Source organism: Corallococcus caeni (genome assembly GCF_036245865.1).
In the GTDB taxonomy this organism is placed as follows: Bacteria; Myxococcota; Myxococcia; order Myxococcales; family Myxococcaceae; genus Corallococcus; species Corallococcus caeni.
In genome coordinates, this window is record NZ_BTTW01000003.1 from 803,723 (window position 1) to 861,393 (window position 57,671).

Here is a 57,671-nt window from a genome sequence, read left to right on the forward strand (position 1 = left end):
CGCTGCCCCCAACGGCTTCCCTGTATGCCTTCGTCAACAAGTACGACCGCGTGGACGGAGCGCGCGACTGGGTGCGCACCTTCCCCGAGGAGACCACGCTCTTCAGCGGACTGTCCGTCTCGCGCGAGGGCGAGGTCGCCGTGACGGGCGGATTCCGCGGCCCGGTGGACTTCGGCACGGGGACCCTCCAGCCCACCACGCCGGACATCTTCGACCCGTTTCTCCTGAGCCTGTACCCGTGAGCCCTCGGAGGAGTTGCCGCCGGTGTCTTCGTTGGGATGAAGAGCAGGACGTCGCGCTCGCTACCGCGTAGAGTCTCCTCTCACCTTTCGACATGAGGACATCATGAAAGAGCAGATCATCTTCAACCTGGCGGTCAAGGACCTGGATAGATCCAAGGCCTTCTTTTCCGCTCTCGGCTTCAGCTTCAAGCCCCAATTCAGCAACGAGAGCGCGGCGTTCATGGACATCGTGGATGGCAGCATCCATGCCATGCTGACGACCGAAGCGTTCTTCAAGACGCTCACCAACAAGCCCGTCGCGCAGGCGAAGGACGCCAACGAGGTCGTCATCTGCCTGAACTGCGACAGCCGGGAGGAGGTGGACAGTCTGATCGCCAAGGCCGCCGCCGCTGGCGCTCGCATTCCGCATCCGCCCGAGGACAACGGCTTCATGTATGACCAGGGCTTCGAGGACCTCGACGGCCACCTGTGGAACCTGGTCTGGTCGGCGCCGCAGCCTTGATGCGGCCGGCCGGCCAGGCGGCGAGGAGGTGCGACGGACGACGCCAGAGGCCCGAGAAGGCCCCCCGTCGTCAGTCATAGGACGGCGCACCACCTGTCCGGCCCATGGGCGGCAATGCCTTCCATCCTGGATAGTCGCCCCAATCGCAAACAGGTGAGCCCTCTCGCGCGTCGCTCCAAGTCCTCTCATCCGCTGCGGTTGCTTCGCGAGCCTCACGCTCGCGGCGAGGGGGACGGACATGAAAAGAGCAGGCCTTCACCTGATGCTGGCGCTCGCGGTGGCGCTGTTCGCGGGCTGTGGGGACACGACAGGGGACACCGGGACGGCGCGCTTCGCCGTCTCGGTGCCGCAATCCCTCTCATCCGCCATCACCCGCGTCGCGGTCGCCTCGGGCGGGCCGGACATCCGCACCGTCTGGGTGGACCTGGCGCCCACGAATGGCGTGTGGGGCGGCACCATCGGCAACATCCCCGCCGGCACTGGCCGTGCCTTCGCCGCGCGGGCCTATGACGCCTCCGGCACCCTGCTCTTCGCGGGCTCCGCCTCCGGCGTCTCCATCCTCGCGGACCAGACGACCCTCGTCGCCATCACCCTCCAGCAGCTCAACCCACCACCGCCCTTCGACAACGAAGCGCCGCTCATCGACTACGTCGTTGCCAATCCCAGCACCGTGACGGCCGGAGGCACCGTCTCGCTGATCTCCTACGCGCATGACCCGAACCCGGAGGACACGCTCAGCTACGCCTGGAGCGCCACCGCGGGCACGTTCTCCTCGCCCTCCGAGCGCGACACCTCGTGGACGGCGCCCGCGACCACCGGCATTCAAACACTGACGCTCACCGTGACGGACTCGCGCGGCCTGGCCTCCAGCGCGCTCTTGCGCGTCAACGTCCTGCCCGCGGGCGAAGGTGAGGCCGAGCTGTCCATCTCCTTCAACAGCGCGCCGGTGGTCACCTCGCTCGATGCCGCGCCCACGCAACTCGTCGTCGGGCAGCCGACGTCGGTGTCCGTCACGGCGACGGATCCGGACGGAGACGCGCTCTCCTATTCCTGGAGCGCGTCGTGCGCGGGCACCTGGACCGATGCGTCCTCCAGCACCGCTGGATTCACGCCCTCGCTCGTGCCCGCGGAGGCCTGCAACAACTGCCGGCTGACGGTCTCCGTGTCCGACGGGCGCGGAGGGCACAACACGGGCACCGTCGCCCTGTGCGTCTCCAGCACGCCTCCCCTCAACCCCCTGCAGCCCGTCATCCTGCGCTCCTACCGCTCCTCGGACACGGCCCTCCCGGGAGAGGTGCTCACGTATGAGGTGGCCGCCAGCGACCCGCAGGGCTCCGCGCTCACCTTCTCCTGGGACTCCAGTACCGGCACGACAGGCGCTCCGGCGCAGGTCGGCAACCACAGCCGCATCACCTGGACGGCGCCCGTGTGCATCCGCCCGGGCACGACTCCGTCCATCACCGTCACCGTGACGAATGCCTTCGACCTCACGACCACCCGGAGCTTCACGGTGGCGGGGCTGCCGGAGTGCACCCTCGTAGGCCGGTGGGATCCCACCGGGCCCATGGCCGGCGGGCCCCGGTGGGGTCACACCGCGACGCTGTTGCCGGATGGCCGGGTGCTCATCGCGGGAGGAAGCGCTCAGAAATGGAGCTTCTTCCTCGACTCGACGGAGCTTTACGACCCGGTCACGAACACCTGGACCCCTGGCGCCCCCATGAACGTGCGCCGCCTCTACCACTCGGCGACGTTGCTGCGTGACGGCCGGGTCCTCGTCGCGGGAGGCGAGGGCTTCGAGTTCTATTCCGCTCGGGCGGAGCTCTACGACCCGGCCACGAACACCTGGACTCCGACGGGCTCCATGGCCCAGGGCCGCTCCAGGCAGCTGGCGGCGCTGCTTCCCGACGGCAAGGTGCTCGTGGCGGGAGGCGAGGACATGAGCGGCGGCCTCACTTCCGCGGAGGTATACGACCCGGACACGGGCACCTGGAGTCCGGCGGGCGCCATGGCGGCCCCCCACTTCTTCTCCGCGGCGGTGCTGCCCACGGGCAAGGTGCTCACCACGGGAGACGCCGATGCCGAGGTGTATGACCCGGCCACGAGGAGCTGGAGCCCAACCGCGCCTCCGCTCGCGCACCTCGGTGTCTGGCCGGTGGTGCTGCCCACGGGCAAGGTGCTCGACGTGAGAGGCAGGGCGGCGCAGTTGTATGACCCCGTCCTGAACACCTGGAGCCTGACGGCCATGCCGCTCGAGCCCATTGGCGGCCCGGCGGTGCGGCTGCGCGACGGCAGGGGGTTCGTCGTGAGCTGGGTGGCGGAGCTCTATGAACCGGGCTCGGGCACGTGGAGGATGGCTCCTGCGCCGGCCATCCTTCGTAGCGGGTACACGGTGACGGCGCTGCTCGACGGCAGGGCGCTCGTCGCCGGCACACCCCCCAACACCGAAACGGACGAGGAGTCGGCGGAGGTCTTCACGCCATGAGGCGCGCGCGGCGGCGCCGCACCCGGCTACTTCACCGTGTCGGTCGCCACCGCGCCGTTCGGAGCCGCGCTCCCGGCGGCCGAGGCCGAGGCCTTCGCTTCGGCCTCGGCGAGGTCCTTCAACGTGGCGAGCCCCGCCTCGAAGTCCGAGCCGACCATCTTGTCCACGTCCATGAACACGGAGAACGCCTTGCTCAGGAAGCCGTTCTGGCCAGACATCACCCACGTGACGCGGGTGTCATTGCCGGCCGGCTCGAACCGGAAGACCGTTTCGTTGGTGGCCTCGAACGGCTTGACGAAGTCGAGCTGGAGCTGGATCTGCTCGGGCGGCTTGAGCGACGCAATGGTCATCTTGCCCTCGCTGGAGTTGTCCGTGCTGGTCCAGGTGACCGAGTGGCCCACCGTGGCGGGAACGCCCGCGTAGGTGTCCTTCCGGACGGGGTCGGGCTTCATGAACGGCGACCAGGTCGCCACCTTGTTGAAGTCCGCCACGAGCCCGTACACCACGCTGGCCGGCGCGCGCACCGTGGTGGAGCGCTTGATCTCGAAGTTGGAAGGACGTGTCGCGACGAAGCCGAGGAACGCGACGAGGACGACGGCGGCACCGAGCAGGATCTTCTTGAGCATGCGGGACTCCTCATTCCGACGTGGATTTGCCCCTACGTCGAACGAGCCCCCGGGAAATCGACGCGCCCGGAATCTTTTCCGGGGCCGCGCCCAACCCCTCGGAACCACAGGGAGGACACCCAAGGGGGAACCCGCCTGGGAGCGCCCTTGAGGCGACGGTCCCGCTCCACGGCCCACGGCCATACCTTCATGACGGTGCGCGAAGGGAGGGAACCCATGGCGCCGGCACTCCTCACGGACCTCTATGAGCTCACGATGGTGGACGCCTACCTGGCCGAGGGGCTCAACGAGGAGGCAGCGTTCAGCCTCTTCGTCCGCCGGCTGCCCGCGCGCCGCAACTTCCTGCTGGCGTGCGGCCTGGAGCAGGCCCTCACCTACCTGGAGACGCTCCGCTTCTCCCCAGCCGACCTCTCCTGGCTGGAGTCGCTGGGGCGCTTCTCCCGGCAGCTGCTGGACTGGCTGGAGCACTTCCGCTTCACGGGGGACGTCCACGCCGTGCCCGAGGGCACCCCTGTCTTCGGCCAGGAGCCGCTGCTGGAGGTGGTGGGGCCCCTGCCCGAAGCGCAGCTCGTGGAGACGTATCTCATCAACCAGGTGCATCTCCAGACGCTGGCGGCCTCCAAGGCGGCGCGGGTGGTGGAGGCCGCGCGAGGCCGGCCCGTGGTGGACTTCGGCGTGCGGCGCATGCACGGCGAGGACGCGGGGCTCAAGGTGGTGCGCGCCGAGCATGTCGCCGGGGTGAGCGCCACGTCCAACCTCCAGGCCGCCCAGCGCTACGGCATCCCCGTGGCGGGCACCCTGGCGCACAGCTACATCCAGGCGCACGACGACGAGCTTGCCGCCTTCCGCGCGTACGTCCATCGGTTCCCGGAGACGACGCTGCTGGTGGACACGTACGACACGCTCGAGGGCGTGCGGAAGGTGGTGGCGCTCGCGAATGAGCTCGGGTCGGACTTCCACGTGCGCGCGGTGCGGCTGGATTCGGGAGACCTGTTGTCGCTCTCGCAGCAGACCCGCGCGCTGCTGGACGCCGCGGGCCTGGAGCGCGTGCGGATCCTCGCGAGCGGCGGGCTGGACGAGGACGAGGTGGCACAGCTGCTCGCGCATCAGGCGCCCATCGACGCCTTCGGCGTGGGCACGGCCATGGGCGTGTCCGACGACGCGCCCGCGCTGGACATGGCCTACAAGCTGGTGGAGTACGCGGGCCGGGGGCGGCTCAAGCTGTCATCGGGCAAGGTGCTGCTGCCCGGACGCAAGCAGGTGTTCCGCGAGGAGCAGGACGGCGTGGCGAGGCGGGACGTGCTCGCGTGCCATGACGAGGCGCTGCCCGGACATCCCCTGCTGCGGCGGGTGATGGACGACGGCCGGCGGCTGGAGGGCGCCTCTCCACCGCTCGCGGTACTCCAGGCGCATGCGCGAGAGGCGCTGGCGCGGCTGCCCCTGGAAGTGCGGCGGCTGGAGCCGGCACGGCCTCCCTATCCGGTGGAAGTGAGCGCCGCGCTGAGCGCCGCGAAGGAGCAGGTGGTCGCCGGGTTGCGCGAGCGGCTGGCCGTCTCTCGCGCTCACCCGTGAGCAGCCGCGCCATGCTTCCGGGCCGCTTGGCAGCCCGAGGACCGCACGCACCTTGGCGGGCACCATGCTCCTCTCCTCCCCCTCCCTCCGGACGGCCCGCGCGATCGGGTTGTCATTGTTCGTGATGGCTTTCGTGATGGCGCTCTCGTGCCAGGGCTCCGCGCCCTCCGCGCCCGAAGAGGCCCTGGAGGAGAAGTCGCGCCTCGTCCTGGAGCCCGGGCAGCTCGTCGTCTCCATCACCTTCGATGATGCGAGGGCCAGTCAGGTCAACGCGGCGCCCCTGCTGGAGGCGCGCGGCATGCGCGGGACCTTCTTCGTCAGCAGCGGGCGGCTCGGCATCCCAGGCTACCTGACGGTCGATCAGATCCGTCGGTTCCAGGCCGCCGGACATGAGGTGGGCGGCCACACGATGTCGCATGTCCAGCTCCCCACGCTGGACGTGGACTCGCAGCGGCGCCAGGTGTGTGACGACCGCGTCGCCCTGGTCAACGCGGGGCTGCGGGTGACGTCGTTCGCCTACCCGTCCGGAGCCCGGGACGCGACCACCGAGCAGGTCGTCATCGACTGCAACTACAACTCCGCGCGGGAGTCTGGCGGCCTGCGGACGCCGGACAGCTGCTCGGGTTGCCCGTACGCGGAGACCGTTCCGCCGCAGGACGCCTTCGCCATCCGCAACCACGGCTCCATCCAGAGAACCCAGACGCTGTCGGACCTGCAGGGGCTGGTGCTGCGCGCCGAGTCCGCCGGAGGTGGCTGGTTGCCCATCGCCTTCCACGAAATCTGCCCGGGGCCGTGCCCCACCTCCGAGACCTACGGCATCAACGTGTCCACCTTCACGGCCTTCCTGGACTGGCTCGCGGCGCGCGCCTCGCGAGGCACGTTCGTGCGCACGGTGGATCAGGTCATCGGAGGCGCGGTGAAGCCGCCCGTCAACGGGCCGCCGCTGCCCGACGCGGGCACGCCTCCTCCCACGCAGCTATTGAGGAATCCGTCCCTGGAGACGGACAGCAACGGAGACGGGACGCCGGACTGCTGGCAGCGCGGCGGCTACGGCGTCAACGCCTTCACGTGGGCGCGGACCTCGGACGCGCATTCGGGGAGCTGGGCCCAGCGCTTGAACCTCACCAGCTACTCCAGCGGAGACCGCAAGCTCATCTCGCTGGAGGACCTTGGAGCGTGCGCGCCGGCGCTCACCACGGGCCACCGCTACAGGGTGTCCGCCTGGTACAAGGCCACCGCCGCGCCCCTGTTCAAGGCGTACTACCGCAACGCCTCCGGCGGCTGGGTGTGGTGGGCCCAGAGCGCCCTGCTGCCCACGCGCGGCACCTACGGCTACGCCGAGTGGACGACGCCCGCCGCGCCCTCCGCGGGCCTGGGCTTGAGCGTGGGGCTGGCCCTGGAGCGCGTGGGCACGCTGACGATGGATGACTTCAGGCTCGAGGACCTGGGCCCGAGCCCCCTCGCCCCGCTCGAGCCCGAACCGCCGTCGGCTCAATGAAGAATGTAAACGTTACAAGCTGGCTTAAATAGGACACCATGTATAGCCGCCCGGACCCGACTTGTAATCGAACTCAGAATCCCTCAAATTCTGGTGTTATCCTGTTAAGTATTTTCTCCCTGTGTCCTCCCCTGGCGTGACCTGCCCCGTCCCACCTCCATGAGGGGACCGGGCGGCACCGTGCCGGGCGCGAGCGCACGCCGTGATCGCAGCCATGACCGAACCTCTTTATCGACTCGCGGACGCCACCCTCGTCGAGCCCCTCGTCCAGGACTTCCAGGCGTGGTGGATGACGGTGGCCCCCATGCCCGCGAGCCTGCACCTGCAGGCGTACCTGGTGCCACTGCTGAAGGCCTATCTGCAGACGCCGGACTTCCACGCGAAGGCGGCGAAGGACCCCATGCTCAGCGGCAGCTCGTTCGTCGGGGTGCCGGCGGAGCGCGCGGAGGAGGTGCGCGCGCTGCTGCAACGGATCACCGCCCGGCAGGAGGAGCGGCTGAAGCTGGCGGAGGCGTTCGACACGTTCCAGAACCAGCTGCTGGCGGAGGCCAAGGGGCAGTCGCTGGAGCCGCTGTATTCGACGCTGCCGGACGTGCTCAAGGGCAAGGTGGAGCTGGTCTACGACTACGTCAACCGCCCGTCGATGCGCGTGCACGAGGGCCTGCTGTACCGTGGGCCCCATCACCTGACGGACATCCAGTCCCTGCGGCTGCGCCGCCTCAAGGCGGACGCGGAGCGCGACTCGCTGCTCACCACGCCTCGCCTGCGCGGTCCCGGGCAGGTGGACTGGAAGGTGCCCTTCCACGACGAGCGGCTGGACCGCCTCTTCAGCCTGGACATCGAGCCCCGGCCGCTCGGGTGGATCCGCGACGTGCTGGGTGACGCGGTGGCGTCCGACGCGGAGCTGCTGCCGCTGTTGAGCGAGGCCCCCCAGTCCCTGCCGGAGACGTGGACCGGCGCCACCCCGCGCGTGCGCTACGTGGGGCACGCCTGCGTGCTGGTGGAGTGGAAGGGCAAGTCGGTCCTCATCGACGCGGTGGTGCCCGTGCGTCCGGAGGCGCAGGGCCCGCTGCCGCGCATCTCCTTCGCGGAGCTGCCCCGCCGCATCGACTACGTCCTCATCACCCACAGCCATCCGGACCACCTGGACATCGAGACGCTCCTGCGGCTGCGGCAGCGCATCGGCACGCTGGTGGTGCCGCGCTCCAGCGGGGCGCTGGCGGGGGACTACTCGCCCCGGCTGCTGGCGCGCTCGCTCGGGTTCCGCGACGTGCTGGAGCCCTACTTCTACGAATCCCTGCCCCTGCCGGACGGGGAGATCATCGCCGCGCCCTTCATGGGTGAGCACGGCGACGTGGCCCACGCGAAGACGGCCTGGATCGTCCGCACCGGTCCGGAGCGCCTGTTCTTCGCCGCCGACTCCATGTGCGTGGACGAGACGACCTACCGCGACCTGCGCGCCACGGTGGGCGACCTGCACACGGTCTTCATGAACACGGAGATCGAAGGCGCCCCGCACACCTGGATGCTGGAGGGCTTCTTCCCCAAGAAGCGCGACCGCAAGCTGGAGAAGAACCGCCGGTGCCGCGGCAGCAACTGCGCCGAGGGGCTGCGCCTGCTGGAGCTCGTGGGCGCGAAGCGCCTGTTCAACTACGCCATGGGCCTGGAGCCCTGGATGGAACACATCATCGGGCCCGCCGCGACCCCGGAGACGCCCCGGATGAAGGAATCCGAGCGGCTCCTCGCCGCCGCGCGCGAGCGTGGCCTCCAAGCGGAGCGGCTCCAGGGGGCGCAGGAAGTCCACCTGCGCGCCTGAGGTTGATCCAGGCCCCGTGCACCGGACGCCCCGCGCTCCGGTGGCACGGTGGGCCCCGCCATGCGTCCGGAGGCCGTGCGGGTCACGGCCTGGCGCACCTGCTGCTCCATCCTGCGCTTTCCCCCTGAGCTCACCCCCATGAAGACCGCGGCCTCCTCCTCTTCCACGCTCGTGGACCTGCTCGACGAACGCGCGGCGTCCCACGGTGGGCGCACGCTCTTCTTCTTCGAGGAGGACATGGAGGAAGAGTCCTCCGTCCTGAGCTACGCCGGCTTGCAGCAGCGGGCGCGCCGCATCGCCGCGATGCTCCAGGAGGTCTCCGCTCCCGGCGAGCGCGCGGTGCTGCTCTACCCACCGGGAAACGAGTACGTCAGCGGCTTCTTCGGCTGTCTGGCGGCGGGCGTCGTCACCGTGCCTGCCTATCCGCCGGATCCGTCCCGCCTGGAGCGCACCCTGCCGCGCCTGCGGGCCATCATCCAGGACGCCCAGGCCACGGTGGTCCTCACCAACTCCTTCATCCTGTCCATGGCCGACGCGCTCTTCGAGCTGGCCCCGGACCTCAAGCACCTGCGCTGGGTGGCCACCGACGCGCTGCCCGAAGGCGGTGAGAGCGCCTGGCGCCGGCCCGAGCTGCACGCGGGCTCGCGGGCCTTCCTCCAGTACACCTCCGGCTCCACCGGCATGCCCAAGGGCGTGGAGCTCACCCACGCGAACCTGCTGCACAACCTGCGCCTCATCCACGACGCGTTCGGCATGCACGCCGGGAGCGCCGGGGTCATCTGGCTGCCGCCCTACCACGACATGGGGCTCATCGGCGGCATCCTGGGCACCGTCTACGGCGGCTTCAGCACCACGCTGATGTCGCCGCTGAGCTTCCTGCGCAAGCCCCTGCGCTGGCTGGAGGCGCTGTCGCGCACGCGGGGGACCATCAGCGGCGGTCCCAACTTCGCGTTCGACCTGTGCGTGCGCAAGACGACCGAAGCCGAGCGCGCGGCGCTCGACCTGAGCGCGTGGGACGTGGCGTTCTGCGGCGCGGAGCCCATCCGCCCGGAGACGCTGGAGCGCTTCGTCCAGGCCTTCGCGCCCAGCGGCTTCCGCCGTGAGGCCCTCTACCCATGCTACGGCCTGGCGGAGGGCTCCCTCATCGTCTCTGGCGTGCAGCGGGGGACCGTTCCGCTGCTGCGCGAGGTGGCTTCGCGGGAGCTGCGGCTCGGGCGGGCCCAGGTCCCCGAGGCGGGGGCGCCTGCGCAGACGCTCGTGGGCTGCGGGCAGACGCTCCAGGAGCAGGAGGTGCTCATCGTCGAGCCCCGGACCCACGCGCCGCGCGCGCCGGGCGAGGTGGGTGAAATCTGGGTGAAGGGCGCCAGCGTGGCCCAGGGCTACTGGCGCCAGCCGGAGCTGAGCGAGCGGACGTTCAACGCCCGCACGCACGACGGCGCGGGGCCCTTCCTGCGCACGGGCGACCAGGGGTTCCTCCAGGACGGACAGCTCTTCGTCGTGGGCCGGCTCAAGGACCTCATCATCGTCCGCGGCCGCAACCACCACCCGCAGGACATCGAGGTGACCGCGGAGCACGCCAGCGCCGCGCTGCGCCCCGGCTGCGGCGCCGCCTTCTCCGTGGAGCGCGACGGCGAGGAGCGGCTGGTGCTGGTGTACGAGCTGGACACGCGGCGGGCGCAGGAGCCGGTGGAGGACGTGGCGCGCGACATCGCCGGGCAGGTGGCCCAGGCGCATGAGCTGCGACTGGATCACCTGGTCCTCATCGAGCCGGGCAGCCTGCCCAAGACCTCCAGCGGCAAGGTCCAGCGGCATGCGTGCCGCGAGGGGTGGCTGAACCAGGACCTACGGATCGTGGCGTCGTGGCAGGCGTCGCCGGACGGCGTGGCGCTAGCGCTGGCGGACGTTCCCGCGCCCGCCGGATCCGAAGCGGTCCCGCGGAGCGTCGCGGAGCTGGAGCAGTGGCTGCGACAGAACCTGGCGCGGCGCCTGGGCGTGGATCCCGGTTCGTTGGATGTCCGCGAACCGCTGACCCGGTATGGGCTGGATTCGCTGGGCGCCGTCGAGCTGGCCCACACCGTGGAGAAGGGCCTGGGCGTGACATTGCCCATGGAGCTGTTGCTGAGCGGCCCGTCCGTGGCGGAGCTGGCGCTGCGGCTCTCCGCGCCCGTGGCCGCGGCGGCTGGACTTCCCCTGGGCCGCGTCTCGCGCGAACAGCCGCTGCCGCTGTCCTTCGCGCAGCAGCGGCTGTGGTTCCTGGATCGGCTCGACCCGGCCAGCCCGGCCTACAACCTCTGCGCGGCGGTGCGCCTGGATGGCGTGCTGGACGTGGCCGCGCTGGAGCGCGCCTTCAGCGAGGTGGTGCGCCGCCATGAGCCCTTGCGCACGACGTTCCACGCGGACGCGGAGGGCCACGCCCGCCAGCACATCCATCCGCCGGCGCCCCTGCGCCTCGCGCGGGTGGACGTGTCGTCGCTTGCGCCGGAGGTCCGTGCCCCCGAGGTCCAGCGGTTGGCGCGAGAGCTCTCGCGTCGTCCCTTCGACCTGTCGACCGGGCCCCTGCTGCATGTCACCCTGGCGCGCCTTTCGGACACCCAGCACGTCCTGGTGCTGTGCATGCACCACATCGTCTCCGACGGCTGGTCCATGGGCGTCCTGGTGCGCGAGGTGGGCGCCCTGTACGAAGCGTTCCGCCAGGGCCAGCCGTCGCCGCTGCCGGAGCTGGCCGTGCAGTACGTCGACCACGCCGCGTGGCAGCGGGATCAGCTCCAGGGCGAGGCCATGGCCCGTCAGCTGGAGTGGTGGCGGGGGCAGCTCTCCGGAGCGCCCCCGCACCTGGACCTGCCCACGGACGCGCCTCGGCCCCTGGTCCAGCACTTCGACGGCGGCAGCCAGCCGGTCCACCTTCCCCTCGAGGTCTGGGAGCCGCTCAAGGTCTTGGCCCGGAGCGGGGACGCCACGCCGTTCATGGTGCTCCTGGCGGCCTTCCAGGTGCTGCTGCACCGCTACAGCGGTCAGGACGACCTCTGCGTCGGCTCGCCCATCTCCGGCCGCTCGAAGGGGGAGACGGAGGGGCTGATCGGCTTCTTCGTCAATCCGTTGGTGCTGCGCTCCCGGCGCTCCGAGGGACGCACCTTCCGGCAGCTGCTGGCCCGGGTCCGGGAGACGACGCTGGAGGCCTTTGCCCACCAGGACGTCCCCTTCGAGGCGCTGGTGGACGCGCTGCGTCCGGTGCGTGAACTGGGGCGCAGCCCGCTCTTCCAGGCCCAGCTCGTGATGCAGCCGGATCCGCTGCCGCGGCTGTCGTTGCCCGGGCTGACGCTGGAGCGCCTGCCGCTGGAGAACCCGGCGGCGAAGTTCGACCTCTCGCTGGCGCTCACCGAGACGGCGCACGGCCTGAGCGGCAGCCTGGAGTACGCGACCGCGCTGTTCACGCCCGCCACGGCGGCGCGCATGGTGGAGCACCTGCTCACGCTCCTCCAGGCGGCCGTCTCCGCGCCGGACACCCTCGTGGAAGCGCTTCCGCTTGGTGACGCCGCCGAGCGGCAGCGGCTGCTGAGGGACTGGGCCACCACTGCGTCGCCGTTCGCGCCGCGCGCGTCCGTGCTGTCCCTGTTCGAGGAGCAGGCCACCCTGCGCCCCCAGGCTCTCGCGGTGACCTGCGAGGAGGAGTCGCTGACGTACGCGCGGCTCGACGCGCGCGCCAACCAGCTCGCGTGGCACCTGCGGTCCCTGGGCGTGGGAGCCGACTCGTGCGTCGCCCTGTGCCTGGAGCGGTCCGTCGATCTGATCGTCGCGCTGCTCGGCGTCTGGAAGGCCGGCGCGGGCTACGTGCCGGTGGATCCGGAGCTGCCCGCCTCCCGGCGGGAGACGATGGTGCGCGCGGTGAACGCCGCCGCGATCATCACCCACGCGCTCCCGGACGGGACCGGTGCGCCCGCCATGGCCCCCATCGTGGCGCTGGACACCCAGGCCGCGCTGCTGGCGGGCCTGCCCACGACGCGGCCTGCCTCGGCGCTGGAGTCACAGCACCTCGCGTACGTGCTCTTCACCTCCGGCTCCACGGGGCATCCCAAGGGCGTCGCCGTCACCCAGGGGCACCTGCTCAACTACGTCCAGGCCGCCACGCAACGGCTGGAGCTGGAGGCGTGCGCCAGCTTCGCCCTGGTCTCCACGTTCTCCGCCGACCTGGGCAACACGGTGCTCTTCCCCGCCCTGTGCACGGGCGGGCTGCTGCACGTGATCACCCGCGAGCGCGCGAGCCAGCCCGCGGACTTCGCCGCATATCTCCAGCGACACCCCGTGGACTGCATGAAGATCGTGCCGTCGCACCTGGCCGCGCTGATGACCGCGCCGGAGCCCCGGTGGGTCCTGCCGCGCAAGCGGCTGGTGCTGGGAGGCGAAGGAGCGTCGTGGCAGCTGCTGGAGTCCGTGCATGCGCTGGCGCCGGACTGCGAGGTCTTCAACCACTACGGTCCCACGGAGACGACGGTGGGCGTGCTGGCCGGACGCGTGGGGCTCCCGCCCGAGCAGCCGCTGCCCGCCAGCGTCCCCCTGGGCCGACCGATGGCGAACACGCGGGTCTACGTGCTGGACGCGGCCCTGGGGCTCGCGCCGCAGGGAGTGCCTGGAGAGCTGTACGTGGGCGGCGAGCAGGTCACTCGCGGCTACGTCGGACAGCCGGGGCTCACGGCGGAGCGCTACCTTCCGGATCCCTTCAGCCCCGAAGCAGGCGCGCGGATGTACCGCACGGGCGACCGGGTGCGGTGGCTCGCGGACGGGCAGCTCGCGTTCCTGGGCCGCGTCGACTTCCAGGTGAAGCTGCGCGGCTTCCGCATCGAGCTGGGCGAAGTGGAGAAGGCGCTGGAGCAGTCCCCAGGAGTGCGGCAGGCGGTGGTGGTGCTGCGCGAGGACTCGCCAGGGGTGAAGCGGCTGGTGGCCTACGTCGTCCCGCAGGTGGAGGCCTCCGCGCTGCGCGCGCACCTTCAGGCGAAGCTGCCCGAGTACATGGTGCCCTCCGCCTTCGTCGTGCTGGAGGCCCTGCCCCTCAACGCCAACGGCAAGCTCGACCGCCACGCCCTGCCGCCGCCCGAGGCCTCCGCCCAGGCCTCCTTCGTCGCGCCGCGCACGCCCGTCGAGTCCCAGCTGGCCCAAATCTGGGCCCAGGTGCTGGGCCTGCCCCGCGTCAGCGTCCACGACAACTTCTTCGAGCTGGGTGGCGACTCCATCATCAGCCTCCAGGTCGTCGCTCGAGCCCGCCTCGTCGGCCTCTCGCTGGCCACCCGCGACCTCTTCCAGCACCAGACGCTGGAGGCCCTCGCCCTCGTCGCCCGCGCTTCTTCCGACGCCGTCTCTACCGAGCAGGGCCCCGTTACCGGCCCCACGGCGCTGACGCCCATCCAGCACCACCTGCTGCACCACGACGCCGCGCACGCCCACCACTTCAACCAGGCCCTGCTGCTCGCCAGCCGCCAGCCCTTGCAGCCCGCGCACCTGGAAGCCGCCCTGCGCCGGCTGCTCTCCCACCACGACGCCCTGCGCCTGCGCTTCTCGCGCGACGCCTCCGACGCCTGGGCCTCGCACAGCGTGCCTCCCGAGGAGGTCGACTTCTTCCTCACCCAGGTGGACCTCTCCTCACTGCCCGCCTCCGAGCAGCCCCGCGCCCTGGAGGCCGAGGCTTCACGCCTCCAGGCCTCCTTCGTCCTCTCCCAGCCTCCACTGCTGCGCGCCTGCCTCTTCCACCTGGGTGAGGGTGCTCAGCGCCTGCTGCTGGTGGCGCACCACCTCGTCGTCGACGCCGTCTCCTGGCGCGTCCTCGTCGAGGACTTGGAGGCCTGCTACGCGGCCCTGCTGGAGGGCCGCACCCCGGCGCTGCCGCCCAAGTCCTCCTCCTTCCAGACGTGGGCGCGTCGCCTGGAGGCCCACGCCGCTTCCGCCGCCTTCGCTCGCGAAGCCTCTATCTGGCACGAGGCCCTGGGCACCACTCCGGCCCCGCTGCCCACCGACGCCTCCGGCCCCAACACCCACGCCTCCGAGCGCCGCCACTCCCTGGCCTTCGACGCACAGGAGACGCGTCTACTGTTGCAGGAGGTCCCCACCGCCTGGCGTGCCTCCATCGACGAGGTGCTACTGACGGCGCTCTACCTCGCGCTGCGTGAGTGGACGGGCCAAACCCTCGCCCGCGTCCACCTGGAAGGCCACGGCCGCGAAGCCCTCTTCGCAGACGTGGACCTCTCTCGCACCGTGGGCTGGTTCACCTCGCTGGTGCCCCTGCAAGTCGAGCTGCCCGCCCAGGGCTCCACGGGGGACGCGCTCCGCACCGTGCGCGACGCGCGCCGCCGCCTGCCCCACCATGGCATCGGCTTCGGTCTGCTGCGCTGGCTGGCGCCGCACGCCACCGCCACGTCCCTGCGCGACATGCCCCTGCCCGAGGTGACCTTCAACTACCTGGGCCAGTTCGACGCGGACCTCGCGTCCAGCCGCTTCTTCTCGCTGACGTCCGAGCCGCTGGGGCCGGTGGCCTCGCCCTCCGGCACGCGGCTGCGCCAGCTGGAGATCATCGGCTCGGTGATGGGCGGCCGGTTGCAGCTGACCTTCGGATACAGCGCGCACCGTCACCACGAGTCCACCATCGCGACGCTGGCCTCGCGCTTCCAGCATCACGTGCGCGCCCTCGTCGCCGAGCGCCACTCCGACGACGCCCGCCGCTTCTCTCCCGGTGACTTCCCCCTCGCCCCGCTCTCCCAGCCGGCGCTGGACACGTTGCTGCGCCAGGCGCCGGGCCGCGTCGAGGACGTCTACCCGCTGTCGCCCACCCAGCAGGGCATGCTCTTCCATGCGCTGGTGTCTCCCGGGTCGGACGTCTACCTGCTGCAGAACTCCTGGGCGGTCCACTCCGCGCTCGATCTGGAAGCCCTGTCGCGCGCGTGGCACGCGACCCTCCAGCGGCACCCCGCGCTGCGCGCCTCCTTCCACTGGAAGCAGCTGGATGCCCCGATGCAGCTCGTCCACGCCCAGGTGCCCAACACCTTCGAGGCGTTGGACTGGCGCGCGGCCTCCCCGGCGGAACAGGAAGCACGCCTGGCGCAGGTCATCTCCGACGAGCGGCGCGCGGGCTTCGACTTCACGCGCGCTCCGCTCCTCCGCCTGCGGGCCTTCCGCCTCCAGGACGCCGTCTGGCGCCTGCTCTTCAGCCATCACCACCTGATGATGGACGGCTGGAGCCTGGGCCTGGTGCTGCGAGAGGTGTTCGCGCTCTACGACGTCTTCCGCTCGGGCCAGGCCCCCGCGCTGCCCACGCCGCCCCCCTTCCGCGACTACCTGGGCTGGCTGCGGCAGCGCGACACGTCCGGCGACGAGTCCTTCTGGCGCGGCTATCTGGCAGGCTTCCGCGTCCCCACGCCGCTGCCGGGTGACACTCACACCGGGCCCGCGCCAGGCGCGCACGCCAGCCACCCGCTCCTGGAGAAGCACCTCACGCCCGAAGCCAGCGCCACCCTCCAGGGCTTCGCGCGCCAGCACCAGCTCACCCTCAACACCGTGGCCCTGGCGACCTGGGCCCTGGTGCTCGCGAGCTACAGCGGCGAGGAGGACGTCGTCTTCGGCACCACCCTCTCCGGCCGCCCGCCAGAGCTGGCCGGCTCCGAGGCCATGGTGGGCATGTTCATCAACACGCTGCCCTTGCGCGTGCGCCTGCCCGCCCCGGGCGCGGCGCTGCTGCCCTGGCTGAAGGCCCTTCAGGAGCAGGTGGCGGAGGCGCGCCAGTACGAGTTCTCCCCCCTCGTCCAGGTCCAGGCCTGGAGCGACCTGCCGCGCGGCACCCCGCTCTTCGACTCGCTGCTCGTCGTGGAGAACTACCCCATCGACGAATCGCTGCGGCAGCGCTCCCTCAGCCTGGACGTGCGCGACCACCACTCCGTCGAGCGCTCCAACTACCCGCTGGGCCTGGGCATCATCCCAGGGGCCCAGGTGCGGCTGCTGCTGTTCCACGACGCGCCCCGCTTCCCGCACGAGGCCATGGTGCGGCTGCTCGAACACTGGCGAATCCTGCTGGAGGCGGTGGCGTCGCGGCCCCAGGGCCGCCTGGGCGACCTGTCGCTGCTGTCCGACGCCGAGCGCCGCCAGGTCCTGGTGGAATGGAACCCCGCTGCGCCCACGGACGGGGCCTCATCCCCGGTCCACCGCCTCTTCGAGGCCCGCGTGGCCCGCGCGCCGGACGCTCCCGCGCTGGAGCACGGTGAAGAGCGGCTGACGTACGCGGAGCTCAACGCCCGCGCCAACCAGCTCGCGCGCCACCTGCGCCGGCTGGGCGTGGGCCCGGAGCTGCGCGTCGCCCTGTTCCTGGAGCGCTCCGTCGACCTCGTCGTCGCCATGCTGGCCACCCTCAAGGCGGGCGGCGCGTGGCTCGCGCTGGATCCGGCGCTGCCCTCCGAACGCCTGACCTTCATCGCCGAGGACGCGAGCGCCCCGGTCCTCGTCACCCACTCGGCGCTGGAGCACCTCATCGACCGGCGCGGCTACGTGCTGCAGGTGGATGAGCATGCGGACCGCATCGAGCGCGAGGCCGAAGGCAACCTGGACGACGCGTGGGAGGACGCCTCCCGGCTGGCCTACGTCATCTACACGTCGGGCTCCACCGGCCGTCCCAAGGGCACGCTGCTGACCCACGGCGGCCTGTGCAACACCGCCGTCGGCGCGGGCCGGGCGCATGGCTACCGCGAGGACAGCCGGGTGTTGCAGTTCGCCAACGCCAGCTTCGATGCCTCCGTCTGCGAGGTCTTCGCCACGCTGCTGTCCGGGGCCTGTCTGGTGCTGGCGAACGCGGACGACCTGCTGCCCGTGGAGCCGCTGCGCACGCTGCTGGTGGACCGCGCCATCTCCGCGGTGACGCTCACGCCCACGGTGCTCGCGCAGTTGGAGCCCCGCGACCTGCCCGGGCTCCAGACCGTCATTTCCGCGGGCGAGGCGCTGTCTCCGGAGGTGGCGCGACGCTGGAGCGAAGGCCGCACGCTGCTCAACGCCTACGGCCCCACCGAGGCCACCATCTGCGCCACCATCAGCGGCCCCGTGCAGCCGGAGCGCCCGAGCATCGGCCGTCCCCTGCCGGGCGCGCAGGTGTACGTGCTGGACGCGCGCCTGGCGCCGGTGGCCCCCGGCATGGCGGGGGAGCTGTACGTGGGCGGCCTGGGCGTCGCCCGCGGCTACCTGGGCCGGCCGGACCTCACCGCCGAGCGCTTCGTCCCGAACCCCTTCGAGTCCCATGCCGGAGCGCGGCTGTACCGCACCGGCGACCGGGCGCGGTGGCGCGCGGACGGCGAGCTGGAGTACCTGGGCCGCGTCGACTTCCAGGTGAAGCTGCGCGGCTTCCGCATCGAGCTGGGCGAGGTGGAGTCCGCGCTGCGCGCCGCGCCGGGCGTGCGGGACGCGGTGGTGGTGCCGCGCGAGGACACGCCGGGGGACAAGCGGCTGGTGGCCTACGTCGTTGCCACGCCGGAGTCGCGCGTGGAGCCCCGCGCGTTGCGCGACCTGCTGGCGTCGCGGCTGCCGGACTACATGGTGCCCGCGGCCTACGTCGCGCTGGACGCCCTGCCCCTGTCCACCAGCGGCAAGGTGGACCGTGCGGCCCTGCCCGTACCGGACGGCACGGGGGCCGCGACGGCCGAGTACCTGGCGCCGCGCACCGCGATCCAGCAGGGCGTGGCCGCCATCTGGCGCGAGGTGCTGGGCGTGGAGCAGGTGGGGCTCCAGGACGAGTTCATGGCGCTGGGGGGCCACTCGCTGCTGGCCACCCAGGTCATCTCCCGCGTCCGCGCCGCGTTCGGCGTCGAGCTGCCGCTGCGCGCCCTCTTCGAGAGCGCCTCCCTGGAGGAGCTGTCCCAGCGCGTGGAAGCGGCCACGCGCGACGTGACCCTCTTGAAGCTGCCGCCCCTGCGACGCGCGCCGAGGGATCAGCCGCTGCCGCTGTCCTTCTCCCAGCAGCGGCTGTGGTTCCTGGAGCAGTTGGAGCCGGGGCTCGCCACGTACCACATGCCCGCGGCCATCCGCGTGACGGGGCCGCTGGACACGGACGCCTTCGAGCGAGGGCTCGCGGAGATCATCCGCCGCCACGACGTGCTGCGCACCACCCTGCACGCCGCGGGTGGCGAGGCCTTCCAGGTCGTCTCCGACCGGACGGACTGGCGCCTGCCGCGCGTGGACCTGTCCGGGCTCGCCGGGGAGCAGCGCGAGGCGGAGGTCCGACGCATGGCGCTGGCGGAGGCGACGAAGCCCTTCGACCTGACCCGGGGCCCGCTCTTGCGGCTGAGCCTGCTCAAGCTGGCGGAGGGGGAGCACCAGTTGGTCGTGGTGATGCACCACATCATCGCGGACGGCTGGTCCATCACCGTGCTCATCCAGGAGCTGAGCGCGCTGTACGCCACCTTCGTCCAGGGCCAGCCCTCGCCCCTGCCGGAGCTGGCGGTGCAGTACGCCGACTACGCGGTGTGGCAGCGCGAGTGGCTGCGCGAGGAGGAGCTGGAGCGCCAGCTGTCCTACTGGCGCCAGCAGCTCGCGGGCGCGCCGCCCGTGCTGGAGTTGGCCACCGACCGGCCGCGTCCCTCCGTGCAGACGTTCCGCGGCGCGGCGTTCCCCGTGCACATCCCCCGGGAGCTGACGGCGGCCCTGAAGGCCCTGGCCCAGCGCGAAGGCCTCACGCCGTTCATGCTGGTGCTCGCCACGTTCCAGGTGCTGCTGTCGCGGTACTCGGGCCAGCAGGACATCAGCGTCGGTTCGCCCACGGCCGGCCGCCGCCTGGCGGAGCTGGAGCCGCTGGTCGGCTTCTTCGTCAACAACCTGGTCCTGCGCACCCGGCTGGACGGGGATCCGTCCTTCCGTGAAGTGCTCCGCCGGGTCTGGGAGACGACGCTGGGGGCCTACGCCCACCAGGACATCCCCTTCGAGAAGCTGGTGGAGGAGCTGCAGCCCCGCCGCGACCTGCGCCACAGCCCGCTCTTCCAGGTGTGGTTCGTCCTGGACAAGCCCCGGCTGGCGGACTTCACCACCGGCGGCCTGACGCTGAGCACCGTGGAGACCGACGCCGGCGTGTCGCGCTTCGACCTGGCCCTCTTCCTCTCGGACGCGGAGGACGGGCTGACCGGAACGCTCGACTACAACACCGACCTGTTCGACGCCTCCACCATGGCTCGCATGGCGGAGCACCTGCGGGTGCTGATGGAGGGGATCGTCCGCGCGCCGGACACGCGGCTGTCCCAGCTCCCGCTGCTGCCGGAGCACGAGCGCCAGCGACTGTGGACGAACGCGCGTCCCGCCGCACGCACGCTGCCGGAAGTTCCCCTCGTCCATCGCCTCTTCGAGGCCCAGGTGGCGCGCACCCCGGAGGCCGTGGCGCTGCAACACGGCACGGACGCGCTCACCTACGGCGAGTTGAACGCCCGCGCCAACCAGCTCGCGCGCCACCTGCGCCGCGTGGGCGTGGGACCGGAGCTCCTCGTCGCCGTCTGCCTGGAGGAGCCACGCGAGTTCATCATCGCGGTGCTCGCCGTCCTCAAGGCGGGAGGCGCGTGGCTGCCTCTGGATCCGACGCTGCCCTCCGAGCGCCTGGCCTTCATCACCTCGGATGCGTGGGCTCCGGTCCTCGTCACCGACTCGTCGCTGGAATACCTGATCGACCGGCGCGGCTACGTGTTGCTGGTGGACGAGCACGCGGACCGCATCGAACGCGAGGCGGAGGCCAACCTGGAGGGGACCTCGGATCCGTCCCACCTCGCCTATGTCATCTACACGTCGGGCTCCACCGGCCGCCCCAAGGGCACGCTGCTGACCCACGGCGGCCTGTGCAACACGGCGCTGCAGACGCGCGATTTCATGGACCTGGGGCCGGAGCGCCGGCTGCTCCAGTTCTTCTCAACGTCGTTCGATGCCTCCGTGTCGGAGATCTTCCCCGCGCTGCTGTCGGGCGCGACGCTGGTGCTGGCCTCGCGCGAGGAGAAGATGCCGGGCGCGCCCCTCATGGAGCTGGTGCGCCAGCAGGCCGTCACCACGCTGAAGGTCACGCCCACGGTGCTCGCGCAGCTGGATCCGGAACGGCTGTCGAGCGTGCGCACGCTCGTCGTCGCGGGAGAGGCGTGCACACCGGAGCTGGTGGAGCGCTTCGCCCCGGGCCGCCGCTTCGTGAACGCCTACGGCCCCACCGAGGCCACCGTCTGCGCCACCGTGAACACGGCGGTGCGGGCGCAACCCCTCACCCTGGGCCGACCCTTCCACAACGTGGAGGCGTACGTGCTGGACGGCCGGGGCGGGCTGGTGCCCGTCGGCGTTCCCGGCGAGCTGTACCTGGGCGGCGTGGGCCTCGCGCGCGGCTACCTGGGCCGTCCGGAGCTCACCGCCGAGCGCTTCGTCCCGCACCCCTTCGCCACGGATCCGGGAGCGCGGCTCTATCGCACGGGCGACCGAGCGCGGTGGCTGCCCGACGGCGAGCTGGAGTCCCTGGGCCGCGTCGACTTCCAGGTGAAGCTGCGCGGCTTCCGCATCGAGCTGGGCGAAGTGGAGTCCGTCCTCTCCCAGTCGCGATCCGTGCGTGACGCAGTGGTGGTGCTGCGCGAGGACTCGCCAGGAGTGAAGCGGCTGGTGGCCTACGTCGTCCCGCACGAAGGCCAGGAGGTGGAGGTCTCCGCCCTGCGCGCGCACCTTCAGGCGAAGCTGCCCGAGTACATGGTGCCCTCCGCCTTCGTCGTGCTGGAGGCCCTGCCCTTCAACGCCAACGGCAAGCTCGACCGCCGCGCCCTGCCGCCTCCCGAGGCCTCCGCCTCCGCCCAGACCTCCTTCGTCGCGCCGCGCACGCCCGTCGAATCCCAGCTGGCCCACATCTGGGCCCAGGTGCTGGGCCTGCCCCGCGTCGGCGTCCACGACAACTTCTTCGAGCTGGGCGGCGACTCCATCATCAGCCTCCAGGTCGTCGCCCGCGCTCGCCTCGTCGGCCTCTCGCTGGCCACCCGCGAGCTCTTCCAGCACCAGACGCTCGAAGCCCTCGCCCTCGTCGCCCGCGCCTCTTCCGACGCCGTCTCCACCGAGCAAGGCCCCGTCACCGGCCCCACGGCGCTGACGCCCATCCAGCACCACCTGCTGCACCACGACGCCGCGCACGCGCACCACTTCAACCAGGCGCTGCTGCTCGCCAGCCGTCAGCCCTTGCAGCCAGCGCACCTGGAAGCCGCCCTGCGCCGGCTGCTCTCCCACCACGACGCCCTGCGCCTGCGCTTCTCGGCCGACCCCTCTGGCGCCTGGGCCTCGCACGGTGTGCCTCCCGAGGAGGTCGACTTCTTCCTCACCCAGGTGGACCTCTCTTCGCTGCCCGCCTCCGAGCAGGCCCGCGCCCTGGAGGCCGAGGCTTCGCGTCTCCAGGCCTCCTTCGTCCTCTCCCAGCCGCCCCTGCTGCGCGCCTGCCTCTTCCACCTGGGCCAGGGCGCTCAGCGCCTGTTGCTGGTGGCCCACCACCTCGTCGTCGACGCCGTCTCCTGGCGCGTCCTCATCGAGGATTTGGAGGCCTGCTACGCCGCCCTGCTGGAGGGCCGCACTCCGCAACTGCCGCCCAAGTCCTCCTCCTTCCAGACGTGGGCGCGCCGCCTGGAGGCTCACGCCGCCTCTCAGGCCTTCGCTCGCGAAGCCTCCCTCTGGCACGAGGCCCTGGGCACCGCTCCGGCCCCGCTGCCCACCGATGCCTCCGGCCCCAATACACACGCCTCCGAGCGCCGCCTTGCCCTGGCCTTCGACGCACAGGAGACGCGCCTGCTGTTGCAGGAAGTCCCCACCGCCTGGCGTGCCTCCATCGACGAGGTGCTGCTGACGGCGCTCTACCTCGCGCTGCGCGAGTGGACGGGCCAGGCCCTCGCCCGCGTCCACCTGGAAGGCCACGGCCGCGAAGCCCTCTTCGCCGACGTGGACGTCTCCCGCACCGTGGGCTGGTTCACCTCGCTGGTGCCCCTGCAAGTCGAGCTGCCCGCCCATGGCTCCGCAGGCGACGCGCTTCGCACCGTGCGCGACGCGCGCCGCCGCATGCCCCACCATGGCATCGGCTTCGGCCTGCTGCGCTGGCTGGCACCGCACGACACCGCCGCGTCACTGCGAGACACGCCCGTGCCCGAGGTGGCTTTCAACTACCTGGGCCAGCTGGATGCCTCCGTCACGGCCAGCCGCTTCTTCTCGCTGGCTTCGGAAGCCATCGGACCCAACCTCGCTCCTGGTGGCACTCGCCTGCACGCACTGGAGCTCAACGGCTCGGTGATGGGCGGCCGGTTGCAGCTGACCTTCAGCTACAGCGCGCACCGTCACGACGAGTCCACCATCGCGACGCTGGCCTCGCGCTTCCAGCACCACCTGCGTGCCCTCGTCGATCAGCGCCACTCCAGCGACGCCCGCCGCTTCTCCCCCGGTGACTTCCCCCTCGCCTCGCTCTCCCAGCCGGCCCTGGACGCCCTGCTTCGTCGCACCGGCCCGGACATCGAGGACGTCTACCCGTTGTCGCCCACCCAGCAGGGCATGCTCTTCCACGCGCGGCTGTCGCCCGACTCCGCCGTGTACTTCGAGCAGCTGTCCTGGACCGTCGCCTCGCCCCTGGATCTGACGGCCTTCCTGGAGGCGTGGCGCGCCTGCATCCGGCTGCACCCCATCCTCCGCTCGTCGTTCCACTGGGAGGGTCTGGAGTCCCCTCTCCAGGTCGTCCACGCCGACGTAGCGCTTCCTTTCGAGGAGCTGGACTGGCGCGGCCTCTCCACCGCCGAGCAGCAGGCCCGCTTCGAACAGCTCCTCCGCGAGGACAAGCGCCGAGGCCTGGACCTGCGCCGCGCGCCGCTCATCCGCCTCACCGCCGTCCAACTGGGCGAGGCGTCCGTCCGCTTCCTCTGGAGCCACCACCACTTGCTGGTGGACGGCTGGAGCCTGGGACTGTTGATCAAGGAGGTCTTCTCCCTCTACGACCTGCTCCGCTCCGGCGCGAAGCCGGAGCACGCCTCGCGTCCCGCCTTCCGCGAGTACATCGCCTGGCTCTCCCAGCGCGACGACTCCACGGACGAAGCCTGGTGGCGCACGTACCTGAAGGGTTTCACGTCGCCCACGCCCCTGCCCCTGGACACGCGGGCCTCCCGCCCCCAGGCAACAGCTCGCCAGCACACCTGGGAGCAGTCCCTGCCCGCGGAGGTCTCCACCTCGCTTCAGTCATTCGCGCGTGAGCACCAGCTCACCCTGCCCACGCTCGCCTTCGCGGCGTGGGCGCTCGTGCTCGCGCGCGCCAGCGGCTCGCGCGACGTCGTCTTCGGCAACACCGTCGCGGGCCGGCCTCCGGAGCTGCCCGGCGCCGAATCCATGGTGGGCGTCTTCATCAACACGTTGCCGGTCCGCGTGCGGCTGCCGTCCTCCACCTCGCAGGTGCTGCCCTGGCTCCGGGAGCTCCAGGCGCAGCACCTGGACCTGCGCCAGCACGAACACGCCGCCCTCGTCCAGGTGCAGACCTGGAGCGACGTCCCCCGGGGCACCCCGCTCTTCGAGTCCCTGCTCGTCTTCGAGAACTACCCCCTGGACGCCTCGCTGCTGGGGCCGGACGCCTCGGTGGTCCTGCGCGACATCCACGCCGTGGAGGCCACCCACTATCCGCTCACGCTGTCCGTCATGCCCGGAGGCTCCACGCGCCTGCGGGCCGTCTACGACGCGGCCCGCTTCGAGGACGCGGACCTCCAGCGGCTCATGTCCCACTGGAGCCAGGCGCTGGTTTCGTTGACCACCCACGCGCGGCTGGACGAGGTGTCGCTCCTGTCTGAGCAGGAGCGCCGGCAGGTGCTCGTGGACTTCAACGCGGACACGGCGGAGCGCGCCCCCGAGGCCTGCATCCACCACCTGTTCGAACAGCAGGCCCTGCTGCGCCCGGACGCCATCGCCGTCGAGTTCGGTGAGCAGCGGCTCACCTACCGCGAGCTCGACGCGCGCGCCAACCAGCTCGCGTGGGTGCTTCGCGCCCAGGGCGTGGGGCCTGACTCGCTCGTGGCCCTGTGTCTGGAGCGGTCGGTGGAGCTGATCCTCTCGCTGCTCGCCATCCTCAAGGCCGGTGGCGCGTACCTGCCGCTGGACGCCGCCTACCCGGCCCAGCGCCTGGCCCTCATGCTGGAAGACGCTCCGCCCAGGCTGCTGATCAGCTCGCGGGCGCTGCGCTCACGGCTCTCCGTGCCCGCGGAGCTGCCCAGCCTGCTCATCGAGGACCTGCGCCTGGAGGAGCAGCCCACCACGCCGCCGCGCGTGCCGCTCTCTCCGCGCAACCTCGCCTACGTCGACTTCACCTCCGGATCCACCGGCCGTCCCAAGGGCGTCGCCGTCGAACACGGCTCCGTGCCGCGCCTCTTCCACGGCAGCGCCTGCGCGAACTTCGGCCCGGAGGAGAGCTTCCTGCTCATCGCCCCCATCTCGTTCGACGCCTCCACGCTGGAGGTCTGGGGCCCGCTGCTCCACGGCGGACGCCTGGTCGTCTTCCCGCCGCGATCGCCGGGCGACCTGCGGCTGCTGCGCACGGTGCTGGAGCAGCACCGCGTCACCACGCTCCACCTCACCGCGGGCCTCTTCACCCAGGTGGTGGACCTGGAGCCGGACGCACTGCGCGGCGTGCGCCAGCTGCTCACGGGCGGCGACGTCGTGTCCGCGCCGCACGTCGAGCGCGTGCTGCGCACCCTGGGTCTCCCGGTCACCGCCTGCTACGGCCCCACCGAAGGCACCCTCTTCACCTCGTGCCACCGCATGACCCGCCCCGAGGACGTGGGCGGCGCCGTTCCCATCGGCCGCCCCATCCACGCCACCCAGGTGTACCTGCTGGACGACGCCCTCCGGCCCGTTCCGGTGGGCATGCCCGGGGAGCTCTTCATTGGCGGGGACGGACTCGCCCGGGGCTACCTGTCCCGGCCGGACCTCACCGCGGAGCGGTTCCTGCCCCACCCGTTCGCCACCCGGCCCGGCCAGCGCGTCTACCGCACGGGCGACCTGGCCCGGTGGACGGAGGCCGGCGTGCTCGAGTTCCTCGGCCGCGCCGACACCCAGGTGAAGGTGCGGGGCTACCGCATCGAGCTGCCGGAGGTGGAGAGCGCCCTGCTCGCGCACCCGCAGGTGCGCCAGGCCGTGGCGCTGGTGCGAGAGGACGTGCCCGGGGACAAGCGGCTCGTCGCCTATGCCGTGGCCCAGCCTGACCAGCGGCTGGACCCGGCCGCGCTGCGGACGTTCCTCCTGGAACGCCTGCCCGACTTCATGGTGCCGTCAAGCTTCGTCCCCCTGGACGTCCTGCCGCTCACCGCGAACGAAAAGGTGGACCGCAAGGCCCTGCCCGCGCCGGAGCAGGCCCTGACGCCCCGGCGCGCGTACGAAGCGCCCCGCACGGAGCTGGAGCAGCAGATCGCCACCTACTGCGCGGAGCTGCTGCGCGTGGAGCGCGTGGGCGTGCACGACAGCTTCTTCGAGCTGGGCGGACACTCCCTGCTGGCCACGCAGCTGGTGGCGCGCCTGCGTTCGGGCCTGGGGGTAGAGCTGCCCCTGCGCGACCTCTTCGAGGCACCCACCGTGGCGGGGCTGTCCCTCCACGTCCTGCGGCTCACGGCCCAGCAATCCCAGGAGGACCTGGCGGGGATGCTGGATCAATTCGAAACGATGAGCGAGTCGGAGCTGCAGGCGCTCCTGGACGCTGAAGACGAACCGCCCACCGGCACCTGAGACGCGCCGGTGGTGTTCCCCTTTCGCTGATGGAAACAAGGTGACGTGATGGCAAGCACACCCCTCTCCCCCCTCCCTCCGGGCCGGCGGCGGCACTGGTTGATGGGCACGGGCGTGAATCAGATCAAGGACGCGCTGGGCATGCTGGTGCGCGAGCAGCGCCGCCACGGCGACGTCGTCTACTTCCGCATGTTCGACGGTCCCACCCTCCTTCTGTCCCACCCCGAGTACGCGCAGCGGGTGATGGTGGACAACGCCCGCAACTACCGCCATCCGGGCCCAGAGCAGGGCTTCAACGGGCCGCTGATGGGCCGGGGCCTGTTCGCCAGCCGCGGCGACTTCTGGATGCGCCAGCGGCGCATGGTGCAGCCCGCCTTCCACCGCCCCCGCCTGCCCCCCATGGTGGACGGTCTGGTGGCGGGCACCGAGGCAATGGCCCGTCGCTGGGAGCCCCATGTCGCCTCCGGCCAACCCCTGGAGCTGCTGGATGAGATGCGGCGCCTCTCCATCTCCCTGCTGGGGCGGTCCATCTTCTCCCGCGACGTGTACGAGGACAGCCCGGCGCTGCGCGAGGCGCTCGATTTCTTCACGCGCGACAGCCACGGCCCCCGCGACTCCGTGGTGAAGGTCGTCAGCCAGCTCCTGCGGCTGCGCCCCGGCCACCACGCGAAGTTCATGGCCGCCATCGAGAAGTTGAACGGAGTGCTCTATCCCCTCATCACCGAGCGAAGGCAGTCGGCGTCACCGGGGGACGACGTGCTGGGCGTCTTGATGTCCGCGCGTGACGCGCAGGGCGAGGGGATGACGGACCGGGAGGTTCGCGACGAACTGGTCTCGCTCTTCGTCGGAGGACAGGAAGCCACCGCGGTCGCGCTCACCTGGGTCTGGCACATGCTCATGCGCCACCCGGAGGTGGAGCAGCGCGTCCGCCAGGAGGTGAAGGACGTGTGCCTGGGGCAGCCGCCCACCGCCACCTCCGTGCAGGGCCTGGCCTACCTGCGCGCGGTGGTACAGGAGACCCTGCGCCTGCACCCACCCGCCTGGCAGTTCGCGCGACAGGCACGCGAGGAAGACACGATCGGCGGCTGGAAGGTCCACCCCGGCATGCGCGTGATGATCTCCCCGTACATCCTCCACCGTCACCCCAGCGCGTGGGAGGACCCCGAGCGCTTCATGCCCGAGCGCTTCCTGTCGGAGCCGCGCGAGCAGAAGTTGCAGCGCATCGCGTACATGCCGTTCGGCGCCGGGCAACGGCTGTGCATCGGCAACCACTTCACGCTCCTGCTGATGACCACGGTCTTCGCCACGTTGCTGCCGCGCTTCCAGGCGCGCCCGACGTCCCACGGGCCCGTGGTCACCATGTCTGGCTCCACCTACCGGCCGCGCAACGGGCTCAAGGCCACGCTGCACCCGGTGGCCTGACGCCCGCCCCATTTCTTCCGTCCCCTGCCGCCGTTCCGGATCTCCGCGATATGAGTGACCTCCTCAAGCGTCTGGCCAACCTGTCCCCCGAAAAGCAGGCTCTACTGCTCAAGAAGCTGCGCGCGGGGACGCCCTCCACGGCCACGAGCGTCACGTCCCTGCCCCCCCTCGAGCGACTGCCCGAGGGGGCGCGGTTGCCCCTGTCCTTCGCGCAGCAGCGGTTGTGGTTCCTGGAGCAGCTGGAGCCGGGCACCTCGCGCTACAGCGTGCCCGCCGCGGTGCGGCTGGAGGGCGCGCTGGACGTCGCGGTGCTGGAGCAGGCCTTCGCGGAGCTGACGCGGCGCCACGAGAGCCTGCGCACCCTCTTCCGCCAGGACGCCGACTCCGCCGAGCAGGTCATCCTCCCGCCCCAGCGGCAGGCCCTGCGGGTCGTGGACCTGACGTCCCTGGCCGGGGCGGAGCGACAAGCCGAGGTGCTCCGGCAGGCCAACGCCACCGCGCAGCGCCCCTTCGACCTGCAGCGCGGCCCGCTGTTCATCACCACGCTCTTGCGGCTGGGAGAGCGGGAGCACCTGCTGGTGCTCAACGTCCACCACATCGTCTCCGATGCGTGGTCCACCAGCGTGCTGGTGCGTGAGGTGGGCCAGCTCTACGCTGCCTTCAGCCAGGGCCAGCCCTCGCCGCTGCCGGTGCTGCCGGTGCGTTACGCGGACTATGCGCACTGGCAGCGCCAGTGGCTGCGCGGGGAGGAGCTGGAGCGCCAGCTGTCCTACTGGCGTCAGCAGCTTGAGGGTGCGCCGGCGCGGCTGGAGCTGCCCACCGACCGTCCACGGCCCACGGCGCAGACCTTCCACGGCGCGGCCCTGCCGGTGCGCTACTCCCGCGAGCTGTCGGAGGCCCTCAAGGCCCTGGCCGCGCGCGAGGGCGTGACCCCCTTCATGCTGCTGCTCACGGCCTTCCAGCTCGTGCTCGGCCGCTACGCGGGCCAGGACGACGTGAGCGTCGGCTCTTCCATCGCCGGCCGCCGCCTGGGCGAGCTGGAGGGTCTCATCGGCTTCTTCGCCAACATGCTGGTGCTGCGCACGGACCTGGGCGGCGACCCCACCTTCCGCGAGCTGCTCCAGCGCGTGCGGCAGACGACCCTGGGCGCCTACGGACACCAGGACGTCCCCTTCGAGAAGCTGGTCGAGGAGCTCAAGCCGGAGCGCAACCTGGGCCACAGCCCGCTCTTCCAGGTGGTCTTCGCCTTCCTCAACGCCCCCCCCGTCGAGCTGAGCCTGCCGGGCCTGTCCATGCGCCCGGTGGTGCTGGACACGGTCGTCGCCAAGTTCGACCTGGAGCTGGCCTTCATGGAGCAGCAGGGCTGCCTCCTGGGCAACTTCGTCTACAACCGCGACCTCTTCGACGCGGCCACCATCGAGCGGCTGGCCGGGCACCTGGAGACGCTGTTGCACCAGGTGAAGGACGCGCCCGGGGCGCGCCTGTCCCAGCTGTCGCTGCTCACCGCCGCCGAACGCCAGCAGGTGTTGGAGGACTGGAACGGCGCCACCCGCGCGCTGCCCGAGCCCGCCCTGGCGCACCGGCTCTTCGAAGCGCAGGCGCGCCGCGCGCCCGACGCGCCCGCCCTGCGCTTCGGTGAGGAGACCCTCACCTACGGTGAGCTCAACGCGCGGGCCAACCAGCTCGCGCGACACCTGCGCCGCGTGGGCGTGGGGCCGGAAATCCGCGTCGCGCTCTGCCTGGAACGCTCTGCCGGGCTCGTGGTCGCCCAGCTCGCCGTCCTCAAGGCGGGCGGCGCCTTCCTCCCGCTCGACCCGGGCCTGCCCTCCGAGCGGCTCGACTACATCGCGTCGGACGCGATGGCGCCGGTGCTCCTCACCGACTCGTCGCTCGAGCACCTGATGGACCGGCGGGGCTACGTGCTGCGCCTGGACGCGGACTGGGGCCGCGTCGAACGCGAGTCCGAGGACGACCTGGACACCCCGGTGGACGGCGACCAGCTGGCATACGTCATCTACACGTCGGGCTCCACCGGCCGGCCCAAGGGCACCCTGCTGCGGCACCAGGGCCTGTGCAACACGGCGCTGCGCACCGTGGAGTTCATGGACCTGGGGCCGGGAAGCCGACTGCTCCAGTTCTTCTCCAGCGCGTTCGACGCCTCCATCTCCGAGATCTTCCCCGCGCTGCTGTCCGGCGCGACGCTGGTGCTGGCCCCGCGCGAGGAGCTGCTGCCGGGCGCGCCCCTGCTCAAGACCGTCGCGGACCACGCCATCACCACGCTGAAGCTCACCCCCACGGTGCTCTCGCAGCTGGAGCCCGAAGGACTCCAGGGCGTGCGCACGCTCATCGTCGCGGGCGAGGCATGCGCGCCGGAGCTGGCCCAGCGCTTCGCCCCGGGCCGCCGCTTCGTCAACGCCTACGGTCCCACCGAGGCCACCGTGTGCGCCACGGTCAACACGCGGGTGGATCCGCGCCGCGTCACCCTGGGGCGGCCCTTCGCCAACGCGCGAGCCTGCGTGCTCGACGCCCACCTGGCGCCGGTGCCCCCAGGCGTGCCCGGAGAGCTGTACCTGGGAGGCATGGGCCTGGCGCGCGGCTACCTGGGCCGGCCGGACCTCACCGCCGAGCGCTTCGTGCCGGACCCCTTCGCCACGGAGCCAGGACTGCGGCTCTACCGCACCGGCGACCGCGCCCGCTGGCTGCCCGACGGCGAGCTGGAGTACCTGGGCCGCGTCGACTTCCAGGTGAAGCTGCGCGGCTTTCGCATCGAGCTGGGGGAGATTGAAGCCGTGCTGCTCCAGCAGCCCGGCGTGCGCGAGGCCGTGGTGGTGTTGCGCGAGGATCCGCCAGCCCTCAAGCGGCTGGTGGCCTATGTGGCGCCGCCCACCGGGGAGGAGGCCCCGGACCCGGCGGTCCTGCGCTTGGCGCTGCAGGAGCGGCTGCCGGACTACATGCTGCCCGCGGCCTTCGTGTGCCTGGAGGCGCTGCCCACGAACAGCAGCGGCAAGGTGGACCGCAAGGCCCTGCCCGCGCCGGACGGGACCCGCGCCGCGCAGGCCAAGGCGGACTACGCCGCTCCGGTCACCCCGGTGGAGGAGCAGCTGGCGGACATCTGGGCCCGGGTGCTGGGCCTGGAGCGGGTGGGCATCCACGACAACTTCTTCGATCTGGGCGGCGATTCCATCATCAGCCTCCAGGTGGTGGCGCGGGCGCGGCAGGCGGGACTGGTCCTCTCCACGCGCGACCTCTTCCAGCACCAGACAGTGGCCCTGCTGGCGAAGCACGTCCAGGCCGCCTCCGAGTCCACGGATGAGCAGGGAGTGGTCACCGGCCCGGTGCCGCTGACCCCTTTGCAGCAGCACCTCTTCGCGCACGACGCCACGCACGCGCACCACTTCAACCAGTCGCTGCTCCTGGAGTGCCGCGTGCGCCAGGAGGCCTCGCGGCTGGAGACGGCCCTGCGGCACCTGGTCGAGCACCACGACGCCCTGCGCCTGCGCTTCTTCCAGCACGAGGACTCCTGGCTCCAGGAGAACGTTTCCGTGCAGGAAGCGCCCTTCCGCCTGCTCTCGGTGGATCTGGGCGCGCTGCCCGCCGCCGAGCAGTCCGCGGCGCTGGAGGCCGAGGCCGCCCGGCTGCAGTCCACCTTCGCGCTGGGTACCCCACCCTTGTTCCGCGCCGCCCTCTTCGACCTGGGCGTCCGGGGGCAGCGACTGCTGCTCGTGGCCCACCACCTGGTGGTGGACGTCGTCTCCTGGCGCGTGCTGCTGGAGGACCTGGAGTCCGCGTGCGCCCAGCACGAGCGGGGCGAGCCGGTCCGCCTTCCCGCCAAGAGCACCTCGTTCCAGGCCTGGACGCGCCGCCTGCACGCCCACGCCCAGTCCGAGGCGCTCGCCGCCGAGGCCCCTCTCTGGCTGGACGCGGCCCGGAACGACGTGGCGCCGCTGCCCACCGACGGCGCGGGCGCCAACGTGCGTGACAGCGAGCAGAGCGTCCGCGTCGCGATGGACGCCGAGGAGACACGGGTGCTGCTCCAGGAGGTGCCCGGGGCCTGGCGCGCGCGAATCAACGAAGTCCTGCTCACCGCGCTGGGACGCGCGCTGGCGGAGTGGACGGGGCAGCCCCGCGCGCTGGTGCACCTGGAAGGCCATGGCCGCGAGGACCTCTTCGCGGGCGTGGACACGTCACGCACCGTGGGGTGGTTCACCTCCATGGTCCCCGTGCTCCTGCCAGTGCCAGCGCAGGCCACCACGGGCGAGTGCCTGCGCGCCGTGCGCGATTCGCTCCGCCGCATGCCGAACCACGGGCTCGGCGGCGGTCTGCTCAAGTGGATGGGGCCCGAAGCCGTGTCCCGTGCCCTCAAGGCCCAACCGCTTCCCCAGGTGGCCTTCAACTACCTGGGCCAGCTGGATGCCACCGCCGCGGCGAGTGAGCGCTTCGCTCGCGCCACGGAGGCCATCGGGCCGTCGTCCGCGCCCTCGGGGGAGCGGCTGCATGTCCTGGAGGTCAACGGCTCCGTCACCCAGGGCCGGCTTCAGTTCGCCCTGAGCTACAGCACCGCGCTGCACCACGCGGCCACCATCGAGGCGCTGGGCCAGGGCTTCGCGCGGCACCTGCGCGCGCTCATCGCCGAGCGGCACTCCGACGACGCGCACCGACTGTCACCGGGCGACTTCCCCCTCGCCGCCCTCGACCGCCCCGCGCTCGACGCGCTGGTGGCGCAGGCTCCGTCGGGGGTGGAGGACATCTACCCGCTGTCCCCCATGCAGCAGGGCATCCTCTTCCACGCCTTGCTGTCGCCGTCCTCGTCCGTCTACTTCCAGCAGCTCGCGTGGACCGTGGACTCGCCTCTGGACCAGGAGGCGTTCCTCGCCGCCTGGCGCGAATGCCTCCGGCTGCACCCCATCCTGCGCTCGTCGTTCCACTGGGAGGGCCTGGACACGCCCCTCCAGGTCGTCCACGCGTGTCCCGTCCTCCCCGTCCACACGCTCGACTGGCGCGAGCTGCCGAAGCCAGAGCAGCGCGCCCGCATGGAGCAACTGCTCGCTGACGACCAGAAGGCCGGCGTGGACCTGCGCCACGCGCCGCTCCTGCGGCTGACCGTCATCCTCCTGGGCGCCCAGCGCACGCGCTTCCTCTGGAGCCACCACCACCTGCTGGTGGACGGCTGGAGCCTGGGCCTGCTGATGCGGGACGTCTTCTCCCTCTACGACACGCTGCGCGCGGGGGGCACGCCCCCGACCGTGTCCCGGCCGCCGTTCCGGGACTACATCGCCTGGCTCCAGCGTCGGGACGCCTCCGCGGCCGAGTCTTTCTGGCGCGCGTCGCTCCAGGACTTCAACGCCACCACCCCGCTGCCCGCCGACACGCACCAGCCCGCCACCAGCCAGGACACCGTGGAGGGCGCCCTCTCCGAACAGGCCACCACCGCGCTGCAGGCCTTCGCGCGCCAGCACCAGCTCACCCTTCACACCCTGGCGCTCGCGTCCTGGGCGGTGGTGCTCGCGCGCCATGCCCGCGTCTCCGACGTCGTCTTTGGCAACACCGTGGCGGGCCGCCCCCCGGAGCTCGCCGGCTCCGACGGCATGGTGGGCCTCTTCATCAACTCGCTGCCGGTGCGCATCCCGCTGCCCGACGGCGACGCCCCCCTGGGGCCCTGGCTCCAGTCGATCCAGGCGCGGCAGCTGGAGCAGCGCCAGTACGAGCACTCCCCGCTCGTCCAGGTCCAGGCGCTGAGCGGCGTGCCCCGGGGCACGCCGCTGTTCGACTCGCTGCTCGTCTTCGAGAACTACCCGCTCGACGAGACGCTCCTCGAAAGCCCGTCCATGCGGGTCAGCGACATCCACGGCTTCGAGCGGAGCAACTACCCGCTCACCGTCTCCGTGCTGCCCGGCGCCGTGCTGCGCCTGCGCGCCGTCTTCGCGACGCCGCGCTTCGCCGCGGGGCCCCTGCGGCGCGTGCTGCGGCACTGGATCCAGGTGCTGGAGGCGCTACCCGCGAGCGGCCGCCTGGATGACCTCGCGCTGCTCACCCCGGTGGAGCGCCGCCAGGTACTGCTGGACTGGAACGCCACCACCACCCAGTACCCGCGCTCCAGCACCCTGTCCGAGGTCTTCTCGCAGGTGGTCACCCGCGCGCCGGACGCGGTGGCCGTCGAGTTCGGGGACACGGCACTCACGTACGCGCAGCTCGACGCGCGCGCCAACCGGCTCGCGTGGCGCCTGCGCGGCCTGGGCGTGGGCACGGACTCCCGCGTGGCACTCGCCGTGGAGCGCTCGCTGGAGCTGATCATCTCGCTCGTGGCCATCCTCAAGGCCGGCGGCGCCTACGTCCCGCTGGATCCGTCCTACCCGCGCGAGCGGCTGGCCGCGATGCTCGAGGACGCCCGACCCCGCGTGCTCCTCACCCAGCGCGCGGCGCTCGCGAAGCTGCCCTCGGACGGCGTGCACACCGTGGTGCTGGAGGAGCTGGACCTCTCCGCCCAGCCCACGTCCACGCCGCCGTGCGCCGCGCATCCGGAGAGTCTCGCGTACATCGACTTCACGTCCGGGAGCACGGGCCGCCCCAAGGGCGTGGGCACGCAGCAGTCGGCCGTGCTGCGCACCGTCTTCGGCGTCGACTACGCCCACCTGGGGCCGGACGAGACGTTCCTGCTCATCGCCCCGGTCTCCTTCGACGCCTCCACCCTGGAGCTGTGGGCGCCGCTGCTGCACGGGGGCCGGCTGGTCGTCTTCCCGCCCCACTCCCCCTCTGACGTGTACGAGTTGGAGACGGTGCTGGTGAAGCACGGGGTCACCACGCTGCACCTCACCGCGGGCCTCTTCACCCAGGTGGTGGACAGCCACCCGCGCGCGCTGCGCACGGTGAAGCAACTGCTGACGGGCGGTGACGTGGTGTCCGCGCCGCACGTCCAGCGCGTGCTGGAGACCCTGCGCATCCCGGTGACGGCCTGCTACGGCCCCACCGAGGGCACCCTCTTCACCTCCTGCCACCGCATGACGACGCCCGGGGACGTGGGGACGGGGGTTCCCATTGGCCGCCCCATCGGCAACACCCGGGTGTACGTGCTGGACGCGAACGGACAGCCCGTGCCCCCGGGCCTCATCGGCGAGCTGTTCGCGGGAGGCGACGGCGTGGCGCGCGGCTACGTGGGACAGCCGGCGCTCACCGCCGAGCGCTTCGTGCCGGATCCATTCTCCGGCGTGCCCGGCGCGCGCCTCTACCGCACGGGGGACCTGGCCCGTTGGCGCGAGGACGGCGTGCTGGAGTTCCTCGGCCGCGCCGACGCCCAGGTGAAGCTGCGCGGCTACCGCATCGAGCTGGGGGAGGTGGAGGCCGCCCTGCTCACCCATTCACCGGTGGCGAGCGCCGTCGCGGTGATGCGCGAGGACGTGCCTGGCGACCAGCGGCTCGTCGCCTACGTCGTCCCCCGCGACGGCCAGACGGTGGACATCCCCCTCCTGCGCTCCCACCTTCAGCAGCGCCTGCCCGAGTACATGGTGCCCTCTGCCTTCGTCGGCCTGGACGCCTTGCCCCTCACCGCGAACGCCAAGGTCGACCGCAAGGCGCTGCCGCCCCCCGAGTCCCTGCGTGCCCCGGAGGTCGAGTATGTCGCCCCGCGTGGCGAGACGGAGCAGCGGCTCGCGGCCATCTGGCGGGAGGTGCTGCGCGTGGAGCGCGTGGGCCTCCACGACAACTTCTTCCTGCTGGGCGGCCACTCCCTGCTGGCCACCCAGGCCCTGTCGCGCATCCGCACGGCGTTCAACGTCGAGCTGCCCCTGCGGGCCCTCTTCGAGGCGCCCACGCTCCTGGAGCTGGCGGCCCGGCTGGGCGCCTTCGCGGCCTCGGACGTGCCGGCCCTTCGCCCCACGAGCCGCTCGGGCCCGCTGCCCATGTCCTTCGCGCAGCAGCGGCTGTGGTTCCTGGATCAGCTGGAGCCCGGAAACGCCAGCTACAACATCCCCACCGCCCTCCAGTTGGAAGGGCATGTGAACGCGGACGCACTCCAGCACGCCCTGGACGCCCTGGTGGAACGCCACGAGTCCCTGCGCACCGTCTTCCGCGCCGGCCCGGAGGGAGCCGAGCAGCGCATCCTGCCCCGGGTCTCCGTGCCCCTGGAGCGTGGAAGCGTGTCCACCGCGCTGCCCGGGTCGGAGCAACAGCGCGAAGCGCTGCGCCTGGCCACCGGGGAGGCCCGTCGCCCCTTCGACCTCGCCCGGGGCCCGCTGCTGCGCGCCACGCTGCTGGATCTGGAGGAGGCGCGGCACGTGCTGCTCCTGACGATGCACCACATCGTCTCCGACGGCTGGTCGATGGGCGTGCTGGTGCGTGAGCTGGCCGCGCTCTACGACGCCTTCACCCGGGGCCAACCCTCGCCCCTTCCCCCGCTGGCCCTTCAGTACGCGGATTACAGCGCATGGCAGCGACTCTGGCTCCAGGGTGAAGCCCTGGACCGGCAGCGCGCCTGGTGGCGCGAACAGCTCTCCGACGTCCCGGTCGCGCTGGAGCTGCCCACTGACAAGCCCCGGCCCGCCACACGCTCCTTCCGCGGCGCCCACCGGTCCTTCCGCATGCCCGCCCTGTCGGCGCGGTTGAAGGACTTCAGTCAACAGCAGGGCGCCACGCCGTTCATGGTGCTGTTGGCGGTGTTCCACACGCTCCTGCACCGCTACTCGGGCCAGGACGACATCCGGGTTGGCACCCCCATCGCGGGTCGCGGGCAGACCGAGCTCGAAGGACTCATCGGCGTCTTCATCAACACCCTGGTGCTGCGCGCGGACCTGCGCGGCAACCCCACCTTCCTCCAGCTGCTGGAGCAGGTCCGCGCCAACGCGCTCGGGGCCTATGCCCACCAGGACGTGCCTTTCGAGAAGCTGGTGGAGGACCTCAACCCCCAGCGCGACCTGAGCACCTCGCCGCTCTTCCAGGCCATGCTGGTGCTCCAGAACGCCCCCATGGAGGCCTTGCGGCTGCCCGGCCTGCACCTGCGGCCGCTGGAGGTGGAGAGCCACCTCTCCAAGTTCGACCTCACCCTGCTGCTGGTGGACGGGCCCGAGGGGCTCGTCGGAACGCTGGAGTACGCCACGGACCTGTTCGAGCCAGCGACCGCCGAACGCATGGTGGGCCACTTCGGGTCGCTGCTGGAGCACGCGCTGTCGGCGCCCACCACCCGGCTGGGAGACCTGGCGCTCCTCACCGCCGTGGAGCGCCGCCAGTTGCTCGTGGGCTGGAATGACACCCGTGCGGACTTCCCGCGCGAGCGCACGGTGAATGAACTCATCGCCCTCCAGGCCGCCCGGGTGCCTGACGCCGTCGCGGTGGAGGCGGATGACGCGCGCCTGACGTACGCGCAACTGGACGCGCGCGCCAACCAGCTCGCGAACCACCTGCGCACCCTGGGCGTGGGCCCCGAGGTCCGCGTGGGCCTCTTCCTGGAGCGCACGGCGGAGATGGTCGTCGCGCTGCTCGGCGTGCTGAAGGCGGGCGGCGCCTACGTGCCGTTCGACACCACCCATCCGGAGGAACGGGTGGCGTTCATGCTCGCCGACTCCGGGGTCGCCGTGGTCCTCACCCGGCGGGCGCTGGTGGAGCGGCTGCCCCCGCACGCGGCGAACACCCTGTGCCTCGACAGCGACTGGGACCTCATCGCCCGCCAGGACTCCGCCGCGCCTGTGCCGTCGGCAGGACCGGAGCACCTGGCCTATGTGCTCTACACCTCTGGCTCCACCGGCCGGCCCAAGGGCGCGCTCATCGACCACCGGGGCGTGGTCAACTACCTGGCATGGTGTGCCCGCACCTATCCTGGCGAGGGCGGATACGGAGCCCCGGTGCACTCGCCGCTGGCGTTCGACCTGACCGTGACCAGCCTGCTGCTGCCCCTGGCACGGGGCCAGGGCGTCCGGCTGGTGTCCGAACAGGACGACGTGGAGGGGCTGGCGGCGGCGCTTCGCGAGCACCGGGGCTACGCGCTCGTCAAGCTGACGCCGTCGCACCTGCTGCTGCTGTCGCGGCTGCTGTCGCCAGGGGAGGCGGCCGGCGCGACGGGCGCCTTCGTCATCGGCGGTGAGGCACTCACCCACGAGCTGCTCGCCTTCTGGCGGACACACGCGCCGGCCACGCGCCTCTTCAACGAGTACGGCCCCACCGAGACGGTGGTGGGCTGCTGCGTGTACGAGGTGGACGGCAAGGACGCGCCCCCCGCGCTCGCGACGGGTCCGGTCCCCATCGGGCGTCCCATCGCCAACGTGGAGCTGCACGTGCTGGACACGCACCTGGGGCTGGTGCCGGTGGGTGTGCCCGGTGAGCTGTACATCGGCGGCGTGCCGCTGGCGCGCGGTTACGGGAACAGGCCGGAGCTGACCGCGGAGCGCTTCGTTCCGCACCCCTTCAGCGACGTGCCCGGCGCGCGCCTCTATCGCACGGGAGATCGCGTCCGGCGCCGTCCGGATGGCGTGCTGGAGTTCCTGGGCCGCATCGACTCGCAGGTGAAGCTGCGCGGCTACCGCATCGAGCTGGGCGAGGTGGAGGCCGTGCTGGCCCAGCACCCCAACCTCCGCGAGGCCGTGGCGGTGGTGCGCGAGGACGCGCCGGGAGATCAGCGGCTCGTCGCCTACGTCGTGCCCCAGGAGGGCCAGGCGGTGGACATCGCCGCCCTGCGCGCCTTCCTCCAGCAGCGGCTGCCCGAGTACATGGTACCCGCCGCCTTCGTCGGCCTGGACGCCCTGCCCCTCACCGCCAACGCCAAGGTCGACCGCAAGGCCCTGCCCCGTCCGGGCGGCGAGGACACGGTGCAGGGCGCTCGCTACCTGGAGCCCCGCACCGACCTGGAGCGGACCCTGGCCAGCGTCTGGGCGGAGCTGCTCGGCGTGGAGCGCGTGGGCCTCGAGGACTCCTTCTTCGACCGGGGCGGCCACTCGCTGCTGGCCACGCAGCTCGTCTCCCGCCTGCGCTCGGCGTTTGGCGTGGAGGTGCCCTTGCGCACGCTCTTCGAGGCACCGACGTTGGCGGCCTTCGCCGCGCGGACCGAGGCCTTGCTCCAGGGAGGACACGCCTCGCGGGTGCCCGCACTCCAGCGCGTCCCGAGGGACGGCGCCCTGCCCCTGTCCTTCGCGCAGCAGCGGCTGTGGTTCCTGGATCAACTGGACCCCGGCGGCTCTGTCTACCACCTGCCCACGGCCCTGCGAATCGACGGCGCGCTGGATCGGGCCGTGCTGCGGCGAGCCTTCGACGCGCTCGTGGCGCGCCACGAGTCCCTCCGCACCACCTTCCGCTCCGAAGCGGGAGAGGCGCGGCAGGTCATCCACGCGCCCGGCGCCCTGACCTTCGAGGAGGCGGACCTCTCCTCCTGGCCCGGGTCCGAACGGCGCGAGGAGTGCGAGCGGCGCATCCGCGAGGAGGCCCGGCGTCCCTTCGACCTCTCCACGGGCCCGCTCCTGCGCGTGGCTGTCCTGACGCTGACTCCGTCCGAGCACGTGCTGCTGCTGACGATGCACCACATCATCTCCGACGGCTGGTCCGTGGGCGTGCTGGTGCGCGAGCTCGCCGCGCTCTACGACGCCTTCGTGAGGGGAGAGCCCTCGCCCCTGCCGGAGCTGCCGGTGCAGTACGCCGACTACACCGTCTGGCAGCGCCAGTGGCTGCGGGACGATGCGCTGCGCGAGCAACTCGACTGGTGGGGCCGCCGCCTCGCCGGAGCCCCGGCGGTGCTGGAGCTGCCCACGGACCGGCCCCGGCCGCCCCAGCAGTCCTTCCGGGGCGCCCGCCACGGCTTCACGCTCGCCCCCGCGACCGCCCGGCGCCTGCACGCGCTGGCCCAGCGCGAAGGCGCCACGCCGTTCATGCTGCTGCTGACGGCCTTCCAGGTGCTGCTCGCGCGCTACGCGGGGCAGGACGACATCAGCGTGGGGTCTCCCATCGCTGGCCGCCGGCTGGCGGAGCTGGAGGGGCTCATCGGCTTCTTCGTCAACACCCTGGTGCTGCGCACCCGCGTGAACGCGGAGGTCACCTTCCGAGAGCTGCTGCGACAGGTGCGTGACAGCACGCTGGAGGACTACGCCCACCAGGACCTGCCCTTCGAGCAGTTGGTGGAGGTGGTACGCCCCGAGCGCGACATGAGCGTCCCGCCGCTCTTCCAGGTCATGCTGGTGGTGCAGAACGCCCCGGTGTCCGCGCTGCGCCTGCCCGAGCTGCGCCTGCGCCCCCTGGAGGTGGACAGCGCCACCGCCCGGTTCGACCTCACCCTCCAGTTCGCGGAAGGAGCGGACGGCTTCATCGGGTCGCTGGAGTACAACACCGACCTCTTCGACGCCTCCACCGCGGGGCGCCTCGCGGAGCACTTCCAGGTGTTGCTTGAGGCCGCGCTCCAGACGCCGGACACGCGCGTGGGAAGGCTCGCGCTGCTCACCGCCCCCGAACGCCACCAGCTCCTCAAGGAGTGGAACACCCTCCAGACGCACTTCGCCCAGCAGGGCACGCTGCACGGCCTCTTCGAGGACCAGGCGGCCCGCACGCCGCATGCGCGCGCCCTCTCCTTCGAGGACACCCACCTCACGTACGGCGAGCTCAATGCGCGCGCGAACCAGCTCGCCGCGTGGCTGCGGGCGCGGGGCGCGGGGCCCGAGTCGCGCATCGGCCTCTACCTGGAGCGCTCCGCGGAGCTGGTGGTGGGGCTGCTGGCCATCCTCAAGGCGGGCGCGGCCTACGTGCCCATGGATCCGGCGTCCCCGCGCGACCGGCTGGCCTTCATGCTGGAGGACGCGGGCGTTCCGCTGCTGCTCACGCAGACGTCGCTCGCCCCCAACCTGCCGCCCCACGGCGCGCACGTCCTGTGCCTGGACGCGGAAGGGCCCACCCTCGCCACCCTCCCGGTGCGGAACGTGGACGCGGGGACGCACGAGGAGCACCTCGCCTACGTCATCTACACGTCCGGATCCACGGGGCGGCCCAAGGGCTCGCTCGTCACGCACGCCAACGTCCTGCGCCTCTTCTCCGCGACGCGGCCCTGGTACGACTTTGGCGAGCGGGATGTCTGGACCCTCTTCCACTCCAGCGCCTTCGACTTCTCCGTCTGGGAGCTGTGGGGCGCGCTGCTATACGGCGGCCGGCTCGTCGTCGTGCCCTACTGGGTGAGCCGCTCGCCCGCGGACTTCCATGCGCTGCTTCGGCGCGAAGCGGTCACCGTCCTCAACCAGACCCCCTCCGCCTTCCGTCAGCTCATCCAGCATGAGCAGTCCCTGGAGAGGCCCCCGCCCCTGGCGCTCCGCTACGTCATCTTCGGAGGCGAGGCGCTGGACTTCCGCGGCCTGCAACCCTGGTTCGCCCTGCATGGCGACAGCCAGCCGCGGCTGATCAACATGTACGGCATCACCGAGACCACCGTCCATGTCACCTACCGCCCGCTGAGCCAGGAGGATGCCAGCGGCACCGCCAGCGTGGTGGGCGTGCCCATTCCGGACCTGCAAGCCTTCATCCTCGACCCCTCGCTGGAACCGGTGCCCGTGGGAATTCCCGGGGAGCTCTACATCGGAGGCCGGGGCCTGGCCCGCGGCTACCTCGGCCGTCCGGGCCTGACGGCCGAGCGCTTCATCCCCCATCCCTTCAGCACCACGCCGGGAGCTCGCCTCTACAAGACAGGCGACAGGGCCCGCTTCCGCGCGGACGGGCAGATTGAGTACCTGGGCCGCACCGACTTCCAGGTGAAGCTGCGCGGCTTCCGCATCGAGCTGGGCGAAATCGAGGCCGTGCTCGAGCAGCAGCCCGGCCTCCGGCAGGCGCTGGTGCTCGCGCGCGAGGACCGCGCGGGAGACAAGCGCCTGGTGGCGTACGTGGTACCGGCGGCGGGACACGGGGTGGACACCGCCACGCTGCGACAGGAGCTCAAGGCGAAGCTGCCCGAATACATGGTGCCCTCGGCCTTCGTCACACTGGAGGCCCTGCCCCTGACGTCCAACGGAAAGGTGGACCGCAAGGCCCTGCCGGCACCGGATGCGTCCGCCACTCCGGCCTCCAGGTACGAAGCCCCACGCACGCCCGTCGAGCAACGGCTGGCGGAGCTCTGGAGGGACGTGCTGGGAGTGGAGCGCGTGGGCGTGACCGACAGCTTCTTCGAGCTGGGTGGACACTCGCTGCTCGCCGTCCAGGTCATGTCGCGCATCCGCGTCACCTTCGGCGTCGACCTGCCCCTGCGCGCCCTCTTCGAGCACCCCAACGTCGAGGCACTCGCTCGGGCACTGGAGCAGCTTGGAGGAGACGCCCTCGCGGGCGTTTCGCGCGGCGAGGACACCCGGGAGGAGGCGCCCGCAAGGTCCGTCCCGCGGCGTCCCACCCCGGTCGGTCGCGTCACGGGCCCGGCCTCCATGGCACAGAGACGATGGCTCAGCTACGCGGGTTCGAACCCGAACCGGCCGAAGAGCGCCGGCAACGTCCCGCGGTGCGTCCGCATCAAGGGGAGGCTCGACGTCGAGGCGCTGGAGCGGGCCCTGACCACGCTCGTCGAGCGCCACGAAATCCTGCGGACCCATTACGCCCGGAGCGATGACGGGTTTGCCTTCCAGGTGCCCCCGCTGGCTCCGGTTCGGCTGGAGCAACTGGACTTCACGGGGCTGCCTCGGGAGCAGTGCGAGGAAGCGGTGCGCCAGCGCGTGTACCAGGACGCGCAGACGCCGTTCGACCTCATGGCCCCGCCCATGTTCCGGGCGTGGCTCTACCAGCTGGGCCCGGAGGAGCACATGCTCCTGGTGCTGACGCACCACATCGCCTGGGACGGCTGGTCCGAGGCCATCGTCCTCCAGGAAGTCACCCGGGCCTACCAGGCCTACGTCCGGGGCGAGCACCCCCGGCTGCCCGAGCTGCGCATCCAATACTCAGACTTCGCGTGGTGGCAGCACGAGCAGATGCAGGGCGAGCACCTCGAGTCGCTCGAGTCCTACTGGCGCAGGCACCTGGCCGAGGGGGTCACGATGGTCGACTTCCCCTTGGACAGACCTCGCCCGACCACTCGCACGTACAACGCGCTGACAACGACCGCCTCCTTCCCGGTGGACCTGTCCGCCGCCATCAAGGTGCTCTGCCACCGCGAAGGCGTCACGCTGTACATGATGGCGATGGCCGCCTACCAGGCCCTGCTCGCGCTGCGCAGCGGCGCTCGGGATGTCACCGTGTTCAGCAACATCGGGAGCCGCGACCACCTCGAGGTCGAGAACCTCGTCGGGTGCTTCACCAACGTCATCCTGATCCGCACCAACCTGGAAGGAGATCCCACCTTCCAGGAGCTGCTCACGCGCGTGCGTGACGCGGTGCTCGGCGCACTCGCCCACTCCGCCCTGCCCTATCAGCGGGTGCTGGACATGATTGGGATGAATCCGGACAGCAAGAGCGCGCGCACCTTCCCTGGACTGAACATGCAGAACTTCCAGAAGTCCGGGGGTCCCCGGCCCTCGGCCGATGGGATTCAGCTCGACCGCGTGAACGTTCCCCAGGGAGGAAGCCTCATGGTCAACATGTTCTTCTTCGTCTCCGAATCGGAGGACCAGCGCGTCTCGTTGATGGCCCAGGCAAACGGCGACCTCTATGACGCGCGGACGGTGGACCGCATCGTCGAGGACTTCCAGAGACTGTTGGCGGCGGGCTGCGCGGATCCGAACCGGCGACTCTCCGCGCTGCTCCCCTGACAAGCCCGGGGATGACGGGCTGGACATCGCCTCGCGGAGGCGATGTCCAACCTATGTGCCTTGCCGTCGGGTGTTGAAGGCATGGGCCTTGCGGCTCTTCCACTCTGGAGACTGGCGGACCAGGCGAACCGTGTCCGCCGGGTTCGCCAGCAACTTCGCGGTGGCCTCCTCGCAGAAGATTCCCTCCTGGGACCCCTTCACGAGCACCGTGTCTCCATTCTTCAGGAGCCCCGCGACGAACTCGCCAGCCTCATGGGGAGTGTCGAAACATTTGATTTTATCATCGCCAAGGCCTGCGGCCCTGGCGGGTTCCACGTACTGCCTGGCCAGCTTCGCGACCGTGACCAGCAGATCGAGCCGAGCGCAGTGGCCACCGAGCTGCCTGTAGTACTTCTCCCCGTCCGAGCCCAAGTCATTCATCCCGCCCAGAATGGCGATCTTCCGACCGGGCAGCTCATGAAGGGTGTCGAGGGCCGCAATCATGGCCTCCGGGCTCGCATTGTAAGAATCATCGAGAATCAGGCTGCCGTTCTGGCCTTCCAGCGAATTCATCCGGCCAGGCACTGGCTGGATTCGCTCGACTCCGGCCTTGATCTCGTCTGGCGTCATGCCCAGCAGCTCGCCAACGGCGGCGGCCGCGGCGACCGCTTCAGCCAGGTGTCTCCCCACCATTCGAACGGACGCGTCCACCTCCCTTTTTCCCAGGACCAGGGTCCCTTCAAAGCCGTCCGCGGCGGAGTAACTCCGGATGCTGTAGCGATAGTCTCCTTTCGAGGTGCCATAGGTGTGCAGCTTGCTCGCAGCCATCGTGGCCAACTTGGAGGCAAACCGCTCCTCCTCGGCGTTCACCAGCGCGATCTGGCTGAGCTCCCCCAACGAAAACTTCTCGTCTACGATTGCCTCGATGCTCCCAAAGCCCTTGAGGTGCGCGGGCTTGGCGGCGGTGACCACGCCAATCCTGGGCTTGAGAAATGAAAAATAGCCGATATCCCCTCTGCGGCCCGCCCCCAGCTCCTGGACGATCACGTCATACCGAAGCGGTTTCTTGAGACGGCGATTCATCTCCCACACCACACCCATCCAGCCCTTCAGATTGAAGAAACTACCGGGCGACTCCAGCTCGAAGATGGCCAGTGGAACGCCCGTCTCGCTGTTGTAGTTCCCTGGATGGGCCAGCACCTTGAACCGCTGCTCCAGGACTTTCGCGATGGCAAGCTTCGTGGTGGTCTTGCCCACGCTCCCGGTGACTCCCACGATCATCACCTGGGGATTCTTCTTCAGGTAGCGCATGAGCTGGATCTTCAAGACCCAGCCAACGATGCGCGCTGCACCATTCCACACAATGCGTATCATCTGTATGCCTTCATGGCCCGTGCACAGACCTTCAGACCTTGGTAACAAACACCGGATCCAACGGCCTTCCGTGCTTGGCATGCTAGCCAAGAGAGGTCCGGAAAGCATAGATTTCACGAAGCCGGGAGTCCCCCGGAACGAAGAGGCCCCCCCGGGTGAACGAGATCAAGCTCAGCGTCGTCATGCCCTACTACAAGCGCATCCGGGAGTTCCAACGGGTGCTGCCGCTGAACGCGCGCTACTTCAGCCGGCCGGAGTATGAAGTCGTCCTCTCGCTGGATGAGCCGAGTGAAGAGGCAGAGTTGCGGCGCGTCATCCGGGACTTCCCCTCCATCCGGTGGCGCGTGCTGGTGAACGACTTCGACCATCCGTGGCGCCCGCCGTGCCGAGCCATCAACGTGGGCGTGCGGCACGCGCTGGGTGAGAACGTGCTCGTCGTCTCTCCCGAGTCCGCCTTCATCACGGACGTGCCGGCGCTGGGGCTTGAACACATCGCGGCGAACCCTGGGACCGCCGCGCTGGGCCGCGTGTGCTTCGCGACGTTCGACGCCCTGGAGGCCCACGAAGGCTCGCTGGAGAAGGCCAGCGCGCCGCCCTGGCACTTCTACGGCTCCATCTGCGTGCCACGGGAGCGCCTGTTCCTCATCAACGGGTACGACGAGGGCTTTGATCGCTGGGGCGGGGACGACGACAACCTCCGCATCCGGCTGATGCAGACGGAGACCTACCAGCACCCGTTGGACGACATGCGCATCGTCCACCTGTCCTTCGAGGCGCGGAAGGTGCGGCAGGCGGCGGAGCCCCCCACGCCCGAGTACGCGGAGCGCATCTTCAACCCCGCCTCCCCCCAGGCCAACCCCGACGGCTGGGGCGAGAGCTTCCAGCGAGTGGCCTTCGACTGGCGCCGACAGTGAGCCCCGGAACCCTTCGCGCAAAGGACAACCGCCCGTGCTCGTCGCCGTGATGCAGCTTCGAAACGAGGAGTACCACCTGGCGGGCTGCCTGGCGCACCTGCGCGACCACGTGGACGCCATCGTCGCGCTGGATGACGGGTCCACCGACGGCACGCGCGCCGTGCTCGCCGCCGAGCCGAAGGTGGCGGACGTCCTCACCAACCCGCCCCGCGCGGAGATGGAGGGGTGGGACGAACTGGGCAACCGCACCCGCCTGCTGGAGCGCGCCAAGGCGCTGGGCGCCCGCTGGGTGCTGTGCTGCGACGCCGACGAGCGCTTCGAGCAGGACTTCCTCGTCCGGCTGCCGGACCTCCTGCGCAAGGCGGAGAAGCGCGACCGGCCGCTGGTCACGGTGCGCTACCGCGAGCTGTGGGACGGCGTGGCGCAGTACCGGTCCGATGGCCTCTGGGGAAAGAAGACGCGCTGCTGCGCCTTCCCCCTGCCGGACACGATGACCTTCCAGGGCACGCGCCACACCAAGTTCCACGGCGTGTGGTACCCCCAGCAGCTCGAGGGGGCCAGGCACCTGCTGCTGCCGCACAACCTCTATCACCTGCGCATGGTGAAGCCGGAGGACCGCCAGGCACGGCGGGAGCGCTACGAGCAGCTCGATCCCGGCTCACGCTACCAGCGCCTCGGCTACGACTACCTCACCGACGAGCGGGGCTTGAAGCTCACGTCCCTCGGCGGAGGCGAGGCGTACGCCTTCGACACACTCCCGGCCGACCTTCGCGCGCGCTACCCCGTGGCGGCTCCCGGCTCGAGAGGCCTGGGCCGGCTCTTCCGCCGCTGGTTCTCATAGGCACACCGGCATGGCCACCATCCTCATCGCCGCGGGCTCCACCCCCGGACACATCAACCCGGCGCTGAAGATCGCCCGGGCCCTGCAGTCGGCGGGACATCGCATCCACTTCTGGGGCTTCCTGGATGCCCAGGCTCACGTCTGCGCGGAGGGCTTCGACTTCGTACCGCTCTTCCCAGACCTCTTTCCCGAGGGCGACCTGAGGGAGGCCTCTTCGCTGCGCATGCGCCGCGACCGCTGGGGGCAGCTGCGCCACATGCACAGGCACGTGGGCAGGCTCCGACGGATGATGGAAGCCATGCTCGCGGGAGAGCTCAATGGGGTCTTCCAGCGGCTGCGTCCCGACCTCTTCTTGTGTGATGTGATTGAGCGGGACCTGCCGCTGATTGCCCATGGCAACGGGGTGCCCACGGTGCTCGTGAACACCACGGTGCCAGCGGGGCCGCCGCGCCAGCCCGGGCCTTCCTCGCGGCCCCCGGGGGCCTGGGGCGCGGTGCGTGCGGGCCTGCGGCGGAAGCTGGTGCAGGCGGGGGCGGCGCTCGGCATCCTCCCCCCTACGGCGGAGTTCCTCACGAAGCTGGCGCGCAAGTACGGTCTTCCCGGGGACGAAGCAGACGGGCTCGGGCGGACCCTTCCTTCGAGCACGCCCAGGGTGGTGCTCTGCCCCAGGGAGCTCTTGGAGACGGGGGAGCAGGTGCTCCCGGAGACCCTTCATTTCCTGGGGCCCTGCATCGCGCTGGACCGCCAGGAGCCGGACTTCGACTGGGCACGGCTCCAGGAGGGCCGGCCGCTCATCCTCGTCGCGCTGGGCTCCGTGCCCTACGTCCTGAACCGGCAGCAGGACTTCCTCCGCGTCCTGGGCGCCGCGGCCGCCCGCCGGCCGGACTGGCAGTTCGTCGTCTCGGCGGGACCGCTGGCCGACCTGAAGCTGCTGGAGCGCGCGGCACCCAACATCATCGCCGCCAGCGAGGTGCCGCAGCTCAAGCTGTTGCAGCGCGCGACCGCCATGGTCACCCACTGCGGCTTCAACAGCACCAAGGAAGCCATCTACTTCGGCGTTCCGATGGTGGCGTTGCCCTTCCAGAATGATCAACCCCGGGTGGCCCGGCACGTGACCCATCACGGCCTTGGCGTGCGGGGCTCTCCGTTCGACGTGACAGCGGAAGGGCTGGTGGCGCTGCTGGATGAGGTCATCACCCAGCCCCGGTACCGGCAGGCGGTCCAGGCCATGAGCGCGCGCTTCCGCGAGGCGGAGTCACCCCTGCAGGTGGCGCGCACCCTCGAGCGGCTCCTCGAGGAGGCGCGGCGCGTGCGTGCTCACGACGCGGGCCGCTGACGCTCCGGGAGCTCGTGGCCAATCGACGGTGACGAGTTCACCAGCCGCCCGGACTCGAGCACGAGCAGCCGGTCCGCCACGTGGAAGAAACGGTTGTCGTGGCTGATGACCAGCACCGTCTTCCCCTGCGCCTTCAGGTCCGGCAGGAGCTGGTTGTAGAAGATCTCCTTGAAGGCAGGGTCCTGATCCGCGGCCCACTCGTCGAAGAGATAGAAGGGCCGCTCCTCCAGGTAGGCCGTCAAGAGCGCCAGCCGCTTGCGCTGTCCCTGCGACAGGCTCGTGGTGGACAGGCTGCCCTCCTCGCTGATGCGGACCTTGTGGCCGAGCTGGAGGCGGGACAGGTACTCCCGCACGCGGTCGCCCCGGCCGGAGGGGTCCATTCCGAAGAGGTTGTCGAAGAGGTGGAAGTCGGAGAACACCGCCGTGAAGAGCTGGCGGTACTGCTCGCGGTTGGCGTCCGTGACGCGCTCGCCGTTGAGCCAGACCTCTCCGGCATCCGGCACGTAGAGGCCGGTGAGCAACTTGGCGAAGGTCGTCTTTCCGCTGCCGTTGCCTCCGACGAGGAATACCAGCTCCCCGCGCTGGAAGCTCAGGTCGAGCGGGCCCAGCACGAAGCGGGTGTCGTCATTCTCCCGGAAGTAGCTATGGGTGACGCCCCTGAACTCCAGCCGCTCGAAGTGGGGCGGTGGCCCCGCGTAGGGCGGGCTGTCGTCCTCCTTCGCGCTCCAGCCCTGGGGATCCAGCTGCTGGAGCCTCTCCAGCGCGATGTTGCCGCGGCCCAGGACGTTGAGGCTGCCCAGCAGGATGTCCAGCGGCTGCTGGAGGTAGAGGATGATCAACGTGCAGCTGGTCAGCGTGGCGGCGCTCACGTCGGTGACGCGGGTCACGCTGAAGAGCAGCAGCCCGAGGAAGGCGAAGAAGAGGAACGTGGTCCAGCTCGCGTTGGTGCTGAGGATGTTGGAGCTGACGCGCATCAGCCGGCCCAATTCCTGCGCGGGAGCCTCCACGCCCTGGGCGAGGAACGCCGCGCGCCGGGGAGCGTGCAGCTTCAGCTCCTTGATGCCCTCCATCAGGGAGCGGAACGCCTTGTTGAGGACGTCGCTCTGGGCCCGGGATTGCTGGAAGTACTTCAGGCTCAGCCGGACCGGCAGCCGGTAGATGAGTCCGCCCAGCAGGATGAAGCCGAGCATGAACAAGCAGATGGTGGGCGACAGCGAGGCCAGGTAGGCGAGGCACCCGAGCAGCGTGGCGGCGCTGATGGCGATGGTGGGCAGCAGCGACAGGCTGTTGCTGACGGCGGGGATGTCGTCCGAGAGCAGCGTCTGGAGGCGGTGCATGCCCTTCTCCTCCAGCTGGCGCAGCGTGGAGGTGAGGATCCGGCGGCTCAGCCGCATCCGCAGCTCGAGGAGCACCCCCTGGTTGAGGTGGTTGAGCATGTACTGCGACGCCAGGCGCGACAGCACGCAGAGCAGCAGGATCCCGCTGAACGTGGCAAGGGTCTTCCCGGCCCGGAAGGTGTCCTGGCGCAGCGCGGTGTTGATGACGGACACGAGCGCGCTGCTGCTCGCGCCGCTGACGATGCCAACGAACGTCGCCAGCAGCAGCAGACCTCGCGAGCGGCTCAGCAGGAAGGCGATGAGTTTCATGGACGAGTCTTCCGAGCGCGCGGGGGCTACGGCGGGCTCAGGACTTCGAGCCGGTGCCGTCCCAGCGTAGGAGCTTGTTCTCGGAGAGTTCGCGGAAAGAAGGAAATTCGACTTCCGAACATCCGAGGGCCCCCGTCCCGTCCGGGCGCGGAAAAAACAAAGGCCCTGGAGTCACCGGCTTGCACCGGGAACTCCAGGGCCTCTATTTGGTCGGGGCGACAGGATTTGAACCTGCGACCACTTGCACCCCAAGCAAGTGCGCTACCAGGCTGCGCTACGCCCCGAAAACCGCCGTCGTGAAACGGTGCGCCCTTATGCCCTCGCCGCTTTCCTGGGTCAAGCGCGAGGTGACGGGCGCTGGTGAAAAAAACCTACTCGTCGCCCTCTTCCATTCCCTCGTCGAAGTCCTCGCCCCGGGCCTCCGCTGCGTCCGCCGCCGCCTCTTCCTGCGCGTCGATTTCGGCATGGTTCTCCGGCGGCGCCTCGCCGTTCAGGGCGCTCTTCAACACCTGGCTCGGCCGGAAGGTCAGCACCCGGCGGGCGCTGATCTCGATCTCCTTGCCCGTCTGCGGGTTGCGCCCCACGCGCGCCTTCTTCTGGCGCACCTGGAAGTTCCCGAACCCGGAGATCTTGATCTTGTCCCCGCGCTCCAACGTCTCCTTCACGGTGTCGAAGACGAGCTCGACGATCTCCGCCGACTCCTTCTTGGAGAAGCCGACCTTCTCGTAGACCCCCTCGATGATGTCCGCTTTCGTCATGCGAGTCCTCTGGCACCCGTGAATGGCCGGTGAACGCGGGGCATGGTGTCAGCCTTCCCCGAACCGTGTCAACGTCCTGACTTCATTCAGGAATTCAGGCGCGCAGGGCCGCCCCCAGGCGCTGGTTCACCTCCGTGATGATGCGCTGGTGGGCCGCCGTGACCTCCGCGTCGGTCAGCGTCCGCTCGGGCGAGCGGTACCTCAAGGCGTACGCCAGGTTCTTCTTCCCCTCGGGGATGGGCTTGCCCGTGTAGACGTCGAACACCAGCGCGTCCTCCACCAGGGGCGCCCCGACCTCCAGGATGACCCGGCGCACCTCCTCGTTGCGCAGCTCCAGCGGCACCACCACCGCCAGGTCTCGCAGCACCGCCGGGTACTTGGGCAGCCCCGCCGCCTGCGGCACCAGCCGCGCCGCCGCGTACAGCGGCTCCGTGTCCAACTCGAACACGAACACGCCCTCCGGCAGGCCCAGCGCCTTCGTCACGCGCGGGTGCACCTCGCCCAGCAGGCCCAGCACCGTCCCGTCCTTCAGCGCCACCTGGGCGCAGCTGCGCGGGTGGTACGCCGGGGCTTCCGCCGGGGTGAAGGCCACGCCCTCCACGTGCAGCGCGTGCAACAGCGCCTCCACCGCGCCCTTCGCGTCGTAGAAGTCCACGCGCGAGTCCTTCTGCGTCCAGCTCCGGCCGCCGCCGCGCAGGCCCCACACCAGGCCCGCCACGCGGGGCACCTCGCGCGCGGCCGGGCGCATCCCCTGCCCGCCCTGCGCGTCCCGGAAGTACGCCCGGCCCGTCTCGTAGAGGCCCACCGACTCCACCTGGTGGCGCACGCTGCGCGACAGGTTCTCCAGGAGGCCCGGCAGGAGGCTCGTGCGCATCACCGACTGCTCGACGCTCAGCGGGTTCATCAGCGCGATGGGCGCTTCCTTCCCGCCCAGCACCTCCAGCGACTTCGGCGCCACGAACGAGTAGTTCACCACCTCGGACAGGCCCACGCCGCCCAGCGCGTGGCGCAGCCGGCGCTCCGCCTCCATGGACAGGGGCTCCGGCGCCAGCGTCTCCAGGCCGCGCGGCAGCCGCGCCGGGATGTTGTCGTAGCCGTACACGCGGGCGACCTCCTCCATCAGGTCCTCCTCGCGCTCCACGTCCACGCGCGCCCGCGGGACCTCGAACGTCGTCTGGCCCTGCGCCTCCTCCACGGACTTGAAGCCCAGCGCCGTCAGGATGCGCCGGACCTCCGCCTCCGGCACCGCCACGCCCAGCACCTTCTCCACCCGCGCGTAGCGCAGCGTCGCCCGGCGCGGCGCCAGGGGCTCCGGCTGCACGTCCACCCGGCCCGGCACCACCGTGCCGCCCGACAGCTCCGCGATGAGCTGCGCGGCCCGGTCCAGCGCCGGCAGCACCGCGTCCAGGTCCGCCCCGCGCTCGAAGCGGTGCGACGCCTCCGTGTGCAGCGCGTAGCGCTTCGCGGACCGGCGCACGCCGGAGCCGTGGAAGTGCGCGGACTCGATGACGATGCGCTTCGTGCCCTGCGTGACTTCACTGTCACCGCCGCCCATCACGCCCGCCAGCGCCTGCGCGCGGTCCCGGTCCGCGATGACGAGGTCGTCCGGGTCCAGCGTGCGCTCCTTGTCGTCCAGCGTGCGCAGCTTCTCGCCCGGCTTCGCGGTGCGGACGACGATCTCCTGGCCCGCCACCTTGTCCAGGTCGAACGCGTGCAGCGGCTGGCCATACTCCAGGAGGACGTAGTTGGTGACGTCCACCACGTTGTTGATGGCGCGCACGCCGCACGCCTTCAGCCGGTCCTGCATCCACTGCGGCGACGGCTGGATGGTGACGCCCTCCACCACGCGCGCCGCGTAGCGCGAGCAGCGCTCCTTCGCGTCGATGCGCACCTTCACCAGCTCCGCCACCGGCTTGCCGGACTCGGCGGGCTTCGGCTGCGGCACCTTCAGCTGCGCGCCCGTCACCACGCCCACCTCGCGCGCGATGCCCAGGTGGCTGAGCGCGTCCGGCCGGTTCGGCGTGACGTTCACCTCCAGCACGGAGTCATCCAGCCCCAGGGCCTCCGCGATGGGGACGCCCAGCTTCGTGTCCGCGGGCAGGATGAGCAGGCCGGACGAGTCCTCCGTGATGCCCAGCTCCTTCGCGGAGCAGAGCATGCCGAAGCTGTCCACGCCCCTCAGCGCGGCCTGCTTGATCTCCATGCCGTTGGGCAGCTTCGCGCCCACGGTGGCCAGCGGCACCTTGTCGCCGACCTTGAAGTTCTTCGCGCCGCACACCACCTGGAACAGCGCGGAGCCGCCGATGTCCACCTGCGTGACGGACAGCTTGTCCGCGTTGGGGTGCTGCACCGACTCGCGGATCTGCGCCACCACCACGCCGCGCAGGCCCTCGCCGGGGCGCTCCACCCCTTCAATCTCCAGGCCCGCCGCGGTCAGCTTGCGCGCCAGCTCGTCCACGGACGGCGGCAGCGCCACGTAATCACCCAGCCACTTCACTGAAATCTTCACAGGGTTGTCCTCTTGAGTGGTGGGCCGGAATCAGAACTGCGCGAGGAAGCGCGCGTCGTTCTCGAACATCATCCGCAGGTCGTCGATGCCGTAGCGCAGCATGGCCAGGCGCTCCACGCCCATGCCGAACGCGTAGCCCGTCACCTCCTTCGGGTCGTAGCCTGCGGCGGTGAAGACGTTCGGGTGCACCATGCCGCTGCCCAGCACCTCCAGCCACCCGGTCTGCTTGCACACGCGGCAGCCCTTGCCGCCGCACGACGCACAGGTGACGTCCACCTCCGCGGAGGGCTCCGTGAAGGGGAAGAAGGATGGGCGGAAGCGCGTGCGCGTCTCCGAGCCGAAGAACGCCTTCACGAACGCGTCCAGCGTCCCCTTCAGCTCCGCGAAGCTCACGTCCTTGTCCACCAGCAGGCCTTCCACCTGGTGGAACATGGGCGTGTGCGTGATGTCCGAGTCGCGCCGGTACACCCGGCCCGGCATCACCGCGCGGATGGGCGGCTTGCGCGACAGCATGTGCCGCACCTGCACCGGCGACGTGTGCGTGCGCAGCAGCGACGGGCTGTCCGCCTTCTTCGCGTGGCCCAGGCTGGGCTCGTCCACGTAGAACGTGTCCTGCATGTCCCGCGCGGGGTGGTCCTTGGGCAGGTTCAGCGCCTCGAAGTTGAAGTAGTCGAGTTCAATCTCCGGCCCGACCGCGACCTCGAACCCGAGCCGCGCGAACGTGCGGACGATGTCCTCCAGCGTGCGCGACACCGGGTGCCGTCCACCCGGCGGCACCGCGCGCCCGGGCAGCGTCACGTCCAGCTTCGGGCCCTTCAGCTGGGCCTCCAGCGCGGCCTCCTCGGCGCGCCGCGTGGCGTCCGCCAGGAGCTGCTCCAGCTCCGCCTTGACGATGTTGGCGATCTCTCCCAGGGCGCGCCGCTCGTCCGGGGGCAGCTTGCCCATGCCCCCCAGCACCGCGGACAGCTCACCCTTCTTGCCCAGGTAGCGGATGCGCAAAGCCTCCACCTGCGAGGGCTCCGACACGCCGGAGATCTCCTGGCGCGCCGCGTCCGCCAACGCCTGCAACCGGTCTCGCATGGTCCTCTTCCCGCCTTCCATTCACGCCCCGGACGCCTCAAGCGCCGGGCAAGAAAAAGGGCCGCCCCCTGGTGGAGGCAGCCCGTTTCAGCTTCGGGGGCCGGCGTCACCGCCGGCCGTGTCTCAGGCTGCCTTCGCGATGTTGGCGATGGCGGCAAAGCCCGCGGGGTCCGCGATGGCCAGATCGGACAGGACCTTGCGGTCCAGGTTGATCTTCGCCTTCGCCAAGCCGGCGATCAGCTTGGAGTAGGACAGGCCCACGGTGCGGGCGGCCGCGTTGATGCGGACGATCCACAGCGAGCGGAAGTTGCGCTTGCGCACCGCGCGGTCGCGGGTGGCGTAGTCCAGGGCGCGCTCGACGGCCTGGTTCGCACGGCGGTAGCAGTTCTTGCGACGGCCGCGGAAGCCCTTGGCAAGCTTGAGAATGCGATTACGACGACGACGAGCCTTGAATCCCTTTTTGACGCGCATGACACACTCCTGACTTCTGGAAGGGGGCCCCGGGGCGCTGGCTTCACGCCGCTCCGCCAGGACTCACGATTGGTTCAAACCCGAGGAACGACTCAGGCGCCGTAGGGGAACAGCTCCTTGATGACCTTCTTGGCGTCCATGTCGCGCAGGTGGCCCGTGCCACGGTTGCCGCGCTTCTGCTTGGGCGTCTTGGAGAAGGTGAACAGGTGCTTGCTGAACGCCTTGCCGAACTTCACCTGGCCGCTCTTCTTCACGTGGAAGCGCTTCTTCGCGGCGCTGCGGGTCTTCAACTTGGGCATGATCCCAAACCTTCCTTCTGCCTGTCGGCCGGCAGTCTTCGTGACTGACGGCGGACCGGGGCACACGGTCCCCGGACGCTTTGGGCGGAAGCCTCTATCACTCTTTTGCCGCGACGGGGGCAGGATTTCCTACAGCCGACGCGGAAACGACCGCCGCGGCGACCGCCGGCCTGCCTTCCTGCTTCCTGGCGGCCGCCTCCACCGCCTGGCGGGCGAGCTCCCGGGCGCGCTGGGCCACCTTCGGGTTGGGAGCCAGGATCATGAACATCTGGCGCCCCTCCATCCGGGGGTTCTGCTCCACCACCGCGATTTCCTTCAGGTCCTTCGTCACGTCGTCCAGGATCGCGCTCCCCAGCTCCTTGTGGGTGATTTCACGACCCCGGAACTGGATGGTGATCTTCGCCTTGTTCCCCTCCTCCAGGAACCGGCGGACGTTGCGGACCTTGAACTCGTAGTCGTGCTCCTCCGTCTTGGGGCGGAGCTTCACCTCTTTCAGGTGGACCACGACCTGCTTCTTCTTCGCGTCCGAGGCCTTCTTCTTCTCCTCGTACTTGAACTTGCCGTAGTCCATGATCTTGCAGACCGGCGGCTTCGCCATGGGGGAGATCTCGACGAGGTCGAGACCGTCCGCCTGGGCGCGCGTCAGGGCTGATTCCAGGGACATGACCCCGAGCTGCTCGGCGTTCGGTCCGACGACGCGGACCTCCCGGGCTCGGATACGGCGATTGGTTCTCTGATCGCGGACGATGGGAGGACCCTCCGACGGCTCGGGGACTGAGGGCATGCCTCAATCCCCGGAAGTCGCGCAAGTAGTCCAGCCCAGACGGGGAGTCAAGCCCCCCGCACTGCCGTTCAGGGCAGCGCGGCTTCCCTGGCCAGGAGGGCCTCGAAGTCGGCGTACTTCATCGTCTTCAGGTCCTCACCGCCGTAGCGGCGGGGGGCCACGGCGCCGGCCTCCACCTCGTTGTCGCCCACCACCAGGGTGAAGGGGACCTTCTGCATCTGGGCTTCGCGGATCTTCGCGTTGAGCGTCATGCCGCGCTCGTCCAGCTCCACCCGGAAGCCCTTGGCGCGCAGGTCGTCGCGCACCTTGCGGGCGTAGTCCAGCTGCCGGTCCGCCACGGTGACCAGGGTGGCCTGCACCGGGGCGAGCCACGCGGGGAACGCGCCGGCGAAGTGCTCGATGAGGATGGCGGTGAAGCGCTCGAAGGAGCCGAAGATGGCGCGGTGGAGGACCACCGGGCGGTGCTCGGCGTTGTCCTCGCCCACGTAGGTGAGGTCGAAGCGCTCCGGGGCCAGGTAGTCCAGCTGCATGGTGCCCAGCTGCCACTTGCGGCCGATGCTGTCGGAGACGGCGAAGTCGATCTTCGGGCCGTAGAAGGCGCCGTCGCCGGGGGCCAGCTCGTACGGCAGGCCCAGCGACTCCAGCGCCGCCTTGAGGCCGCCTTCCGCGCGGTCCCAGAGCGAGTCGTCGCCCAGGCGCTGCTCGGGGCGCGTGGACAGCTTCACCGCGTAGGTGAGGCCCACCGCCTTGTAGACGCGGTCCAGCAGCTGCACGAAGCGCCGCACCTCGTCGGTGATCTGGCTCTCCATGCAGTAGATGTGCGCGTCGTCCTGCGCGAACTGGCGCACGCGGGTGAGGCCGCCCAGCGAGCCCGCGGCCTCGTTGCGGTGGAGCACGTCCTGGGTGTGCAGGCGCAGGGGCAGGTCGCGGTAGCTGTGCTTCTTGAAGCCGTAGAACAGGTGGTGCGACGGGCAGTTCATCGGCTTGAGGGAGAAGTCGTGCTCGCCGGACTCGCTGTCGAGCACCAGGAACATGTTCTCCTTGTACTTGCCCCAGTGGCCGCTCGTCTCCCAGAGGCCCTTGTTGAACATCAGGGGCGTCTTGATCTCCACGTAGCCGTCACCGGCCGTGAGCGAGCGCATCCAGTTGGACAGCGTCTGGTAGAGCGTGGTGCCCTTCGGCGTCCAGAAGGCGGCGCCCGGCGAGTACGGGTGGAAGTGGAAGAGGTCCAGCTCCTTGCCCAGCTTGCGGTGGTCGCGCTTCCTCGCCTCCTCGATGCGCGTGAGGTACGCGTCCAGCGCCTTCTTGTCGAAGAAGGCGGTGCCGTACACGCGCTGGAGCATGGGGTTGCGGTGGTCGCCGCGCCAGTACGCGCCGCTGGAGGAGAGGATCTTGATGACGCCGATCTTCCCGGTGCTGGGCGCGTGGGGCCCCAGGCAGAAGTCCACCCAGTCGCCGTGGGTGTAGAGCGTGAGCGTCTTGGCGCCCTTGGCGGCGATGTCCTTGACGATCTCCACCTTGAACTTCTCGCCCTTCTCCTCGAAGAGCTTGATGGCGTCCTCCATGGAGATTTCCGTGCGGACGAACGGCATGTCCTGCTTGAGCTCCGCGTTGGCGGCCGCTTCGATCTTCTCCAGCTCCTCCGGGGTGAAGGGCTTCTCGCGGAAGAAGTCGTAGTAGAAGCCCTCCTCCGTCGCGGGACCGATGGTCACCTGCGTGCCGGGGAACAGGCGCTGCACGGCGCTGGCCACCACGTGCGCGGCGTCGTGGCGGATGAGGTCCAGGCCTTCCGGGCTCTTGGACGTGAAGATCTGCAGCTTCGCGTCCTCGTCGAGCGTGCGGGCCAGGTCCATGTCCTGACCGTTGACCCGGGCGAACAGGGCCGCCTTCGCGAGCCCCACACCGATGCTGCCCTTCACGAAGTCCGCGATGGTCGTGCCCCGGGCGGTCTGCTTCTGGCTGCCGTCGGGGAGCGTCACCGTGATGGATTCGGACATGGCGGAAAACCCCTGCGCTGGAAAAAAGTACGGGCGGCAGGCTTTTGAGAAAGCCGGCCGCCCGCGAGATGGAACACTTACTGATGATGGGTCGTAGTGGGATCGAACCACTGACCCCTACCGTGTCA

22 protein-coding genes and 2 tRNA genes (2 of these 24 running past the window's edge) are annotated in these 57,671 nt (G+C 70.7%); 12 read left to right on the forward strand and 12 right to left on the reverse strand.

What is annotated here, in order from left to right; translation table 11 throughout:
- The 3 genes from AABA78_RS17450 to AABA78_RS17460 all read left to right on the forward strand — a co-directional run.
- On the forward strand, window positions 1–242 hold the end of the coding sequence (locus AABA78_RS17450; RefSeq protein ID WP_338264166.1) for a hypothetical protein. It extends 1,180 nt beyond the left edge of the window; 242 of the gene's 1,422 nt are visible here — the last part of the coding sequence; its start codon lies beyond the left edge, outside the window; the stop codon is at window positions 240–242.
- 103 nt (window positions 243–345) lie between these two features.
- Window positions 346–744 carry a VOC family protein gene (locus tag AABA78_RS17455; RefSeq protein ID WP_171413086.1) on the forward strand — a complete coding sequence of 133 codons (399 nt, stop codon included), beginning with the start codon at window positions 346–348 and terminating at the stop codon, window positions 742–744.
- Window positions 745–982: 238 nt separating this feature from the next.
- Window positions 983–3,226 (forward strand): Kelch repeat-containing protein, encoded by a 2,244-nt coding sequence (locus AABA78_RS17460; protein ID WP_338264167.1) that lies wholly within the window; start codon window positions 983–985, stop codon window positions 3,224–3,226.
- Between the two features lie 26 nt (window positions 3,227–3,252).
- Here AABA78_RS17460 and AABA78_RS17465 read toward each other — a convergent pair whose 3' ends face one another.
- The gene (locus AABA78_RS17465) at window positions 3,253–3,852 is read right to left on the reverse strand and encodes an SRPBCC family protein (RefSeq protein ID WP_338264168.1); all 600 of its coding nucleotides are present in this window, start codon (window positions 3,850–3,852) and stop codon (window positions 3,253–3,255) included.
- A gap of 216 nt (window positions 3,853–4,068) precedes the next feature.
- On the opposite strand from AABA78_RS17465, the gene AABA78_RS17470 reads away from it, so the two are divergent.
- From AABA78_RS17470 to AABA78_RS17495, 6 genes are all read left to right on the forward strand, one after another.
- Window positions 4,069–5,424 carry a nicotinate phosphoribosyltransferase gene (locus AABA78_RS17470; protein WP_338264169.1) on the forward strand — a complete coding sequence of 452 codons (1,356 nt, stop codon included), beginning with the start codon at window positions 4,069–4,071 and terminating at the stop codon, window positions 5,422–5,424.
- Window positions 5,425–5,488: 64 nt separating this feature from the next.
- Entirely contained in the window at window positions 5,489–6,922 is a 1,434-nt protein-coding gene (locus AABA78_RS17475; RefSeq protein ID WP_338264170.1) for a polysaccharide deacetylase family protein, read from the forward strand.
- A gap of 214 nt (window positions 6,923–7,136) precedes the next feature.
- Window positions 7,137–8,738, forward strand: coding sequence for an MBL fold metallo-hydrolase (locus tag AABA78_RS17480; RefSeq protein ID WP_338264171.1), 1,602 nt, complete (start codon window positions 7,137–7,139; stop codon window positions 8,736–8,738).
- A 138-nt stretch (window positions 8,739–8,876) separates the two neighbouring features.
- Complete coding sequence (locus AABA78_RS17485; RefSeq protein ID WP_338264172.1) at window positions 8,877–26,465, forward strand: non-ribosomal peptide synthase/polyketide synthase; 17,589 nt, start codon at window positions 8,877–8,879, stop codon at window positions 26,463–26,465.
- Between the two features lie 48 nt (window positions 26,466–26,513).
- Window positions 26,514–27,887 carry a cytochrome P450 gene (locus tag AABA78_RS17490; RefSeq protein WP_338264173.1) on the forward strand — a complete coding sequence of 458 codons (1,374 nt, stop codon included), beginning with the start codon at window positions 26,514–26,516 and terminating at the stop codon, window positions 27,885–27,887.
- A 50-nt stretch (window positions 27,888–27,937) separates the two neighbouring features.
- Window positions 27,938–43,555 carry a non-ribosomal peptide synthase/polyketide synthase gene (locus AABA78_RS17495; protein WP_338264174.1) on the forward strand — a complete coding sequence of 5,206 codons (15,618 nt, stop codon included), beginning with the start codon at window positions 27,938–27,940 and terminating at the stop codon, window positions 43,553–43,555.
- Window positions 43,556–43,606: 51 nt separating this feature from the next.
- Here AABA78_RS17495 and AABA78_RS17500 read toward each other — a convergent pair whose 3' ends face one another.
- Window positions 43,607–44,845, reverse strand: a complete 1,239-nt coding sequence (locus AABA78_RS17500; RefSeq protein WP_338264175.1) for a UDP-N-acetylmuramoyl-tripeptide--D-alanyl-D-alanine ligase — start codon at window positions 44,843–44,845, stop codon at window positions 43,607–43,609.
- 218 nt (window positions 44,846–45,063) lie between these two features.
- On the opposite strand from AABA78_RS17500, the gene AABA78_RS17505 reads away from it, so the two are divergent.
- The 3 genes from AABA78_RS17505 to AABA78_RS17515 are packed head-to-tail and all read left to right on the forward strand — an operon-like array spanning window position 45,064 to window position 47,999.
- Window positions 45,064–45,822 carry a galactosyltransferase-related protein gene (locus tag AABA78_RS17505; protein ID WP_338264176.1) on the forward strand — a complete coding sequence of 253 codons (759 nt, stop codon included), beginning with the start codon at window positions 45,064–45,066 and terminating at the stop codon, window positions 45,820–45,822.
- 34 nt (window positions 45,823–45,856) lie between these two features.
- Entirely contained in the window at window positions 45,857–46,663 is an 807-nt protein-coding gene (locus AABA78_RS17510) for a glycosyltransferase (RefSeq protein WP_338264177.1), read from the forward strand.
- 10 nt (window positions 46,664–46,673) lie between these two features.
- The gene (locus AABA78_RS17515; protein WP_338264178.1) at window positions 46,674–47,999 is read left to right on the forward strand and encodes a glycosyltransferase; all 1,326 of its coding nucleotides are present in this window, start codon (window positions 46,674–46,676) and stop codon (window positions 47,997–47,999) included.
- On the opposite strand, the gene AABA78_RS17520 is transcribed toward AABA78_RS17515, so the two are convergent.
- The 10 genes from AABA78_RS17520 to AABA78_RS17565 all read right to left on the reverse strand — a co-directional run.
- Window positions 47,981–49,645 carry a cyclic peptide export ABC transporter gene (locus AABA78_RS17520; RefSeq protein ID WP_338264179.1) on the reverse strand — a complete coding sequence of 555 codons (1,665 nt, stop codon included), beginning with the start codon at window positions 49,643–49,645 and terminating at the stop codon, window positions 47,981–47,983. The two genes, AABA78_RS17515 and AABA78_RS17520, sit on opposite strands and share 19 nt — an antisense overlap.
- 207 nt (window positions 49,646–49,852) lie before the next feature.
- Window positions 49,853–49,929: transfer RNA gene (locus tag AABA78_RS17525), tRNA-Pro, on the reverse strand.
- 87 nt (window positions 49,930–50,016) lie between these two features.
- On the reverse strand, window positions 50,017–50,403 hold the full coding sequence (locus AABA78_RS17530; RefSeq protein ID WP_014397244.1) for an integration host factor subunit alpha: 387 nt from the start codon (window positions 50,401–50,403) through the stop codon (window positions 50,017–50,019).
- 94 nt (window positions 50,404–50,497) lie between these two features.
- Window positions 50,498–52,912, reverse strand: a complete 2,415-nt coding sequence (gene pheT / locus AABA78_RS17535; protein ID WP_338264180.1) for a phenylalanine--tRNA ligase subunit beta — start codon at window positions 52,910–52,912, stop codon at window positions 50,498–50,500.
- Window positions 52,913–52,942: 30 nt separating this feature from the next.
- Window positions 52,943–53,992: a phenylalanine--tRNA ligase subunit alpha gene (gene pheS, locus AABA78_RS17540; RefSeq protein WP_338264181.1), complete on the reverse strand. Its 1,050-nt coding sequence runs from the start codon at window positions 53,990–53,992 to the stop codon at window positions 52,943–52,945.
- Window positions 53,993–54,115: 123 nt separating this feature from the next.
- Window positions 54,116–54,463 carry a 50S ribosomal protein L20 gene (gene rplT / locus AABA78_RS17545; protein WP_120524871.1) on the reverse strand — a complete coding sequence of 116 codons (348 nt, stop codon included), beginning with the start codon at window positions 54,461–54,463 and terminating at the stop codon, window positions 54,116–54,118.
- A 92-nt stretch (window positions 54,464–54,555) separates the two neighbouring features.
- Window positions 54,556–54,762 (reverse strand): 50S ribosomal protein L35, encoded by a 207-nt coding sequence (rpmI, locus tag AABA78_RS17550; RefSeq protein ID WP_014397248.1) that lies wholly within the window; start codon window positions 54,760–54,762, stop codon window positions 54,556–54,558.
- 97 nt (window positions 54,763–54,859) lie between these two features.
- Window positions 54,860–55,546, reverse strand: coding sequence for a translation initiation factor IF-3 (gene infC, locus AABA78_RS17555; RefSeq protein ID WP_338264182.1), 687 nt, complete (start codon window positions 55,544–55,546; stop codon window positions 54,860–54,862).
- A 68-nt stretch (window positions 55,547–55,614) separates the two neighbouring features.
- Window positions 55,615–57,543: a threonine--tRNA ligase gene (thrS, locus tag AABA78_RS17560; RefSeq protein ID WP_338264183.1), complete on the reverse strand. Its 1,929-nt coding sequence runs from the start codon at window positions 57,541–57,543 to the stop codon at window positions 55,615–55,617.
- Window positions 57,544–57,630: 87 nt separating this feature from the next.
- Window positions 57,631–57,671 (reverse strand) — tRNA-Val (locus AABA78_RS17565); it runs 31 nt beyond the window's last position.

Coding starts and splice junctions, on each gene's coding strand:
- pheS (WP_338264181.1), bottom strand. CDS start 53,992: ATGCGAGACCGGTTGCAGGCGTTGGCGGACGCGGCGCGCCAGGAGATC.
- AABA78_RS17495 (WP_338264174.1), top strand. CDS start 27,938: ATGAGTGACCTCCTCAAGCGTCTGGCCAACCTGTCCCCCGAAAAGCAG.
- AABA78_RS17475 (WP_338264170.1), top strand. CDS start 5,489: ATGCTCCTCTCCTCCCCCTCCCTCCGGACGGCCCGCGCGATCGGGTTG.
- rpmI (WP_014397248.1), bottom strand. CDS start 54,762: ATGCCCAAGTTGAAGACCCGCAGCGCCGCGAAGAAGCGCTTCCACGTG.
- AABA78_RS17530 (WP_014397244.1), bottom strand. CDS start 50,403: ATGACGAAAGCGGACATCATCGAGGGGGTCTACGAGAAGGTCGGCTTC.
- AABA78_RS17520 (WP_338264179.1), bottom strand. CDS start 49,645: ATGAAACTCATCGCCTTCCTGCTGAGCCGCTCGCGAGGTCTGCTGCTG.
- AABA78_RS17465 (WP_338264168.1), bottom strand. CDS start 3,852: ATGCTCAAGAAGATCCTGCTCGGTGCCGCCGTCGTCCTCGTCGCGTTC.
- AABA78_RS17490 (WP_338264173.1), top strand. CDS start 26,514: ATGGCAAGCACACCCCTCTCCCCCCTCCCTCCGGGCCGGCGGCGGCAC.
- infC (WP_338264182.1), bottom strand. CDS start 55,546: ATGCCCTCAGTCCCCGAGCCGTCGGAGGGTCCTCCCATCGTCCGCGAT.
- AABA78_RS17470 (WP_338264169.1), top strand. CDS start 4,069: ATGGCGCCGGCACTCCTCACGGACCTCTATGAGCTCACGATGGTGGAC.
- AABA78_RS17480 (WP_338264171.1), top strand. CDS start 7,137: ATGACCGAACCTCTTTATCGACTCGCGGACGCCACCCTCGTCGAGCCC.
- rplT (WP_120524871.1), bottom strand. CDS start 54,463: ATGCGCGTCAAAAAGGGATTCAAGGCTCGTCGTCGTCGTAATCGCATT.
- AABA78_RS17485 (WP_338264172.1), top strand. CDS start 8,877: ATGAAGACCGCGGCCTCCTCCTCTTCCACGCTCGTGGACCTGCTCGAC.
- AABA78_RS17500 (WP_338264175.1), bottom strand. CDS start 44,845: ATGCGCTACCTGAAGAAGAATCCCCAGGTGATGATCGTGGGAGTCACC.
- AABA78_RS17515 (WP_338264178.1), top strand. CDS start 46,674: ATGGCCACCATCCTCATCGCCGCGGGCTCCACCCCCGGACACATCAAC.
- thrS (WP_338264183.1), bottom strand. CDS start 57,543: ATGTCCGAATCCATCACGGTGACGCTCCCCGACGGCAGCCAGAAGCAG.
- AABA78_RS17455 (WP_171413086.1), top strand. CDS start 346: ATGAAAGAGCAGATCATCTTCAACCTGGCGGTCAAGGACCTGGATAGA.
- AABA78_RS17460 (WP_338264167.1), top strand. CDS start 983: ATGAAAAGAGCAGGCCTTCACCTGATGCTGGCGCTCGCGGTGGCGCTG.